This window comes from Streptomyces sp. NRRL F-4489 (genome assembly GCF_001509485.1).
Lineage (GTDB): Bacteria > Actinomycetota > Actinomycetes > Streptomycetales > Streptomycetaceae > Streptomyces.
On record NZ_LLZI01000013.1, the window covers coordinates 57,672 to 106,143 of the forward strand.

Annotated in this window: 47 protein-coding genes (1 of these 47 running past the window's edge); 33 read left to right on the forward strand and 14 right to left on the reverse strand. The window is 72.5% G+C overall.

Features of this window, described 5'->3' with window-relative positions:
- The 3 genes in view from ADL22_RS02800 to ADL22_RS02810 are tightly spaced (at most 13 nt apart) and all read left to right on the forward strand, a layout consistent with a single transcriptional unit that may run on beyond the window.
- Positions 1 to 805, forward strand: the 3' portion of a protein-coding gene (locus ADL22_RS02800; RefSeq protein WP_066973436.1) for a zinc-dependent alcohol dehydrogenase family protein. Its footprint begins 203 nt before the window's first position; 805 of the gene's 1,008 nt are visible here — the last part of the coding sequence; its start codon lies off the left edge, out of view; it ends in the stop codon at positions 803 to 805.
- A gap of 5 nt (positions 806 to 810) precedes the next feature.
- Complete coding sequence (locus tag ADL22_RS02805) at positions 811 to 2,226, forward strand: sugar porter family MFS transporter (protein WP_066973437.1); 1,416 nt, start codon at positions 811 to 813, stop codon at positions 2,224 to 2,226.
- A gap of 13 nt (positions 2,227 to 2,239) precedes the next feature.
- Positions 2,240 to 2,653 carry a Rieske (2Fe-2S) protein gene (locus ADL22_RS02810; protein ID WP_066973440.1) on the forward strand — a complete coding sequence of 138 codons (414 nt, stop codon included), beginning with the start codon at positions 2,240 to 2,242 and terminating at the stop codon, positions 2,651 to 2,653.
- A gap of 127 nt (positions 2,654 to 2,780) precedes the next feature.
- On the opposite strand, the gene ADL22_RS02815 is transcribed toward ADL22_RS02810, so the two are convergent.
- The gene (locus ADL22_RS02815) at positions 2,781 to 3,740 is read right to left on the reverse strand and encodes a hypothetical protein (RefSeq protein ID WP_066973441.1); all 960 of its coding nucleotides are present in this window, start codon (positions 3,738 to 3,740) and stop codon (positions 2,781 to 2,783) included.
- A gap of 240 nt (positions 3,741 to 3,980) precedes the next feature.
- Here ADL22_RS02815 and ADL22_RS02820 point away from each other — a divergent pair, with 240 nt between their 5' ends.
- The 13 genes from ADL22_RS02820 (at position 3,981) to pgi (ending at position 18,147) form a co-directional block, all read left to right on the forward strand.
- A complete protein-coding gene (locus ADL22_RS02820) occupies positions 3,981 to 4,580 on the forward strand; it encodes a papain-like cysteine protease family protein (RefSeq protein WP_066973443.1) in 600 nt (199 codons plus the stop codon).
- Positions 4,581 to 4,584: 4 nt separating this feature from the next.
- Entirely contained in the window at positions 4,585 to 5,466 is an 882-nt protein-coding gene (locus ADL22_RS02825; protein ID WP_066973445.1) for a hypothetical protein, read from the forward strand.
- A gap of 121 nt (positions 5,467 to 5,587) precedes the next feature.
- Positions 5,588 to 7,687 carry an excinuclease ABC subunit UvrC gene (uvrC, locus tag ADL22_RS02830; protein WP_066973446.1) on the forward strand — a complete coding sequence of 700 codons (2,100 nt, stop codon included), beginning with the start codon at positions 5,588 to 5,590 and terminating at the stop codon, positions 7,685 to 7,687.
- Positions 7,684 to 8,637 carry an RNase adapter RapZ gene (gene rapZ, locus ADL22_RS02835; protein ID WP_234430513.1) on the forward strand — a complete coding sequence of 318 codons (954 nt, stop codon included), beginning with the start codon at positions 7,684 to 7,686 and terminating at the stop codon, positions 8,635 to 8,637. Before uvrC ends, rapZ begins: the two co-directional genes overlap by 4 nt.
- Entirely contained in the window at positions 8,634 to 9,695 is a 1,062-nt protein-coding gene (locus ADL22_RS02840) for a gluconeogenesis factor YvcK family protein (protein ID WP_066973451.1), read from the forward strand. The genes rapZ and ADL22_RS02840 overlap by 4 nt, the downstream gene beginning before the upstream one ends.
- Positions 9,686 to 10,675 (forward strand): DNA-binding protein WhiA, encoded by a 990-nt coding sequence (gene whiA / locus ADL22_RS02845; RefSeq protein WP_066973453.1) that lies wholly within the window; start codon positions 9,686 to 9,688, stop codon positions 10,673 to 10,675. The genes ADL22_RS02840 and whiA overlap by 10 nt, the downstream gene beginning before the upstream one ends.
- A gap of 254 nt (positions 10,676 to 10,929) precedes the next feature.
- Complete coding sequence (gene gap / locus ADL22_RS02850) at positions 10,930 to 11,934, forward strand: type I glyceraldehyde-3-phosphate dehydrogenase (protein ID WP_066973455.1); 1,005 nt, start codon at positions 10,930 to 10,932, stop codon at positions 11,932 to 11,934.
- A 126-nt stretch (positions 11,935 to 12,060) separates the two neighbouring features.
- Positions 12,061 to 13,278: a phosphoglycerate kinase gene (locus tag ADL22_RS02855; RefSeq protein WP_066973457.1), complete on the forward strand. Its 1,218-nt coding sequence runs from the start codon at positions 12,061 to 12,063 to the stop codon at positions 13,276 to 13,278.
- Positions 13,279 to 13,284: 6 nt separating this feature from the next.
- On the forward strand, positions 13,285 to 14,061 hold the full coding sequence (tpiA, locus tag ADL22_RS02860; protein WP_066973459.1) for a triose-phosphate isomerase: 777 nt from the start codon (positions 13,285 to 13,287) through the stop codon (positions 14,059 to 14,061).
- A 141-nt stretch (positions 14,062 to 14,202) separates the two neighbouring features.
- Complete coding sequence (secG, locus tag ADL22_RS02865; RefSeq protein WP_066973461.1) at positions 14,203 to 14,439, forward strand: preprotein translocase subunit SecG; 237 nt, start codon at positions 14,203 to 14,205, stop codon at positions 14,437 to 14,439.
- 153 nt (positions 14,440 to 14,592) lie between these two features.
- Positions 14,593 to 14,928, forward strand: a complete 336-nt coding sequence (locus tag ADL22_RS02870) for an RNA polymerase-binding protein RbpA (protein ID WP_016578660.1) — start codon at positions 14,593 to 14,595, stop codon at positions 14,926 to 14,928.
- 227 nt (positions 14,929 to 15,155) lie between these two features.
- Positions 15,156 to 16,439 (forward strand): MFS transporter, encoded by a 1,284-nt coding sequence (locus ADL22_RS02875; RefSeq protein ID WP_066973463.1) that lies wholly within the window; start codon positions 15,156 to 15,158, stop codon positions 16,437 to 16,439.
- 55 nt (positions 16,440 to 16,494) lie between these two features.
- A complete protein-coding gene (pgi, locus tag ADL22_RS02880; protein WP_066973465.1) occupies positions 16,495 to 18,147 on the forward strand; it encodes a glucose-6-phosphate isomerase in 1,653 nt (550 codons plus the stop codon).
- Between the two features lie 114 nt (positions 18,148 to 18,261).
- Here pgi and pgl read toward each other — a convergent pair whose 3' ends face one another.
- The 5 genes from pgl to tkt are packed head-to-tail and all read right to left on the reverse strand — an operon-like array spanning position 18,262 to position 24,960.
- Positions 18,262 to 19,065, reverse strand: a complete 804-nt coding sequence (gene pgl, locus ADL22_RS02885) for a 6-phosphogluconolactonase (RefSeq protein ID WP_066973467.1) — start codon at positions 19,063 to 19,065, stop codon at positions 18,262 to 18,264.
- Positions 19,062 to 20,171, reverse strand: a complete 1,110-nt coding sequence (gene opcA, locus ADL22_RS02890) for a glucose-6-phosphate dehydrogenase assembly protein OpcA (RefSeq protein WP_066973469.1) — start codon at positions 20,169 to 20,171, stop codon at positions 19,062 to 19,064. The genes pgl and opcA overlap by 4 nt, the downstream gene beginning before the upstream one ends.
- Complete coding sequence (gene zwf / locus ADL22_RS02895; protein WP_066973471.1) at positions 20,168 to 21,700, reverse strand: glucose-6-phosphate dehydrogenase; 1,533 nt, start codon at positions 21,698 to 21,700, stop codon at positions 20,168 to 20,170. Before zwf ends, opcA begins: the two co-directional genes overlap by 4 nt.
- 4 nt (positions 21,701 to 21,704) lie before the next feature.
- The gene (gene tal, locus ADL22_RS02900) at positions 21,705 to 22,823 is read right to left on the reverse strand and encodes a transaldolase (RefSeq protein WP_066973473.1); all 1,119 of its coding nucleotides are present in this window, start codon (positions 22,821 to 22,823) and stop codon (positions 21,705 to 21,707) included.
- 34 nt (positions 22,824 to 22,857) lie between these two features.
- A complete protein-coding gene (gene tkt, locus ADL22_RS02905; protein WP_066973475.1) occupies positions 22,858 to 24,960 on the reverse strand; it encodes a transketolase in 2,103 nt (700 codons plus the stop codon).
- A gap of 482 nt (positions 24,961 to 25,442) precedes the next feature.
- Here tkt and ADL22_RS02910 point away from each other — a divergent pair, with 482 nt between their 5' ends.
- The 3 genes from ADL22_RS02910 to ADL22_RS02920 all read left to right on the forward strand — a co-directional run bounded on the left by ADL22_RS02910 (position 25,443) and on the right by ADL22_RS02920 (position 28,015).
- Complete coding sequence (locus tag ADL22_RS02910) at positions 25,443 to 26,393, forward strand: heme o synthase (protein ID WP_079063800.1); 951 nt, start codon at positions 25,443 to 25,445, stop codon at positions 26,391 to 26,393.
- Between the two features lie 54 nt (positions 26,394 to 26,447).
- Positions 26,448 to 26,837 carry a hypothetical protein gene (locus ADL22_RS02915; RefSeq protein ID WP_066973479.1) on the forward strand — a complete coding sequence of 130 codons (390 nt, stop codon included), beginning with the start codon at positions 26,448 to 26,450 and terminating at the stop codon, positions 26,835 to 26,837.
- Positions 26,838 to 26,968: 131 nt separating this feature from the next.
- Positions 26,969 to 28,015 (forward strand): amidohydrolase, encoded by a 1,047-nt coding sequence (locus tag ADL22_RS02920; protein ID WP_066973481.1) that lies wholly within the window; start codon positions 26,969 to 26,971, stop codon positions 28,013 to 28,015.
- Here ADL22_RS02920 and ADL22_RS02925 read toward each other — a convergent pair.
- The 3 genes from ADL22_RS02925 to ADL22_RS02935 form a co-directional block, all read right to left on the reverse strand.
- Complete coding sequence (locus ADL22_RS02925; protein ID WP_066973483.1) at positions 27,988 to 28,983, reverse strand: COX15/CtaA family protein; 996 nt, start codon at positions 28,981 to 28,983, stop codon at positions 27,988 to 27,990. The two genes, ADL22_RS02920 and ADL22_RS02925, sit on opposite strands and share 28 nt — an antisense overlap.
- A 79-nt stretch (positions 28,984 to 29,062) precedes the next feature.
- Positions 29,063 to 29,842, reverse strand: coding sequence for an ABC transporter permease (locus tag ADL22_RS02930; RefSeq protein ID WP_066973486.1), 780 nt, complete (start codon positions 29,840 to 29,842; stop codon positions 29,063 to 29,065).
- Positions 29,839 to 30,801: an ABC transporter ATP-binding protein gene (locus ADL22_RS02935; RefSeq protein ID WP_066973488.1), complete on the reverse strand. Its 963-nt coding sequence runs from the start codon at positions 30,799 to 30,801 to the stop codon at positions 29,839 to 29,841. Before ADL22_RS02935 ends, ADL22_RS02930 begins: the two co-directional genes overlap by 4 nt.
- A 190-nt stretch (positions 30,802 to 30,991) precedes the next feature.
- On the opposite strand from ADL22_RS02935, the gene ADL22_RS02940 reads away from it, so the two are divergent.
- The 11 genes from ADL22_RS02940 (at position 30,992) to dapD (ending at position 39,809) form a co-directional block, all read left to right on the forward strand.
- Entirely contained in the window at positions 30,992 to 31,810 is an 819-nt protein-coding gene (locus ADL22_RS02940) for a helix-turn-helix transcriptional regulator (RefSeq protein ID WP_066973490.1), read from the forward strand.
- Positions 31,807 to 33,228, forward strand: coding sequence for a Fe-S cluster assembly protein SufB (gene sufB, locus ADL22_RS02945; protein WP_066973492.1), 1,422 nt, complete (start codon positions 31,807 to 31,809; stop codon positions 33,226 to 33,228). The genes ADL22_RS02940 and sufB overlap by 4 nt, the downstream gene beginning before the upstream one ends.
- Before the next feature lie 57 nt (positions 33,229 to 33,285).
- On the forward strand, positions 33,286 to 34,470 hold the full coding sequence (gene sufD, locus ADL22_RS02950; RefSeq protein ID WP_066973493.1) for a Fe-S cluster assembly protein SufD: 1,185 nt from the start codon (positions 33,286 to 33,288) through the stop codon (positions 34,468 to 34,470).
- Entirely contained in the window at positions 34,467 to 34,784 is a 318-nt protein-coding gene (locus ADL22_RS02955) for a non-heme iron oxygenase ferredoxin subunit (protein WP_066973495.1), read from the forward strand. The genes sufD and ADL22_RS02955 overlap by 4 nt, the downstream gene beginning before the upstream one ends.
- 7 nt (positions 34,785 to 34,791) lie before the next feature.
- Entirely contained in the window at positions 34,792 to 35,556 is a 765-nt protein-coding gene (sufC, locus tag ADL22_RS02960; RefSeq protein ID WP_066973497.1) for a Fe-S cluster assembly ATPase SufC, read from the forward strand.
- Positions 35,553 to 36,809, forward strand: coding sequence for a cysteine desulfurase (locus ADL22_RS02965; RefSeq protein WP_066973499.1), 1,257 nt, complete (start codon positions 35,553 to 35,555; stop codon positions 36,807 to 36,809). The genes sufC and ADL22_RS02965 overlap by 4 nt, the downstream gene beginning before the upstream one ends.
- 37 nt (positions 36,810 to 36,846) lie before the next feature.
- Positions 36,847 to 37,305, forward strand: coding sequence for a Fe-S cluster assembly sulfur transfer protein SufU (gene sufU / locus ADL22_RS02970; RefSeq protein WP_066973501.1), 459 nt, complete (start codon positions 36,847 to 36,849; stop codon positions 37,303 to 37,305).
- On the forward strand, positions 37,302 to 37,637 hold the full coding sequence (locus ADL22_RS02975) for a metal-sulfur cluster assembly factor (protein ID WP_066973503.1): 336 nt from the start codon (positions 37,302 to 37,304) through the stop codon (positions 37,635 to 37,637). The genes sufU and ADL22_RS02975 overlap by 4 nt, the downstream gene beginning before the upstream one ends.
- A gap of 148 nt (positions 37,638 to 37,785) precedes the next feature.
- On the forward strand, positions 37,786 to 38,106 hold the full coding sequence (locus ADL22_RS02980) for a DMT family transporter (RefSeq protein ID WP_066973505.1): 321 nt from the start codon (positions 37,786 to 37,788) through the stop codon (positions 38,104 to 38,106).
- Positions 38,106 to 38,654 (forward strand): TetR/AcrR family transcriptional regulator, encoded by a 549-nt coding sequence (locus tag ADL22_RS02985; RefSeq protein WP_066973507.1) that lies wholly within the window; start codon positions 38,106 to 38,108, stop codon positions 38,652 to 38,654. Before ADL22_RS02980 ends, ADL22_RS02985 begins: the two co-directional genes overlap by 1 nt.
- A 165-nt stretch (positions 38,655 to 38,819) precedes the next feature.
- Positions 38,820 to 39,809, forward strand: a complete 990-nt coding sequence (gene dapD, locus ADL22_RS02990; protein ID WP_066973509.1) for a 2,3,4,5-tetrahydropyridine-2,6-dicarboxylate N-succinyltransferase — start codon at positions 38,820 to 38,822, stop codon at positions 39,807 to 39,809.
- Positions 39,810 to 39,893: 84 nt separating this feature from the next.
- On the opposite strand, the gene ADL22_RS02995 is transcribed toward dapD, so the two are convergent.
- The gene (locus ADL22_RS02995) at positions 39,894 to 40,520 is read right to left on the reverse strand and encodes a hypothetical protein (protein ID WP_066973511.1); all 627 of its coding nucleotides are present in this window, start codon (positions 40,518 to 40,520) and stop codon (positions 39,894 to 39,896) included.
- Between the two features lie 154 nt (positions 40,521 to 40,674).
- On the opposite strand from ADL22_RS02995, the gene ADL22_RS03000 reads away from it, so the two are divergent.
- Entirely contained in the window at positions 40,675 to 41,493 is an 819-nt protein-coding gene (locus ADL22_RS03000; protein ID WP_079063802.1) for an EI24 domain-containing protein, read from the forward strand.
- 141 nt (positions 41,494 to 41,634) lie between these two features.
- On the opposite strand, the gene ADL22_RS35635 is transcribed toward ADL22_RS03000, so the two are convergent.
- Together ADL22_RS35635 and ADL22_RS03005 are read right to left on the reverse strand one after the other, a co-directional pair.
- On the reverse strand, positions 41,635 to 41,775 hold the full coding sequence (locus ADL22_RS35635; RefSeq protein ID WP_199836196.1) for a hypothetical protein: 141 nt from the start codon (positions 41,773 to 41,775) through the stop codon (positions 41,635 to 41,637).
- A 139-nt stretch (positions 41,776 to 41,914) separates the two neighbouring features.
- Positions 41,915 to 43,750, reverse strand: coding sequence for an endonuclease/exonuclease/phosphatase family protein (locus tag ADL22_RS03005; protein ID WP_066973513.1), 1,836 nt, complete (start codon positions 43,748 to 43,750; stop codon positions 41,915 to 41,917).
- A gap of 235 nt (positions 43,751 to 43,985) precedes the next feature.
- Between ADL22_RS03005 and ADL22_RS03010 the strand changes: the two genes are divergently transcribed.
- Positions 43,986 to 45,482 (forward strand): hypothetical protein, encoded by a 1,497-nt coding sequence (locus ADL22_RS03010; RefSeq protein WP_066973515.1) that lies wholly within the window; start codon positions 43,986 to 43,988, stop codon positions 45,480 to 45,482.
- Between the two features lie 67 nt (positions 45,483 to 45,549).
- On the opposite strand, the gene ADL22_RS03015 is transcribed toward ADL22_RS03010, so the two are convergent.
- Positions 45,550 to 46,464, reverse strand: coding sequence for a class I SAM-dependent methyltransferase (locus ADL22_RS03015; protein ID WP_066973517.1), 915 nt, complete (start codon positions 46,462 to 46,464; stop codon positions 45,550 to 45,552).
- 87 nt (positions 46,465 to 46,551) lie between these two features.
- On the opposite strand from ADL22_RS03015, the gene ADL22_RS03020 reads away from it, so the two are divergent.
- On the forward strand, positions 46,552 to 47,583 hold the full coding sequence (locus ADL22_RS03020) for an MsnO8 family LLM class oxidoreductase (protein WP_066973519.1): 1,032 nt from the start codon (positions 46,552 to 46,554) through the stop codon (positions 47,581 to 47,583).
- Positions 47,584 to 47,704: 121 nt separating this feature from the next.
- On the opposite strand, the gene ADL22_RS03025 is transcribed toward ADL22_RS03020, so the two are convergent.
- The coding region (locus ADL22_RS03025; RefSeq protein ID WP_199836197.1) for a TerD family protein at positions 47,705 to 48,472 on the reverse strand (768 nt) is incomplete at its 5' end.

Below are 48,472 nucleotides of genomic sequence, written 5' to 3' on the forward strand. Positions count from 1 at the left end.
CACCGCGGTGGGCGAGGCGGTCCGGGACCGCGCGGTCGGCGAACGGGTCGCCGTCGACCCCAACCTCCCGTGCGGCGCCTGCCATTACTGCCGGATCGGCCGCGGCAACCTCTGCGAGCACTACACCGCCGTCGGCGTCACCCGCGACGGCGGCTTCGCCGAGCTGGTCGCCGTCCCGGCCCGCTGCGCCTACGCCCTGCCGGCCGGCCTCTCGGCGGCCGCGGCCGGGCTCGTCGAGCCGCTGTCCTGCGCGGTGCACGGTCTGAACCGCCTGCCGCGCCGCCCCGGCGAGCACTATCTGATCTACGGCGCCGGCACCATGGGCCTGATGATGGCCGCGCTGGTGCGCACCGCCGGCGCGGCCTCGGTCTCGGTGGTGGACCTCAACGAGGAGCGGCTGGCGTTCGCCGAGTCCTTCGGCGTGGACGCGGTGGCGACCTCGGCCGCCGCGCTGGGCCGGACACCCGGCTTCGAGGTGGTGATCGACGCGACCGGCGCCGTGGCGGCCATCGAGGACGGGCTGGGCCGGGTCCGCAGGGGCGGGACGTTCCTGCAGTTCGGCGTCGCCGACCCGGCCCGCGCGGCGTCCTTCTCGCCGTACCGGGTCTACAGCCAGGAGATCGACATCATCGGCTCGATGGCGGTGCACAACAGCTTCCAGCCCGCCATCGACCTGCTGGCCGCCGGTCTGGACCTGGACCCGCTGGTCTCCGACGTCTACGGGCTGGACGGTTTCGAGGAGGCGGTGGACCGCTTCCGGGCCGGCACCGCCCGCAAGATCCACATCGACCCGCGGAAGGGCTGACCACCGTGCCGGCATCCGTCAAGAACGCGCTGATCTGGGTCTTCGGCGCCCTCGGGGGCATCCTGTGGGGCTACGACACCGGCGTCATCTCCGGCGCCATGCTCTTCATCAAACGGGACATCCCGCTCACCCCGCTCCTGGAGGGGCTGGTCGTCTCCGGCCTCCTGGTGGGCGCGATGCTCGGCGCCGGGCTCTCGGGCCGGCTGTCCGACTCCTGGGGCCGCCGCCGGCTGATCCTGGCCGCCTCCGGGGTCTTCATCCTGGGGACCCTCGGCGCCGCGTGGGCCGCCGGGCCGGCGGCGCTGATCGCGTTCCGCTTCGTGATCGGCGTGGGCGTCGGGATCGCCTCCGTCGTCGTCCCGCTGTACCTCACCGAACTGGCGCCCAAGCAGCTGCGCGGCGGGCTGACCTCGCTGATGCAGCTGCTGGTGACGGTCGGCATCTTCGTCGCGTACGTCACCGACTACCTCCTGGCCGGATCCGGCGCCTGGCGCTGGATGATCGGGCTGGGCGTGGTGCCCGCCGCGGTGCTGGCGCTGGGCATCGTCACCCAGCCGGAGAGCCCGCGCTGGCTGGTCGGCCGGGGCCGCGGCGAGGAGGCCCGGACGGTGCTGACCCGGCTGCGCGGGGACGCCGCGGCGGCGGGGGAGGAGCTGGCCGAGATCGAACGGACCGAGCGCGCCGAACGGGAGGCGAGCGAGCCGCTGACCCTGCGGAGGCTGCTCTCCCCGCGGCTGCGGCCGGTCTTCACCGTCGGGATGCTGCTGGTCCTCTTCCAGAACTTCGTCGGCATCAACACGATCATCTACTACGCCCCGACCCTGCTCACCGACATCGGCTTCGGCTCGTCCGGCGCCATCCTCGCCAACGTGGGCATCGGCCTGCTGAACATGCTGATGACGCTGCCGGCGATGCGGCTGATCGACCGCCGGGGCCGCAAACCGCTGCTGCGGACCGGCGCGCTGGGCATGTGCGCGGCGATGGTGCTGCTGGCCGCCGTCAACCTCTCCGGGCTCGGCTACGGCGCGCTGCTGTCCACCCTCACCCTGCTCGGCATCGGGCTCTACATCGCCTCGTTCGCGATCTCCTGGGGGCCGGTGCAGTGGGTGATGCTGCCGGAGCTGTTCCCGATGCGGATCCGGGCCGCCGCGGTGGGCCTGTGCGTGCTGTTCAACTGGCTGTTCAACATGATCGTGGCGCTGGTCTTCCCGTCCCTGCTGCACGCCTGGGGCGCCGGGGTCAACTTCCTTTTCTTCGCCGCCACCACGCTGCTGGCGTTCGTCTTCGTCCAGCGGCTGCTCCCGGAGACCAAGGGCCGCAGCCTGGAGGAGATCGAGGCGGACCTGCTGCGGGACGGGCCGGACCCCCGGCCGGGCGCCCGGAGCGCCCCGGTATCGTCGGAGGCCGACGCCGTCCACTGATCGGAGCTGCCACATGAGTGCGTCCCCGGACCGCCGGACCGTGCTGCGCGGGGCCGCGCTCGCGGGTATCGCCTGCGCCGGCGCCGCCGCCTGCGCCGCGGGAGGGCAGGGCGGGGGCGCCCGGCCGTCCTCGGACGCGCCGGTGGAGCTGGGCCCGGCCGCGGAGGTGCCGGTCGGCGGCGCCAAGCTCTACGGGGCGCAGCGGCTGCTGGTCTCCCAGCCCGTCAAGGGCGAGTTCAAGTGCTTCAGCAGCGTCTGCACGCACATGGGCGGGGTGCTGAACGAGATCGAGAAGGGCCAGGCGGTCTGCCCGCTGCACGGCAGCCACTTCGAGGTGGCCACCGGCAAGGTCGCCCAGGGGCCGGCCACCGCGCCCCTGGAGGAGGTCCCGGTCAAGGTCAAGGGCGGCAAGCTGATCGCCGGCTGACCGGCCGGGCCCCCGGCGCCCGTGCGCTACCGGGCGGGCCCCGGCGTCCGCGCCACCGGGCGGCCGGGAGGACGCGCCGCCCGTATACCGGCCCCCGCCGCCCCCGGGGCGCGGCCCCCCGTCCCGTTCACCGCCAGTCCCAGGTGATCCCCAGGATGCCCGGCCGCACCCCCTGCTCGACCACGTGCACCGCGTGGTGCCGCCCGCTCAGCGTCAGCTCCTGCCGGCCGCCGCGCGGGGCGCCCGCCGACACCTGGGTGAAGCGGCGGCAGCGCACCGGCAGCGCCGCCTCGTCGAACCGCACCTGGAGGACGTACTGGCCGCCGGCGAAGCTGAAACCGCGCACGTACTCGGAGCTGGGGCCGCCGCTGCCGTCCTCGAAGGCGTAGCCGAAGACATGGGTGTCGCCGGCCCGCAGCCGGGTGTCGAAGAGCAGCTCGGCGACGACCACGCCGTTCTCCGCGTCGCCGCGCACCCGCCCCAGCCGGCAGTTCTCCGCGGCCCGCACCCGCACCCGGGACGGATCGCAGCCCTCGTCGCCCCGGTGGATGGCGATATAGCGGTCCACCCCGTCCCGGTGGGCGCGCACCACCTGGAGCGACTCCCGCTCGCTCAGCTCCCGCCGGGCCCCGATCAGCACCCGCTCGTGGTGGCCGACGGTGTGCAGCCCGCCGTCCGCCGGGGTCTCCAGCTCCGCGAAGAGCTGCTGGAGGCAGTCGGCCGGCGCCACCAGGGAGCGGTACGAACGGGCCGGCGGCCGCTCGGCCTCGGGGCGGGCGCCGCCCTCGGGGACGAGCAGCCGGTGCAGGGAGCGGTCGGGCAGGCCGAGCACGTCCTCCAGGGCGCGGACCGCCCGCAGCGACTCCGGGCGCTGCGGCCGCCGGGCGCCCTGCTGCCAGTAGCTCAGGCTGGTGACCCCGATGGTGATACCGCGCTGGGCGAGTTTGTGCTGGACCCGGGTGAGCGCCAGACCGCGCGCGGTGAGGGCGCTGCGCAGGGCGAGATGGAACGGTCCGGTCCGCAGCAGTTGCGCCAACTCGGCCGGAACGGGCGCCTGCTGCGCCGTTTCGGGAGTGTTCTGTGCCATTGCCTCAATCCTCCGGCGCGCGCGGGTGAACGTTCACAACCGGATCGCACGGCGCACGCGCTCCCTGCCTGTTCACTGCAGGACGCCGGGCACCGGCCGTTCACATCCGGGCCCGTTCGTCCACACCCCCATGTCACCTCGCATTGAAGCGTGTTGACCTGCCTGCGACAACACCCGATGCTCCTCCTCAAGCATCCGGATGCGCTCCTCTCACCCCCTCACCTGACCGGGAGGAACGCCATGACCAGCGTTCTGTCCACCCCCCGTGCGCGCGGCAGACGGCTGGCCGCCGCGGTGCTCGCCGCCGTGGCGCTGACCGCCGTCCCCGGCGCAGCGAGCGCCGCGAGCGCCGCGCCGCAGTCCGCCAACCGCCTCGACATCTCCATGCAGGCCCAGGAGAAGACCAATTGGTGCTGGGCCGCGTCCGGCAACACCATCGCGACGTGGTACGGCCGGAAGTACAGCCAGAACCAGTTCTGCAACGCGGCGTTCAACCGCCAGCAGGGCACCACCTGCCCCAACAACCAGGCCACGCTGGGCAATGTGCAGACCGCATTCGACTGGATGGGCATCAATCCTGGCTCATATGTGACCGGCTGGCTCCGCTACAGCACGGTCCAGAGCGAGATCAACGCCAACCGGCCCGTCGAGACCCGCATCCAGTGGTCCTCCGGCGGCGGCCACATGCACGTCCTCTACGGCTACGACACCTCCCGCAACTGGGTGTACTGGGGCGACCCCTGGGCCTCCAACAACCGCTACAACTGGGGCGACTTCGACTACTACGTGAACGGCTCCTCCTTCTCCTGGACCCACTCCCTCTACCGGATAGGAGCCTGAGGCCATGACGAAGCGCACCGCCGCCCGCGCCGCCGCCACCGGGGCGCTCGCCGCCGCCCTCCTCGGCCTCGCCCCGCACGCCGCGCTGGCCGCCGCCGTCCCCGCGCCGCCCGCCCCGCCGCGGGCCAGCCTGACCGCCGCCCACGACGCGGCCGCCGCCCCCGGGACGCTGGCGACCCTGAGCCGCTTCTTCGCCGCCGACGCGGCCCGCGGCGGGGCCCGCGCGGCCGCCCCCGCCGCCGGGGCCGCCGCGGCCGCCCCGCGCATCGAGGGCGCCACCGTCCCCGTCTACGAGCTCTCGCCCGACTTCGTGCGCGGCACGCCCGGCGCCCCGGTCGCCCGCCTGGAGTTCATGGCCAGCAAGGCCGTCGCCGCCGACGGCCGCACCGCGTCCGTGTGGACGGTGAACAAGGGCGGCGCCTGGAAGGTCGTCAACATCGCCAGTGGGGACGACGAGACCCGCTACCCGGCGGCCGCCGCCGCGCAGGGTGCCGGAACGGTTTTCCACGAGCCGCAGATCGACGCCTGGTACGTCCAGCGCGGCGACCGCGTCGAGCCCCTGGACGCCGACGCCCGCAAGGCGGTGGGCGCGCACGGCACCACCGTCGCCGCCTATCAGAAGCGGGTCGCCGCGGCCTACGGGGACAAGCTGCCGGGCTCCGCGTACGACAAGCGCGGCGAGGCCGGCGGCTACGGCCCCGGCGCCGCCGCCCCCGCCGGACCGGCCGCGGAGCCGCGCACGCTGGCGGCGGACGCGGTGGCCGGCGGCGACACGGCCGGCGGCTCCTTCCCGGTGACCGCCGCCTCGGCCGTGGCGGCCGGCGCCGCGGCGCTCGCCCTGGGCCTGTCCGGCGCGGCCGCGGTGCGCCGCCGCCGGGCCCGCTGAGGCACCCCCGCCGCCGGGCGGGGGCGGACCCCCGCGCCGCCCCCGCCCGGCACCCCGGCCCACCGCCGCCGCCCCGCCGCCCCGGCCGTGATTGTCAGTGGCGGTCAGTAGGGTGGTGGGCATGGCAGACCCCAGCAGCTACCGACCCAAGCCGGGACAGATCCCCGACTCGCCGGGGGTCTATAAATTCCGCGACGAGCACGGCCGGGTCATCTACGTCGGCAAGGCCAAGAGCCTGCGCCAGCGCCTGGCCAACTACTTCCAGGACCTGGCCGGCCTCCACCCGCGCACCCGCACGATGGTCACCACCGCCGCCTCCGTGGAGTGGACGGTCGTCTCCACGGAGGTCGAGGCCCTCCAGCTCGAATACAGCTGGATCAAGGAGTTCGACCCGCGGTTCAACGTCAAGTACCGCGACGACAAGAGCTATCCGTATCTCGCGGTGACCCTCGGCGAGGAGTTCCCCCGCGTCCAGGTCATGCGCGGCGCCAAGAAGAAGGGCGTGCGCTACTTCGGCCCGTACGCGCACGCCTGGGCCATCCGCGAGACCGTCGACCTGCTGCTGCGCGTCTTCCCCGTCCGCACCTGCTCCGCCGGCGTCTTCAAGCGCTCCGCCCAGATCGGCCGCCCCTGCCTGCTCGGCTACATCGGCAAGTGCTCCGCCCCCTGCGTCGGCCGCATCTCCCCCGAGGACCACCGCGAACTGGCCGACGAATTCTGCGACTTCATGGCCGGCCGCACCGGCGCCCACCTCCGCCGCCTGGAGCGCGGTATGCAGGAGGCCGCCGAGGAGATGGAGTACGAGCGCGCCGCCCGCCTGCGCGACGACATAGCCGCGCTCCGGCGCGCCATGGAGAAGAGCGCGGTGGTGCTCGCCGACGCCACCGACGCCGACCTGATCGCCCTCGCCGAGGACGAACTGGAAGCCGCCGTCCAGATCTTCCACGTCCGCGGCGGCCGGGTGCGCGGCCAGCGCGGCTGGGTCACCGACAAGGTCGAGGCGGTCACCACCGGCGATCTGGTCGAGCACGCCCTCCAGCAGCTCTACGGCGACGAGCAGGGCGACGCGGTCCCCAAGGAGGTGCTGGTCCCGGCGCTGCCCGAGCCCGTCGAGCCGGTCGCCCAGTGGCTCACCCAGCGCCGCGGCTCCCAGGTCTCGCTGCGCATCCCGCAGCGCGGCGACAAGAAGGACCTGATGGCCACCGTCGCGCGCAACGCCCAGCAGGCGCTCGCGCTGCACAAGACCAGGCGCGCCTCCGACCTGACCACCCGCTCCCGCGCCCTGGAGGAGATCGCCCAGGCCCTTGACCTGGACACCGTCCCGCTGCGCATCGAGTGCTTCGACATCTCGCACCTCCAGGGCGAGGACGTGGTCGCCTCCATGGTGGTGTTCGAGGACGGCCTCGCCCGGAAGAGCGAATACCGCCGCTTCCAGATCAAAGGTTTCGCCGGGCAGGACGATGTCCGTTCCATGCACGAGGTCATCGGCCGCCGCTTCAAGCGCTACCTCCAGGAGAAGCAGAGGTCGGGGGAGTGGGGCGAGGAGCCCCCGGGCGAGCGGCCGCAGGACGCCGCCGGCGCGCCCGCCGCACTCGCCGGCCCCGGGGAATCCGCCGCCCCCGCCGCCCCCGGGGACGACCCCGCCGCCCGCCTCACCGACGAGGACGGCCGCCCCAAGCGGTTCGCCTACCCTCCCCAGCTGGTCGTCGTGGACGGCGGCGCCCCCCAGGTCGCGGCCGCCCGCCGGGCCATGGACGAGCTGGGCATCGACGACGTCGCGGTCTGCGGCCTGGCCAAGCGCCTGGAGGAGGTCTGGCTCCCCGGCGAGGACGACCCGGTCGTCCTGCCGCGCAGCAGCGAGGGGCTCTACCTCCTCCAGCGGGTCCGCGACGAGGCCCACCGCTTCGCGATCACGTACCAGCGCAGCAAGCGCGGCAAGCGCCTGAAGGCGTCCCCGCTCGACGCCGTCCCCGGGCTGGGCGAGACCCGCCGCCAGGCCCTCCTGAAGCACTTCGGCTCGCTGAAGAAGCTCCGGGCCGCCACGGTGGAGGAGATCTGCCAGGTCCCCGGCGTCGGCCGGAAGACCGCCGAGACGGTCGCCGCCGCGCTCGCCGCCGCGGCCCCGCCCGCCCCCGCGGTGAACACCGCCACAGGAGAGATCATTGAGGATGACGGGGCCCCGCCGGCCGCGTTGTCAGCAGAACGGGGGCAGGACCGATGAGCACACCGCACGACACGCAGGAACCCGAGAGAGACGGTGCACAGGTGAGTACGGGCACGATGCGCGAAGCCGACCAGGGCGAGAGCGCCGCGATCCCCGAGCTGGTGATCATCTCCGGCATGTCCGGCGCGGGCCGCAGCACGGCCGCGAAGTGCCTGGAGGACCTCGGCTGGTTCGTGGTGGACAACATCCCGCCCGAGCTGATCCCGCCCATGGTGGAGCTCGGCGCCCGCTCGCAGGGCAATGTCGCCAAGATCGCCGTGGTCGTGGACGTCCGCGGCCGCCGCTTCTTCGCCAACCTCAAGGAGTCCCTGGCCACCCTCGACGCGCAGAACGTCAAGCGCCGCATCGTCTTCCTGGAGTCCTCCGACGAGGCCCTGGTGCGCCGCTTCGAGTCCGTCCGCCGCCCGCACCCCCTCCAGGGCGACGGCCGGATCGTGGACGGCATCGCCGCCGAGCGCGATCTGCTGCGCGAGCTGCGCGGCGACGCCGACCTGGTCATCGACACCTCCAGCCTGAACGTCCACGAACTCCGCGCCAAGCTGGACGCCCAGTTCGCCGGCGAGGAGGTCCCCGAGCTGCGCGCCACGGTCATGTCCTTCGGCTTCAAGTACGGCCTGCCGGTCGACGCCGACATGGTCATCGACTGCCGCTTCATCCCCAACCCGCACTGGGTCCCCGAGCTGCGCCCCTTCACCGGCCTGAACGAAGAGGTCTCCAACTACGTCTTCGACCAGCCCGGTACGCAGGAGTTCCTGGACGGCTACACCGAGCTGCTTCGCCTGGTCGCGGCCGGCTACCGCCGCGAGGGCAAGCGCTATGTGACCATCGCCGTCGGCTGCACGGGCGGCAAGCACCGCAGTGTCGCGATGTCCGAGAAGCTGGCCCGCCGCCTGACCTCCGACGGCGTCGAAACGGTCGTCGTCCACCGGGACATGGGGCGCGAGTGAGCGGCCGCACCCCACGGCTGCGCCGGGTCCGCAGATTCGTCCCCCGCGGCCGTACGACGAAGGGCGCCACCCCCAAGGTGGTGGCGCTCGGCGGCGGGATGGGCCTGTCCGCCTCGCTGGCCGCGCTGCGCCGGATCACCCGCGATCTGACCGCCGTGGTCACCGTCGCCGACGACGGCGGCTCCAGCGGCCGGCTCCGCGACGAGCTAGGCGTCCTGCCGCCCGGCGACCTCCGCAAGGCGCTGGCCGCGCTGTGCGGTGACGACGACTGGGGCCAGACCTGGGCCCGGGTCATCCAGCACCGCTTCACCAGCGAGGGCGAGCTGCACGACCACGCGGTGGGCAATCTGCTGATCGTCGCGCTGTGGGAGCAGCTCGGCGATCATGTCCAGGCCCTGGACCTGGTCGGCAAGCTGCTCGGCGCGCACGGCCGGGTGCTGCCCATGTCCGCCGTACCGCTCGAACTCCAGGCCCAGGTCAAGGGAGCGGACCCGGATCACCCGGACGTGGTCGGCACGGTCCGCGGCCAGGCCACGGTCGCGCTCACCCGCGGCGAGGTGCAGTCCGTCCACGTCGTCCCGGAGGACCCGCCGGCCGTCCCGGAGGTGATCGCCGCGGTCATGGACGCCGACTGGGTGGTGCTGGGCCCCGGCTCGTGGTTCTCCTCCGTGATCCCCCATCTGCTCGTCCCCGAGCTGCGCGAGGCGCTGGAGCAGACCCAGGCCCGCAAGGTCCTCTCGCTCAACCTCGCGCCTCAGCCGGGCGAAACGGAAGGCTTCTCCCCGCAGCGTCATTTGGAGGTTTTGGCCCGACACGCCCCTAAACTCGCCTTCGACGTGGTGCTGGCCGACGAGGCCGCGGTGCCCGACATCGACGGTCTGACGGTTGCCGCCAAGCAGCTGGTGGGCAGCGAGGTCGAGCTGGCCGCGGTCGCCCGACGCGGAGACGACGCCCGGTCCGGTGCCGGGGGAGCCCCCGACCGGCACGATCCGGAACTGCTGGCAGCCGCGTACGACCGTATTTTTCGGATGCATGGAAGGATCGGCCCATGGCGATGACGGCTGCGGTGAAGGATGAGATCTCCCGGCTCCCCGTCACCCGGACCTGCTGCCGGAAGTCGGAGGTCTCGTCGATCCTGCGGTTCGCGGGTGGTCTGCACCTGGTCAGCGGCCGCATCGTGATCGAGGCGGAGCTCGACACGGGCGTCGCCGCCCGCCGGCTCCGCAAGGACATCCTGGAGATCTTCGGCCACTCCTCCGACCTGGTCGTGATGGCCCCCGGCGGACTGCGGCGCGGCAGCCGCTTCGTCGTCCGCGTGGTGGCCGGCGGCGACCAGCTGGCCCGGCAGACCGGCCTGGTCGACGGCCGCGGCCGCCCGATCCGCGGCCTGCCCCCGCAGGTGGTCTCCGGCGCGACGTGCGACGCCGAAGCGGCCTGGCGCGGCGCGTTCCTGGCCCACGGCTCGCTCACCGAACCGGGCCGCTCGTCGTCCCTGGAGGTCACCTGCCCCGGCCCCGAGGCCGCCCTCGCGCTGGTCGGCGCGGCCCGCCGGCTCGGCATCGGCGCCAAGGCCCGCGAGGTGCGCAGCGTCGACCGTGTGGTCGTCCGTGACGGTGACGCGATCGGCGCGCTGCTGACGCGGCTCGGCGCCCACGACTCGGTGCTCGCCTGGGAGGAGCGGCGGATGCGCCGCGAGGTCCGGGCCACCGCCAACCGCCTCGCCAACTTCGACGACGCCAACCTCCGCCGCTCGGCGCGGGCCGCGGTCGCCGCCGGCGCCCGGGTCCAGCGCGCCCTGGAGATCCTCGGCGAGGAGGTCCCCGAGCACCTCGCGGCGGCCGGCCGGCTGCGCATGGAGCACAAGCAGGCGTCCCTGGAGGAGCTGGGCGCGCTCGCCGACCCGCCGCTGACGAAGGACGCGGTCGCCGGCCGGATCCGCCGGCTGCTGGCGATGGCCGACAAGCGGGCCCAGGACCTCGGCATCCCCGGGACGGAGTCCAACCTCACCGAGGAGCTGGCCGACGGCATGGTCGGCTGATCCGGATCTCTCCGCCTTCCCCCCGCGCCCCCGGCGCCCGAACAGGGTGCCGGGGGCGCGCGCGTACGAGCCGCCGGCGGGGGCGGGAGGGGCCCATGCGTCAGAGGGGCTCGAAGCCGCTCACCTGAGCATCTTTCGGCGCCGATGTCAATGTCACGTACGTCTCGTTGAGGGGGTAGGGTCGGAGGCGGTCGGGGACAGCCCATACAGCTCGCCGGTAACCAAAACCGGCGTACCAACGAGGAGATCGGTTCGTGACGATCCGCGTAGGCATCAACGGATTCGGCCGCATTGGTCGCAACTACTTCCGCGCGCTCCTGGAGCAGGGTGCGGACATCGAGATCGTCGGTGTCAACGACCTGACCGACAACGCCACCCTGGTTCACCTGCTGAAGTACGACAGCATCCTGGGCCGCCTCAACGCCGAGGTCAGCCACACCGACGACACCATCACGGTCGGCAACCAGACCTTCAAGACGATGGCCGAGCGCGACCCGGCGAACCTCCCCTGGGGCGAGCTGGGCGCCGACATCGTCATCGAGTCGACCGGTATCTTCACCAAGCGCGACGACGCCGCCAAGCACCTCGCCGCCGGCGCCAAGAAGGTCCTGATCTCCGCGCCCGCCAAGGACGAGGACATCACGATCGTGATGGGCGTCAACCAGGACAAGTACGACGCGGCGAACCACCACGTCATCTCCAACGCCTCCTGCACCACCAACTGCGTGGCGCCGATGGCCAAGGTCCTCGACGAGAACTTCGGCATCGTCAAGGGCATGATGACGACGGTCCACGCGTACACCAACGACCAGCGCATCCTGGACTTCCCGCACAAGGACCTGCGCCGCGCCCGCGCCGCCGCGGAGAACATCATCCCGACCTCGACGGGCGCCGCCAAGGCCACCGCCCTGGTCCTCCCGCAGCTCAAGGGCAAGCTGGACGGTATCGCCATGCGCGTGCCGGTCCCCACCGGCTCGGTCACCGACCTGGTCCTCGAACTGGACCGCGAGGTCAGCAAGGACGAGATCAACTCCGCCTTCCAGAAGGCGTCCGAGGGCCAGCTCAAGGGCATCCTGGAGTACACCGAGGACCCGATCGTCTCCTCGGACATCGTCAACTGGCCGGCCTCCTGCACCTTCGACTCGCAGCTGACGATGGTCCAGGGCAAGCAGGTCAAGGTCGTCGGCTGGTACGACAACGAGTGGGGCTACTCCAACCGCCTCGTCGACCTCACCGTCTTCGTCGGCGGCCAGCTCTGATCCTGCCCGACCGCGGGCACGGCACCACAGTGTGAGACGGGGCCCGTAGGGCGCGGGAACGCGCCGTACGGGCCCCGTCCCATGGCGGATACAGTCCCTTGACGGACTACAACGGAGTCACTTCACATGAAGACGATCGACGATCTCGCCAAGGAAGGCGTTGCGGGCAAGCGGGTCTTCGTCCGCGCTGACCTCAACGTCCCCCTGGACGGCACCACCATCACCGACGACGGCCGGATCCGTGCCGTCGTCCCGACGATCACCAAGCTCACCGGGCTCGGCGCCAAGGTGATCGTCGCCTCCCACCTGGGCCGCCCCAAGGGTGCCCCGGACCCCGCCTTCTCGCTGGCCCCCGCGGCCCGGCGGCTGGGCGAACTCCTCGGCCAGGACGTGGCCTTCGCCGCCGACACGGTCGGCGAGTCGGCCCGCGCGGTGACCGCGGAGCTGGCCGACGGCCGGGTGGCGGTCCTGGAGAACCTCCGCTTCAACGCCGGCGAGACCAGCAAGGACGACGCCGAGCGCGGCGCGTTCGCGGACCAGCTCGCCGAGCTCGCCGACCTCTACGTCGGCGACGGCTTCGGCGCCGTCCACCGCAAGCACGCCTCGGTGTTCGACCTTCCCAAGCGGCTGCCGCACGCCGCCGGCGACCTGATCGCCACCGAGGTCGGCGTCCTGACGAAGCTCACCGACGACACGGTCCTCAAGCGGCCCTACGTGGTGGTGCTCGGCGGTGCCAAGGTCTCCGACAAGCTCGCCGTCATCGACCAGCTGATCGACAAGGCCGACCGCATCCTGGTCGGCGGCGGGATGGCGTACACCTTCCTGGCCGCCAAGGGCCACGAGGTCGGCATCTCGCTGCTGCAGAAGGACCAGATCCCGGCGTGCCTGGAGTACCTCGCGCGCGCCGAGAAGCGCGGTGTGGAGTTCGTGCTCCCCGTCGACGTCCTGGTGTCGGCGGAGTTCCCGGACCTGAAGGGCAAGACCCCGGCCAACCCGGACATCGTCGCCTCGGACGCCATCCCGGCCGACAAGGAGGGCCTGGACATCGGCCCGAAGACCCGGGAGCTGTACGCCGCCAAGCTCGCCGACGCGGCCACCGTCTTCTGGAACGGCCCGATGGGCGTCTTCGAGCACCCGGACTACGCGGGCGGCACCAAGGCCGTCGCGCAGGGCCTGCTGGACTCGCCCGCCTTCACCGTCGTCGGCGGTGGTGACTCGGCCGCCGCCGTGCGCCTGCTCGGCTTCGACGAGAATGCTTTCGGCCACATTTCGACCGGTGGCGGCGCCAGCCTCGAATACCTCGAGGGCAAGACGCTCCCCGGCCTCGCCGCTCTGGAGGACTGAACACCCGTGAGTGACCGCACCCCGCTCATGGCGGGCAACTGGAAGATGAACCTCAACCACCTCGAGGCCATCGCGCACGTCCAGAAGCTCGCCTTCGCGCTCAGCGACAAGGACTACGACCAGGTGGAGGTCGCCGTCCTGCCGCCCTTCACCGACCTGCGCTCGGTGCAGACGCTCGTCGACGGCGACAAGCTCAAGATCAAGTACGGCGCCCAGGACCTCTCGGCGCACGACTCCGGCGCGTACACCGGCGAGATCTCCGGTGCCATGCTGGCCAAGCTCCGCTGCTCCTACGTGGCCGTCGGCCACAGCGAGCGCCGCCAGTACCACGGCGAGGACGAGGAGATCTGCAACGCCAAGGTCAAGGCCGCCTTCAAGCACGGCCTGACCCCGATCCTCTGCGTCGGCGAGGGCCTGGACGTCCGCAAGGCCGGCAACCACGTCGCGCACACCCTCGCCCAGCTCGACGGCGGCCTGAAGGACGTCCCGGCCGAGCAGGCCGAGACCCTGGTGATCGCCTACGAGCCGGTGTGGGCCATCGGCACCGGCGAGGTCGCCACCCCCGAGGACGCGCAGGAGGTGTGCGCGGCCATCCGCGGCCGCCTCGCCGAGCTCTACAGCCAGGAGCTGGCCGACAAGGTCCGCATCCAGTACGGCGGCTCGGTCAAGTCCGGCAACGTCGCCGCGATCATGGCGCAGCCGGACGTCGACGGCGCCCTGGTCGGCGGCGCCTCGCTGGACGCGGACGAATTCGTGAAGATCGTCCGCTTCCGCGATCAGTAGCAGCTATGACGACGGGCCCGGCCCGTCGTACCCTGTCGGGGCCGGGTCCGGTGCGCAGCGCACCGCCCCGGCCCCGCACCGTCCGGCCCGCCGGGAGGCCGGCGCGTCCCGTCCGACAGTCCTCAGAGAGTTGGTCAAGCCGTGGTCATCGGGTTCTCGATCGCCCTCATCATCTTCAGCCTGCTGCTGATGATGCTGGTGCTCATGCACAAGGGGAAGGGCGGCGGCCTGTCCGACATGTTCGGTGGCGGTATGCAGTCCACGGTCGGCGGCTCCTCGGTCGCCGAGCGGAACCTCGACCGCATCACCATCGTGGTGGGCCTGCTCTGGTTCGCCTGCATCGTCGTGCTCGGCATCCTGGTCAAGCTCGGCAGCTGACACGGCGTCGGGGACGCGGCCTATCATGAGGGCGGCGTCCTGGGACGGTAACTCGTGTCATTGGACGCGCGTTGGGCCTTACGTAGACTGGGGCGCCCGCAGCGACAGTTGCTGCGAGAGGCACGCGGCACCATGACGCAGGGAGTTACGACCGTGGCAAGTGGCAACGCGATCCGAGGAAGTCGGGTCGGGGCGGGGCCGATGGGGGAGGCCGAGCGCGGCGAGTCCGCGCCGCGCATCCGCATCTCCTTCTGGTGCTCCAACGGGCACGAGACGCAGCCCAGCTTCGCCGGTGATGCCCAGGTGCCGGACACCTGGGACTGCCCCCGCTGTGGTTTCCCGGCCGGCAAGGACCGGGACAGCCCGCCGGACCCGCCGCGCACCGAACCGTACAAGACCCACCTCGCCTACGTCCGGGAGCGCCGCAGCGACGCCGATGGCGAGGCGATCCTCGCGGAGGCGCTCGCCAAGCTCCGCGGCGAGATCTGACGGCAGCGCGCCCTTTCACGGCAACACCGGCCCGGCCGGAGGCAACCGCCTTCCGGCCGGGCCGCTCGCGTTCCCGGGCCCGGCCGCGTTCCCGGTCGTCTCGGACGGGCCGTCATCTGAGGCGGTGGATGGGGAATCCGCCCTACGCCCGTTGTCAGTGGTCGTCCGTACGGTGGTGAGCAGACGGGGTCCGCTCGGGGCCCCGGACGCGGTGCGGGGGGTGGGGCATGGCGGGGACGGCGGAGGCGGCGGCGGGCGGCGCGGCGGGCGCCGGCGGGCTCTCCTGGCGGGGCGGGTTCGGGCGGCTGTGGAGCGCCGCCGCGATCTCCCGCTTCGGCGACGCGCTGCGCGGTACCGCCCTGCCGCTGCTGGCCCACGCGCTGACCTCCGATCCGCTGCTGATCGGGCTGGTCACGGCCTGCGGCTTTGCGCCGTGGCTGCTCTTCGGGCTGGTGGGCGGGGCGGTCGCCGACCGGGTGGACGCGCGGCGGGCGATGTGGGCGGTGGATCTGCTGCGCGGGGCGCTGATGGCCGGGTTCGCGTGCGCGGTGGCGGCCGGCGCGGCCGGTATCGGGCTGCTGCTGGCGCTGGCCTTCGCCCTCACCACCCTCCAGACCCTGTTCGACAACGCCGCCACGACCCTGCTGCCGGAGCTGGTGCCGCGCAGTGCCCTGACGGCCGCCAACGCCCGTTTGATGGCCGGTCAGGAGGTCGTCGGGCGGTTCGCCGGCGGGCCGGTGGCGCCGGTCCTCCTCGGGGCCGGCGCGGCTCTGCCGTTCGCGGCCGACGCGGCGACGTACGTGCTGGCCGCCGCGCTGGTGGCGTCGCTGCGGACGGGCCCGCCGCGCAGGCCGCCGGCCGCCTCCGGGCGCGCCCTCCGGCGCGAAATAGCCGAGGGCGTAAGGGCGTTGTGGCGCGACCGGATACTGCGGGTGTGCTGCCTGTCGGTGGCGCTGGGCAATGTCGGCATCGGGGCGCTGATCGCGGAGCTGGTCGTGGTCGTCAAGGACTGGCTGGGCGCCGGGGACTTCGGCTACGCGGCCGTGACGACGGCGTACGGGGCCGGGACGGTGCTCGGCGGGCTGCTGGCCGGCCGGGTGGCGGCCCGCGCCGGCGGGCAGCTGCGCACCCTGCTGGCAGCCGGTGCCGTGCAGACCGCGGTGCTGGTGGTGTGCGGCACGGTGCGGGTGGCGGCGGTCGCGGCCGCGGCGCTGGCCCTGTTCGGCTTCGCCGGCGCGGTGTGGAACGTCCTGGAGACCACGGTGGTGCAGCAGCGCGCCCCGGAGGCGATGCTCGGCCGGATCGCCGCGGCGTTCCGGACGGTCTCGGTCGCCGGGGTGCCGGCGGGCGCGCTGCTGGGCGGGGCGGTCGCGGTGGCCGCCGGGCCGCGGTCCCCGGCGCTGCTGGCGGCGGCGCTGCTGGGGCTCGGCACGGCGGTGCTGATACCGGCCGTCCGGCGCGGCGCGGGCACGTCCTCCGAGAGCGGACAGATACCTCATACCGCGCTCTGATCAATTAGGTTGGAGGACGGCGGGGCCGCTACGAGACGAAAAGGCTGATGTCCGAATGAACGCAGAAGGCCACGGCAGGCTCGACCAGATGCCCGAGTGGACCGCGTTGAGCAAGCACCGCGAGCAGCTGGGGGAGGTGCATCTGCGGGAGCTGTTCGCCAAGGATCCCGGGCGCGCGCAGCGGTACACCCTCCGGGTCGGCGATCTGCATCTGGACTACTCCAAGCACCTGGTCACCGACGAGACGCTGCGGCTGCTGCGCGAGCTGGCCGCGGCCACCGGCGTGGCCGGGCTGCGGGACGCGATGTTCCGCGGCGAGAAGATCAACATCACCGAGCACCGCTCCGTGCTGCACACCGCGCTGCGCGCGCCCGCCTCGGCGGTCATCACCTCCGACGGGGAGAATGTCGTCCCCGCGGTGCAGCACGTCCTGACGCGGATGGCCACCTTCGCCGACCGGGTCCGCTCCGGCGAGTGGAAGGGCCACACCGGCCGCCGCATCAAAACGGTCGTCAACATCGGTATCGGCGGCTCGGATCTGGGCCCCGCGATGGCGTACGAGGCGCTGCGCGCCTACACCCACCGGGACATGCAGTTCCGCTTCGTCTCCAACGTGGACGGCGCCGATCTGCACGAGGCGGTCCGCGATCTGGACCCGGCCGAGACGCTGTTCATCATCGCCTCCAAGACCTTCACCACCATCGAGACCCTCACCAACGCCACGTCCGCCCGGGACTGGCTGCTGACCGGTCTCGGCGCCGGCCAGGAGGCGATCGCCAAGCACTTCGTGGCGCTGTCCACGAACGGCGGGAAGGTCGCCGAGTTCGGTATCGACACGGCCAATATGTTCGAGTTCTGGGACTGGGTCGGCGGCCGCTATTCGTACGACTCGGCGATCGGCCTGTCGCTGATGATCGCGATCGGCCCGGAGCGGTTCCGCGAGATGCTGGCCGGCTTCCATCTCGTCGACGAGCACTTCCGCACCGCCCCGCCGGAGGAGAACGCCCCGCTCCTGCTGGGCCTGCTGGGCATCTGGTACGGCAACTTCTGGGACGCCCAGTCGCACGCCGTGCTGCCGTACAGCCACTACCTCGCCAAGTTCACCGCCTACCTCCAGCAGCTCGACATGGAGTCCAACGGCAAGTCCGTGGACCGCCAGGGCGCGCCGGTCAGCTGGCAGACCGGGTCGGTGGTCTGGGGCACCCCCGGTACGAACGGCCAGCACGCCTACTACCAGCTGCTCCACCAGGGCACCAAGATGATCCCGGCCGATCTGATCGGCTTCGCCCGGCCGGTCGAGGACCTCCAGCCGCGCCTGGTGGCCCAGCACGACCTGCTGATGGCCAACCTCTTCGCGCAGGGCCAGGCGCTGGCGTTCGGCAAGACGCCGGACGAGGTGCGCGCCGAGGGTGTCGCCGAGGAGCTGGTGCCGCACCGCACGTTCCGCGGCAACCACCCCACCACCACGATCCTGGCGGCCGAGCTGAGCCCGTCCGTACTGGGCCAGCTGATCGCGCTCTACGAGCACAAGGTGTTCGTCCAGGGCGCGGTGTGGGACATCGACTCCTTCGACCAGTGGGGCGTCGAGCTGGGCAAGGTCCTGGCCAAGCGCGTCGAGCCGGCGCTCACCGAGGGCGCGGAGGTCCCGGGCCTGGACGCCTCGACGGCCGGTCTGGTCGCCAAGTACCGCGAACTGCGCGGGCGTTGACGGTCCGGCTGGCGCGACGGCGCTGATCCGCGGCGCTGATACGGCGACGGCCCCGCACCGGTGGAGGTGCGGGGCCGTCGCCGTAACGGGCCGGGGGCGCGGACGCGCCCGGCGTCAGGAGGAGGCCGGCGGGTAGAGGCCGCGCGGCAGTTGGGCCGCGGCCGCCTCGTCCAGCAGCCACAGCGTGCGACCGCGGCCGCGCGCGCCGGCCGCCGGGGCCTGGACCTCCCCGGCGCCGGAGAGCGCCATGGCCACCGCGTTGGCCTTGTCCTCGCCGGCCGCCAGCAGCCAGACCTCGCGGGCCGCGCGGATCGCCGGCAGGGTCAGCGAGACCCGGGTGGGCGGCGGCTTGGGCGCGCCGTGCACCCCGACCACCGTCCGCTCCCGCTCCCGGACTCCGGGGAGTTCGGGGAAGAGCGAGGCGATATGGGTGTCCGGGCCGACGCCCAGCAGCAGCACGTCGAACGCCGGTACCGGGCCGCCCGCGTCGGCGGCCGCCGAGCGGTAGTGCTCCGGCCCCGCGGCGGCGGCGAGTTCGGCCGCGTACGCCTCGGCGGCGGCGTCCGCGTCGCCGTACGGGCCGTCCGAGGGCGCCATCGGGTGCACCCGGGCGGGGTCCAGCGGGACGCTGTCCAGCAGCACCTCGCGGGCCTGGGTGTGATTGCGCTCCGGGTCGCCGTCCGGCAGGAACCGCTCGTCGCCCCACCACAGGTCCAGCCGGGACCAGTCGACGGCGTCCCGGGCGGGCGCCTCGGCGAGGGCCGCGAGCAGCCCGTTGCCGTTGCGCCCGCCGGTCAGCACGACGGAGGCGGAGCCGCGGGCCGCCTGGGCGTCCACGATCCGGGTGATCAGCCGGGCCGCGGCGGCCTTCGCCATCAGCTCCTTGTCGCGGTGGACGACGACCTGCGGCGCGCTCACTTGGCGGCCGCCCGCTTGCCGGCCTTCTTCGCGGCCGGCTTGGCGGGCGCGTCAGCGGCCTCCGCGCCGTCCGCGGCGGAGCTGTCCGATGCGGACGAAGCCGACGCTGCGGACGCTGTGGACGCGGACGACGCGGACGGCGCCACCGAAGCGGCCGACGGCACCGGCGCCCCGGAACCCGGCAGCTGGAGCCGGTCCACGCCGTACTTCAGCGCGGCGGCGTAGATGTCGTCCGGGTCGAGCCGGCGCAGCTCCTCGGCGAGGAGTTCGGAGGTCTCCCGCCGCTTGAGCGCCACCGCGCGGTCCGGCTGGCCGGGCATGCACAGCGTGGCCAGCGAACCGTCCGGGCGGTCCAGGACAATCGTTCCGCCGCTGGACTCCAGCCGGACCGCGGTGAGCCCGGGCCCGTCCGAGACGGCGCGGCTGACCGGGACGTCCAGCCGGTCGGCGAGCCACATGGCCAGCAGCTCGCAACTGGGGTTGAACTCCTCGCCCTCGACCACGGCCGAGGTGACCGTGCACGGCGCCTGGTCGAGCGCCGCCGCCAGCATCGAGCGCCAGGGCGTGATGCGGGTCCACGACAGGTCGGTGTCGCCGGGGGTGTAGGTGTCGGCGCGGCCGGTCAGCTCCTCGATGGGCTGCTCGGAGGCGTAGGCGTCGGTCACCCGGCGCTGGGCCAGCGCGCCGAGCGGGTCCTTGGCCGGGTCCAGCGGGGCGTTGACGGCCCACCAGACCACGACCGGGGCGTCCGGCAGCAGCAGCGGCAGCACCACCGACTGGGCGTGGTCGATCGCCTCGCCGTACAGCCGCAGCACCACCGTCTCGCCGGTGCCGGCCTCCGTGCCGACCCGCACCTCGGCGTCCAGGCGGGCCTTGGCGCGGTCGCGCGGCGACCGGCTGACCCGCTTGATGACGACGAGGGTGCGCGAGGGGTGCTCGCGGGAGGCGTCGTTGGCCGCCCGCAGCGCGTCGTAGGCGTTCTCCTCGTCGGTGACGATGACGAGGGTGAGCACCATGCCGATGGCCGGGGTGCCGACGGCGCGGCGGCCCTGGACCAGTGCCTTGTTGATCTTGCTGGCCGTGGTGTCCGTCAGATCGATCTTCATGGCCGGCGCCAGCTCCGTCCGTCTCGTGCGAGCATTTCGTCCGCCTCCACGGGTCCCCAGGTGCCCGCCGGGTACTGCGCGGGCTTGCCGTGCCGGTCCCAGAACTCCTCGATCGGGTCGAGGATCTTCCAGGACAGCTCGACCTCCTCCAGCCGGGGGAAGAGGTTGGCGTCGCCCAGCAGCACGTCGAGGATCAGCCGCTCGTACGCCTCGGGGCTGGACTCCGTGAAGGACTCGCCGTACGCGAAGTCCATCGACACATCGCGCACCTCCATCGAGGTGCCCGGGACCTTGGAGCCGAACCGCACGGTCACGCCCTCGTCCGGCTGGACGCGGATGACCAGGGCGTTCTGCCCCAGCTCCTCGGTGGCGGTGTGGTCGAACGGCGAGTGCGGGGCGCGCTGGAAGACCACCGCGATCTCGGTGACCCGGCGGCCCAGGCGCTTGCCGGTCCGCAGGTAGAAGGGGACGCCCGCCCAGCGGCGGTTGTCGATCTCCAGCTTTATCGCGGCGTAGGTGTCGGTCTTCGACGCCGGGTCGATGCCCTCTTCCTGGAGGTAGCCGACGGCCTTCTCGCCGCCCTGCCAGCCCTCGGTGTACTGGGCCCGGACGGTCTCCCCGGCCAGGTCCTTGGGCAGCCGGACGGCGCCGAGCACCTTGGTCTTCTCCGCGACCAGCGCGTCCGCGTCGAAGGAGGCGGGCTCCTCCATGGCGGTCAGCGCGAGCAGCTGGAGGAGGTGGTTCTGGATGACGTCGCGGGCCGCGCCGATGCCGTCGTAGTAGCCGGCCCGGCCGCCGATGCCGATGTCCTCGGCCATCGTGATCTGCACGTGGTCGACGAACGAGCGGTTCCACAGCGGCTCGAACATGGTGTTGGCGAACCGCAGCGCCAGGATGTTCTGGACCGTCTCCTTGCCCAGGTAGTGGTCGATCCGGAAGACCTCGTTGGGCGGGAAGACCTCGTGGACGATGCGGTTGAGCTCCTGGGCGCTGGCCAGGTCGTGGCCGAACGGCTTCTCGATGACCGCCCGGCGCCAGGAGCCCTCCGTCTGGTCGGCCAGCCCGTGCTTCTTGAGCTGCTGGACGACCTTGGGGAAGAACTTCGGCGGGACGGACAGGTAGAAGGCGAAGTTGCCGCCGGTGCCCTGGGCCTTGTCCAGCTCGTGGATGGTGTTCTTGAGGGTCTCGAACGCCTCGTCGTCGTCGAAGTTGCCCTGGACGAAGCGGCAGCCCTGGACGAGCTGCTGCCAGACCTCCTCGCGGAACGGCGTCCGCGAGTGCTGCTTGACGGCCTCGTAGACCTCCTGCGCGAAGTCCTCGTTCTCCCACTCGCGGCGGGCGAACCCGATGAGCGAGAAGCCCGGCGGCAGCAGGCCGCGGTTCGCCAGGTCGTAAACGGCCGGCATCAGCTTTTTACGTGACAAATCACCCGTGACGCCGAAGATGACCAGGCCCGACGGCCCCGCGATACGCGGGAGCCGTCGGTCCGCGGCGTCACGGAGCGGATTCGCTCCATGAACAGCGGTCAAGGGATCAGCCCTCCGAGGGAGCGAGGCGCGACAGCTCCGCCTCCGTGGACTTGAGCAGGTCGTTCCAGGACGCCTCGAACTTCTCCACGCCCTCGTCCTCCAGCAGCTTCACGACCTCGTCGTACGAGATCCCGAGCGCGCCGATGGCGTCCAGGTCGGCCTGGGCGGCGGCGTAGGTGCCGCGCACCGTGTCGCCGGTGATCTCACCGCGGGCGGCGGTGGCCTCCAGCGTGGCCTCCGGCATGGTGTTGACCGTGCCCGGCGCGACCAGCTCGTCGACGTACAGGGTGTCCTTGTACGCCGGGTCCTTCACGCCGGTCGAGGCCCACAGCGGGCGCTGCTTGTGGGCGCCGGCCTTGTCCAGGGCGGCCCAGCGCTCGGAGGAGAAGACCTCCTCGTACGCCTGGTACGCCAGGCGGGCGTTGGCCAGCGCGGCCTTGCCCTTGAGCGCCTTGGCCTCGTCGGTGCCGATGCGGTCCAGGCGCTTGTCGATCTCGGTGTCCACGCGGGACACGAAGAACGAGGCCACCGAACGGATCTTGGACAGGTCCAGGCCCGCGGCCTTGGCCTTCTCCAGACCCGCGAGGTAGGCGTCCATCACCGCGCGGTAGCGCTCCAGCGAGAAGATCAGCGTGACGTTGACGCTGATGCCCAGGCCGATCACCTCGGTGATGGCCGGCAGACCCGCCTCGGTGGCCGGGATCTTGATCAGCGTGTTCGGGCGGTCCACCAGCCACGCCAGCTGCTTGGCCTCGGCGACGGTCGCCTCGGTGTTGTGCGCCAGGCGCGGGTCGACCTCGATGGAGACCCGGCCGTCCTGGCCGCCGGTGGCGTCGAAGACCGGGCGCAGCACATCGGCGGCGTCCCGGACGTCCGCCGTGGTGATCATGCGGATGGCCTCCTCGACGGTGACCCGGCGGACCGCGAGGTCGCGCACCTGCGGCTCGTAGCCGTCGCCCGAGGAGATCGCCTTCTGGAAGATCGAGGGGTTGGTGGTGACGCCGACGACGTGCTGCTGGTCGATCAGTTCGGCCAGATTGCCGGACGTGATGCGCTTGCGCGACAGGTCGTCCAGCCAGATCGCCACGCCTTCGTCGGAAAGGCGCTTGAGTGCGTCTGTCATGGGTTCTGCATCTCCTACTTGTCGTGTACGGGCGTCAGCGCGCGGCGGCGGCGAGCGAGTCGCGGGCGGCGGCGGCCACCGCTTCCGGGGTGAAGCCGAACTCGCGGAAGAGCAGCTTGCCGTCGGCGGAGGCGCCGAAGTGCTCCAGCGACACGATCCGGCCGGCGTCCCCGACGTAGCGGTACCAGGTCAGGCCGATACCGGCCTCGACCGCGACCCGGGCCTTGACCGACGGCGGCAGGACGCTGTCCTTGTACGCCTGGTCCTGCTCCTCGAACCACTCCACGGACGGCATCGAGACCACGCGGGTCGGGATGCCCTCGGCCTGGAGCTGCTCGCGCGCGGCCACCGCCAGCTGCACCTCGGAACCGGTGCCGATCAGCACCACCTGCGGCTCGGCCGGCGCGCCGTCGGCGGTCGCGGCCTCGAAGCGGACGTAGCCGCCCTTGGCGGTGTTCTCGTCGGCCTCGTACGTCGGCACGCCCTGGCGGGTCAGCGCGAGGCCGTGCGGGGCCCCGACACCGAACTCCTTGGTCCAGCGGCGCATGATCTCGCGCCAGGCGAGCGCGGTCTCGTTGGCGTCGGCCGGGCGGACGACGTTCAGGCCCGGGATGGCGCGCAGCGAGGCCAGGTGCTCGACCGGCTGGTGGGTCGGGCCGTCCTCGCCCAGGCCGATGGAGTCGTGCGTCCACACGTACGTCACCGGCAGGTGCATCAGCGCGGACAGCCGGACGGCGTTGCGCATGTAGTCGGAGAACACCAGGAAGGTGCCGCCGTAGATGCGGGTGTTGCCGTGCAGCGCGATGCCGTTCATCTCCGCGGCCATGGAGTGCTCGCGGATACCGAAGTGGATGGTGCGGCCGTACGGGTCGGCGCCCGGCAGCGGGTTGCCCTTCGGCAGGAACGACGAGGTCTTGTCGATGGTGGTGTTGTTCGACCCGGCGAGGTCGGCGGAGCCGCCCCACAGCTCGGGGACGACCGCGCCCAGCGCCTGGAGCACCTTGCCGGAGGCGGCGCGGGTAGCCACCGCCTTGCCGGTCTCGAACGCCGGGAGGTGGTCCTCCCAGCCGTCGGGCAGCTTGCCCGCGGCGATCCGGTCGAACTCGGCGGCGCGCTCGGGGTTGGCGGTCCGCCAGGCGGCGAACGCCTTGTCCCACTCGGCGCGGGCCTCGCGGCCGCGGTCCAGCGCCTGGCGGGTGTGCGCCAGGACCTCGTCGGCGACCTCGAAGCTCTTCTCCGGGTCGAAGCCCAGCACGCGCTTGGTGGCGGCGACCTCCTCCTCGCCCAGCGCCGAGCCGTGCGCGGCCTCGGTGTTCTGGGCGTTGGGGGCCGGCCAGGCGATGATCGAGCGGACCGCGATGAACGACGGGCGCTCGGTCTCCTCCTTGGCGGCCTGGAGGGCCTTGGCCAGACCGGCCGGGTCGAGGTCGCCGCTGGGCAGCTGGTCCACCCGCTGGACGTGCCAGCCGTAGGACTCGTAGCGCTTGAGGGTGTCCTCGGAGACGGCGGTCTGGGTGTCGCCCTCGATGGAGATGTGGTTGTCGTCCCACAGCAGGACGAGGTTGCCCAGCTTCTGGTGGCCGGCCATGGAGGACGCCTCGGCGGCGATGCCCTCCTGGAGGCAGCCGTCGCCGGCGACGGCCCAGATGGTGTGGTCGAACGGGGAGGTGCCCGGCGCCGCGTCGGGGTCGAACAGGCCGCGCTCGTAGCGGGCGGCCATCGCCATGCCCACGGCGTTGGCGACACCCTGGCCCAGCGGGCCGGTGGTGGTCTCCACGCCGGTGGTGTGGCCGTACTCCGGGTGGCCCGGGGTCTTCGAACCCCAGGTGCGGAAGCTCTTGAGGTCGTCCAGCTCCAGGCCGTAGCCGGCGAGGTAGAGCTGGATGTAGAGCGTCAGGCTGGAGTGGCCGGCGGAGAGGACGAACCGGTCGCGGCCGGTCCAGTCCGCGTCGGCCGGGTCGTGCCGCATCAGCTTCTGGAACAGCACGTAGGCCGCGGGTGCCAGGCTCATGGCCGTACCCGGATGGCCGTTACCGACCTTCTGCACGGCATCCATGGCCAGGACGCGGACGGTATCCACAGCCCGCTGGTCCAGTTCGGTCCACTCGAAATCTGTGGTGGTCGGCTTGGTGCTCACCCTGAGTCAGGGCTCCTCTCCACATGTCGAACGCGGACGGAATGTCCGCCCAGGCGGTGTCGAGCCTACCCCCGGACCACGGCGCTATTTTTCGACGCTCAGTCGGCGATTTCGACGCTCAGTCGGTGCTCAGTCGGGGGGTTCCGCGCTCACTCGGCGGGGGTGCCGCGGAAGCACTGTTTGTCGCTTCGGGCAACCGAATCGGCACCTCGGACATTCCCGGCACCGGGGCTGCGCCTACGACCAGACTGCCGGGACACACGCGCCCTCGCCTCTCGAACGCCGGCGGGCTACGGCGATGGCGCGGCGGGGCGCTCGGGGGGCGGGCGCCCAACACGACCCCACCCCCGCGAGAGCCGCCGTATGGCCAACGTCTAAAGTGGCGTGGTAAGCGCAAGCCTTTACCGGGTGTTCACCGCCGGCGGAGCTTGCTGGCCTTATCTCCGCGGCTGCGGCCGCTGACGTTACTTCCAGGGGTGTGCGTGACGGCCGTCGAAACCCGTCCTGCGGGGGGGCTCTCTCAGGTCCCCGGGAGTCCCGGTAACCGGCCGTTCGGTGCCCGGCTCAAGGCGTTCGTGGCGCTGACCAAACCGCGGGTCATCGAACTTCTGCTCATGACGACGGTGCCGGTGATGTTCCTGGCGGCCGGCGGGGTACCCGATCTGTGGCTGGTGCTGGCCACCTGTGTCGGCGGCTACCTCTCCGCCGGCGGCGCCGCCGCGTTCAACATGTACCTCGACCGCGACATCGACGCGATGATGGACCGCACCTCCCAGCGGCCGCTGGTGACGGGCATGGTCTCGCCGCGCGAGTGCCTGGTCTTCGCCACCGCCCTCGCGGTCGGCTCCACCGCGCTGTTCTGGTTCCTCGTCAACCCGCTGTCGGCGATGCTGTCCCTCGGCGCGCTGCTCTTCTACGTCGTGGTCTACACGATGATCCTCAAGCGGCGGACGAGCCAGAACATCGTCTGGGGCGGTATCGCGGGCTGCATGCCGGTCTTCATCGGCTGGTCGGCGGTGAAGAACGAGGTCTCCTGGGCGTCGTTCATCCTCTTCCTCGTCATCTTCTTCTGGACGCCGCCGCATTACTGGCCGCTGTCGATGAAGGTCACCGACGACTACAAGCGGGTCGGCGTGCCGATGCTGCCGGCCGTCGCCGGCAACAAGGTCGTCGCCCGGCAGATCGTCCTCTACAGCTGGGCGATGGTCGCGGTCTCGCTGCTGCTCCAGCCGCTGGGCTACACCGGGTGGTTCTACACCGCGGTCGCCGTCGCCTGCGGCGCCTTCTGGCTCCGCGAGGCGCACGCCCTGCAGTCCCGCGCCAAGGCCGGGATCACCGGGCCGAAGCTCAAGGAGATGCGGCTCTTCCACTGGTCCATCACCTACGTCTCGCTGCTCTTCGTCGCCATCGCGGTGGACCCCTTCCTGCGCTGAGCGGGTGTGGGGGATCACCCCCACAACGGCGCTACCGGTGGGTAGCATGCTGGTATGGCAGACACCCAGCAGGCGGACGGGCAGGCGGCGGCCGGCGGTACGGCCCCCGCGTCGACGGCACAGAAGCGGGCCGACCGGCGGGCCGAGCGGCTCGCCCGGCAGATCCGGGCCTTCGCGCGCACCCACGGCGGCGGCGCCGAGGGCCAGCTCGCCCACATCGGCCGCGGCCGCACCCGGATCGCCCTGGTCGGCGCGAACGGCGAATGGGGCACTCTCGTCGCCGACAGCTATCCGGCCGCCCGGCAGGCCGCCGAGCGCGCCGGTATCGAGCTGCACGACGACTTCGACGGCGAGCTGGCCGCCAAGGTCCGCACCGGCCCCTACGAGTGGTCCCGGATGGCCGGGATCCAGGTCGGCGGCCCGGCCAATCCTCCCGCTTCGTAAGGCGTTGAGGCCCCGCCCCGGTGCCGTGCGCCGGGGCGCGCGGGCCGCTACCCCACCACCGGCTCGCCCGTTAAGCTCACCAGGCGCGGAGGCCCGGTCACGCCCCGCGCGCCCACGGCGAGGAGAGGCGGATGGACACACTCCCCCCGCTCATCGACCAGCACAGCCACGGCGCCGCCCACGGTGAATTCGGCCTGGGCACCTTCGAGGCCCAGCTCGCCGCCGCGGCCGGCGCCCGCGGCCCGGCCCCGGCCGGCACGAGCTCCTTCGACACCCGCACCGGCCTGGCGCTGCGCCGCTGGTGCCCACCGCTGCTCGGCCTGGAGCCGTACTGCCCACCGGTGCGCTATCTGGCCCGGCGGCGGGAGCTGGGCGCCTTCCACGCCCAGCGGGCGCTGCTGCGCGGCGCCGGGATCGGGACGTTCCTGGTGGAGGCCGGCGCCCCCGCCTCCCTGACCTCGGCCGGCGAACTGGCCACCGCCGCGGCGGCCCGTGCCCACGAGGTCGTCCGGCTCGAACCGCTCGCCGAGCAGGTCGCCGACACCTCCGGCAGCGTCGAGTCCTTCCTCGCCTACACCGCCGAGGCGCTGTACTCCGCCGCCCAGCACGCCACCGCCTTCGCCTCCGGCGCCGCGTACGGCGAGGGGCGGGCCCCGGAGGCGGGTGAGGTGCGGCGGGCCGCGGACCGCTGGCTGCGCGGCCGCCGCCCCGGTGAACGGCTCGGCGAGCCCGCGCTCGTCCGGCATCTGCTGTGGAGCGCGGTGGCCACCGGGCTGCCGGTGCAGCTGCACTGCGCCGATCCGCAGCCGCTGGTCCCCTTCTTACGGGCCACCGCCGGGCTGGGCTGCGATCTGGTGCTGCTGCCGGCCGTCCCGCACCACCGGCGGGCCGCGCAGCTCGCCGCCGAGTACGCCCATGTCTACGCGGACGCCGGCCCGTTCCCCGAGGAGACGCTGGCGCACGCGCCGTTCGGCAAGCTGCTGTTCTCCTCGGGCGCGCGCGGGCTGCCGGAGCTGTACGTCACCGCGGCGCGGCTGTTCGCCCGGGGCCTGGCGCGGGTGGTGGGGGAGTGGACCGCCGAGGGGCTGTGCGCCGCCGGGGACGCGCGGCGGATCACCGAGCTGGTCGGCTCGGGGACGGCGCGCCGGGTCTACCGGCTGGCGGCGGCCACGGGCTGAGCGTCCGGCGCCGCACCGGCCTTCGCCGGGGCCGCTCCGTCCCCCGGGAGCGGACCGCGGTCGCGCAGCGACAGGCTGACCCGCAGCACCGCGATCCACACCAGCGTCGAGCCCAGCATGTGCAGTCCGACGACGAACTCCGGCAGGCCGGTGAAGTACTGGACGTAGCCGATGACGCCCTGGAAGGCGAGGCACCCGAGGAGTTCCAGCGCCGCCCGGCGGGCCGGGGCCGGGGCCTTGACCGCGCGCAGCACGAACCACAGCGCCACGCTCAGGCCGACCACGATGTAGACGAAGTCGACGTGGAGCTGGGTGACTTCCTGCCAGTTCAGCGGGATGCGGTGCACCTCGCGCGCATCGCCGGCGTGCGGGCCGGTGCCGGTGACGACGGTGCCGATGACGGTCAGCGCGGCGGTCGCGGTGACCAGCAGCCAGGACAGCTGGCGGACCGGCCGGGCCACCGCGTCGCGCGGCTCCTCGTCACCCTCCTTGGCCCGCTGCCAGCTCAGCACGGAGACCGTGAGCAGGGCCGTGGTCAGCAGGAAGTGCGCGGCGACGAGGTAGGGGTTCAGGCCGGTCAGGACGACGATGCCGCCCCAGACCGCGTTGCCCATCACGATCCAGAACTGCGCCCAGCCGAGCCGGGTGAGCGAGCGGCGGCGCGGGGCGCGGGCGCGGGCGGCGATGATGAACAGCCCGATGAAGGCGCACAGTACGTACGTCAGCAGGCGGTTGCCGAACTCGATCAGGCCGTGGACGCCCATCTCGGCGGTGGGGGTGAGGCTGTCCGCCGTGCACCGGGGCCAGGTCGAGCAGCCCAGGCCGGACTCGGTCAGCCGGACCGCGCCGCCGGTCACGACGATGATCACGGCCATCACCACGGTGGCGAGCGCCGCCCGCTCGACGAAGCGCGCGGAGGGCTGCCAGCGGCGGGCGATCAGCTCAAGGGGATTCAGCGTGTTCGGCACGTGAGACATCGTAGGCCGCGGCTTGTGCGTGTTTTCACGAGGGGGGCCCGAAATGCCGTACGGCGGGAGTGACCTGGGATTACTCCCAGCGGAACCACTTCGCCGCGGCGCCCAGGCCCAGCACCGCCCACACCGCGAGGATCCCGAGGTCCGCCCAGGGCAGCCCGGCGCCGTGCTGGAGGACCGTCCGCAGCCCGTCGGAGAGCGCGGAGATCGGCAGGAACTGGAGCACCTGCTGGACCGCCGCGGGGAACTTCGTCAGCGGAACGATCACCCCGCCGCCGACCAGCAGCAGCAGGAAGACGAGGTTGGCGGCGGCCAGGGTGGCCTCGGCCTTGAGGGTGCCGGCCATCAGCAGCCCCAGCCCGGAGAACGCGGCGGTGCCGAGGACCAGCAGCAGGACCACGGCGAGCGGGTTGCCGTGCGGCGACCAGCCCAGCGCCAGCGCGACCACGGTCAGCAGCGCGATCTGCAGGACCTCGGTGACCAGCACCGCGCAGGTCTTGGCGGTCATCAGCCCCCAGCGCGGCAGCGGCGAGACGGCCAGCCGCTTCAGGACGCCGTAGCGCCGCTCGAAGCCGGTGGCGATGGCCTGCCCGGTGAACGCGGTGGACATCACGGCCAGGCCCAGCACGCCCGGGGTGAGGAAGTCCACCGGCTCGCCGGCGCCGGTGTCGATGATCCGGACGGCGGAGAACAGCACCAGCAGGAGCGTGGGGATGACGACGGTGAGCAGCAGCTGCTCGCCGTTGCGCAGCAGCATCCGGGTCTCCAGGGCGGCCTGCGCGCGGATCATCCGGGAAAGGGGGGCCGCCCCGGGGCGGGGGGTGAACGTACCGGTACCGGTGGCGGTGGTCATGCGCGCAGCTCCTTGCCGGTGAGCTCCAAGAAAACGTCCTCCAGGGTGTGGCGTTCGACGGCTATCGCGTCGGGCATGACGCCGTTCTGGGCGCACCAGGAGGTGACGGTGGCCAGCAGCTGGGGGTCGATCCGGCCCTGGACGCGGTAGGTGCCGGCGGTCAGCTCGGCCGCCGCGCTGTCCGCGGGCAGCGCCTTGAGCAGCGAGGCGATGTCCAGACCGGGGCGGCCGGTGAAGCGCAGGCTGTTCTCCGCGCCGCCCTTGCACAGCGCCTCGGGGCTGCCCTGGGTGACGACCCGGCCGCCGTCGATGATCGCGACGTCGTCGGCGAGCTGCTCGGCCTCGTCCATGAAGTGGGTGGTCAGCACCACGCTGACGCCGTCGGTGCGCAGCTCCCGTACGAGGTCCCAGGTGGCGCGGCGGGCCTGCGGGTCCAGGCCGGCCGTCGGCTCGTCCAGGAAGACCAGCTCGGGGCGGCCGACCACGGCCATCGCCAGGGCGAGCCGCTGCTGCTGGCCGCCGGACAGCCGGCGGTAGGGCGTCCGCCCGCAGCCGCCCAGGCCCAGCCGGTCGATGAGCGCGTCCACGTCCAGGGGGTGGGCGTGCAGGGTGGCGGTGTGCCGCAGCATCTCCTCCGCGCGGGCGCCCGCGTAGACGCCACCCGATTGGAGCATCACGCCGATCCGGGGCCGCAGGGCGGCGGCGTCGGCGATCGGGTCCAGGCCGAGGACGCGGACCCGGCCGGCGTCGGGGCGGCGGTAGCCCTCGCAGGTCTCGACGGTGGTGGTCTTGCCGGCGCCGTTCGGACCGAGCACGGCGGTCACCGCGCCGCGGGCGACGGTGAGGTCGAGCCCGTCCACGGCGGTCTTGGTGCCGTAGCGCTTGACCAGGCCGGTGACCTCGACGGCGGGCTCGCGGCCGGGCGATCGGGGGGCGTCCCCCGGGGAGGTGCTGGGCATGCCGGGAAGTCTACGGAGCGCGGCGGGGGCGGCGGGAGCGGGGGATCGGACGGCCTCGGGCGCCGGCCCGCGGCGATTCCGCAGCGTCACCACTCACCCCGGAATTAGGTAACCCTTAGTGATCGAGGCCACCTGTCCGTGATCCGGACGAGGCTTGAATCGCTCCGGCGAATTACGCAACAATGGCGTTGTGAAAAACGTGAGCGAGGAACGGAAGAGGCCAGCGGCCCGGCAGACCGCCGGCCCCGCCGCCTCCGCGCCTGCGCACGACGACCAGCGCGGCACCCGCAACCGCGTCGCCCGCTCGATCCTCGACCACGGTCCGTCCACCGCGGCCGAGCTGGCGCTCCGCCTGGAGCTGACCCAGGCCGCGGTCCGCCGCCATCTGGACGCGCTGGCCGCCGAGGGCGTCGTGGAGCCCCGCGAGAAGCGGGTCTACGGTGCCCGCGGGCGCGGCCGGCCGGCCAAGGCGTTCGCCCTGACCGACTGCGGCCGCGACGCCTTCGACCAGGCGTACGACGACCTCGCCGCCGACGCGCTGCGCTGGATCGCGCAGAGCGCGGGCGGCGGCGCCAAGGGCGAGGCGGCGGTCGCCGCGTTCGCCCGGGCCCGGCTCGCCGCGCAGGCCGAGGGCTACCGCGAGGCGGTCGAGAGCGCCGACCCCGAGGCCCGCACCGAGGCCCTGGCGAAGGCGTTGACCGCGGACGGGTACGCTGCTACGGCGCGCAGCGCCCCCAACCCCCAGCTCGGTGAACAGCTCTGCCAGCACCACTGCCCGGTCGTCCATGTCGCCGAGCAGTATCCGCAGCTGTGCGAGGCGGAGACCGAGGTCTTCTCCCGCCTGCTCGGGACCCATGTACAGCGCCTTGCCACCATCGCCCACGGCGACGGGGTGTGCACGACCTTCGTCCCGAAGGCCGGCGCCGGCAAGGCGGCCCACCGCACCGGTGGGCACACCCCACAGACCACCACAGCATCTGCAAGCACGGCCGGGAGGAACCCCGCATGACGCTCCCCACGGAGACTGCTCACCCCGAGCTCGAGGGCCTGGGCAAGTACGAATACGGCTGGGCCGACTCCGACGTGGCCGGCGCTTCGGCGAAGCGCGGTCTCAACGAGGACGTCGTCCGCGACATCTCGGCGAAGAAGAACGAGCCGGAGTGGATGCTCAAGCTGCGCCTCAAGGGGCTCAAGCTGTTCGACAAGAAGCCCATGCCGACCTGGGGCTCCGACCTGTCGGGCATCGACTTCGACAACATCAAGTACTTCGTCCGCTCCACCGAGCAGCAGGCCACCTCCTGGGAGGAGCTGCCCGAGGACATCAAGAACACCTACGACAAGCTGGGCATCCCCGAGGCGGAGAAGCAGCGGCTGGTCGCCGGTGTCGCGGCGCAGTACGAGTCCGAGGTCGTGTACCACCAGATCCGCGAGGACCTGGAGAAGCAGGGCGTCATCTTCCTGGACACCGACACCGCGCTCAAGGAGCACCCGGAGCTCTTCCAGGAGTACTTCGGCACGGTCATCCCGGTCGGTGACAACAAGTTCGCGTCGCTGAACACCGCCGTCTGGTCCGGCGGCTCGTTCATCTACGTCCCCAAGGGCGTGCACGTGGACATCCCGCTCCAGGCCTACTTCCGGATCAACACCGAGAACATGGGCCAGTTCGAGCGGACGCTGATCATCGTCGACGAGGACGCCTACGTCCACTACGTCGAGGGCTGCACGGCGCCGATCTACAAGTCCGACTCGCTGCACTCCGCGGTCGTCGAGATCATCGTCAAGAAGGGCGGCCGCTGCCGCTACACGACCATCCAGAACTGGTCGAACAACGTCTACAACCTCGTCACCAAGCGCGCCGTCGCCTACGAGGGCGCGACGATGGAGTGGGTCGACGGCAACCTCGGCTCCAAGGTCACCATGAAGTACCCGGCGGTCTACCTCATGGGCGAGCACGCCAAGGGCGAGACCCTGTCCATCGCCTTCGCGGGCGAGGGCCAGCACCAGGACGCCGGTTCCAAGATGGTCCACATGGCGCCGAACACCTCCTCCAACATCGTCTCCAAGTCGGTGGCGCGGGGCGGCGGCCGGACCTCCTACCGCGGCCTGGTCGAGATCGGCGAGGGCGCCGCCGGCTCGAAGTCCAACGTGCTGTGCGACGCGCTGCTGGTGGACACCATCTCCCGCTCGGACACCTACCCCTACGTGGACGTCCGCGAGGACGACGTGTCCATGGGCCACGAGGCGACGGTCTCCAAGGTCAGCGAGGACCAGCTCTTCTACCTGATGGCGCGCGGCCTGTCCGAGGACGAGGCGATGGCGATGATCGTGCGCGGCTTCGTCGAGCCGATCGCCCGCGAGCTGCCGATGGAGTACGCGCTGGAGCTCAACCGGCTGATCGAGCTGCAGATGGAAGGCGCGGTCGGCTGACCGGCCCCCGCAGCGACCGACTCTCAAGAACGCAGAAAGCGAGCTAGACGAACAGCCATGGCTGAGGCTCAGAACATCCCCCTGGGGTCCACGACCGCCGGCTCCGTCGCGGTGGCCGCGGAATCCACCGTCGCCACCCGGATGAGCGCCCCGCCGTCCTACGACGTGGCGGACTTCCCGGTGCCGCACGGCCGCGAGGAGGAGTGGCGGTTCACGCCGCTCGCCCGCCTCAAGGGCCTGCACGACGGCAGCGCCGCGGCCGGCGGTCCGGACCTGAAGATCGACATCACCGCGCCGGAGGGCGTCACCCACGAGCTGGTCGACCGCACCGACCCGCGGGTCGGCAAGGCCGGCAAGCCCGTGGACCGCGTCGCCGCCCAGGCGTACAGCGCCTTCGAGAAGGCGTCGGTGGTCTCCGTCCCCAAGGAGACGGTCCTGACCGAGCCGATCCGGATCCGGGTGCACGGCGAGGGCGGCACCGCCTTCGGCCACCAGGTCGTCGAGCTGGGCGCGTTCGCCGAGGCCGTCGTGGTCATCGACCACACCGGCTCCGGTGTGCTCGCCGCCAACGTCGACTACCTCCTCGGCGACGGCGCCAAGCTGACCGTCGTCTCCGTCCAGGACTGGGACGACGACGCCGTCCACTGCGGCCAGCACAACGCCCTGGTCGGCCGGGACGCCACCTTCAAGTCCGTGGTCGTCACCTTCGGCGGCGACCTGGTCCGCCTCCACCCGCGGATCGACTACGCGGGCCCCGGCGGCGAGGCCGAGCTGTACGGCCTGTACTTCACCGAGGCCGGCCAGCACCAGGAGCACCGCCTCTTCGTCGACCACGACACCCCCAACTGCCGCTCCCACGTGACGTACAAGGGCGCGCTGCAGGGCCAGGAGGCGCACGCGGTCTGGATCGGCGACGTGCTCATCCAGGCGGCCGCCACCGGCACCGACACCTACGAGCTCAACCGCAACCTCGTCCTCACCGACGGCGCGCGGGTCGACTCGGTCCCCAACCTCGAGATCGAGACCGGCGAGATCGTCGGCGCCGGCCACGCCTCGGCGACCGGCCGGTTCGACGACGAGCAGCTGTTCTACCTCATGGCGCGCGGCATCCCGGCCGACGAGGCGCGCCGCCTGGTCGTCCGCGGCTTCTTCGCCGAGCTGGTCCAGCAGATCGGCCTGCCGGACGTCGAGGAGCGCCTGATGAGCAAGATCGAGGCCGAGCTGGAAGCGTCCGCGGCATGAGCTACGTACGCGTGGCCGCCCTGAGCGAGCTGGCCGAGGACACCCCCAAGCGGGTGGAGATCGACGGCACGCCGGTCTCGCTGGTGCGCACCGAGGGCGAGGTGTTCGCGATCAACGACATCTGCTCGCACGCGAACGTCTCGCTGTCCGAGGGCGAGGTCGAGGACTGCTCGATCGAGTGCTGGCTGCACGGCTCCAGCTTCGACCTGCGCACCGGCAAGCCGTCCGGCCTTCCCGCGACGCGCCCCGTCCCCGTATACCCCGTAAAGATCGAAGGGGACGACGTGCTCGTCTCCGTCACCCAGGAGTCCTGAGTCACCCATGGCAACGCTTGAGATCCACGACCTGCACGTCTCCGTCGAGGCCGAGAACGGTCCGCGCGAGATCCTGAAGGGCGTCGACCTGACCGTGAAGCAGGGCGAGACGCACGCCATCATGGGCCCCAACGGCTCCGGCAAGTCGACGCTCGCCTACTCCCTCGCGGGTCACCCCAAGTACACGATCACCGGCGGCACCGTCACCCTCGACGGCGAGGACGTCCTGGAGATGTCCGTCGACGAGCGCGCCCGCGCCGGCGTCTTCCTCGCCATGCAGTACCCGGTCGAGGTCCCCGGCGTCTCGGTCTCCAACTTCCTGCGCACCTCCGCCACCGCCATCCGCGGTGAGGCCCCCAAGCTGCGGACGTGGGTCAAGGAGGTCAAGGAGGCCATGGAGCGCCTCCAGATGGACCCGGCGTTCGCCGAGCGCAACGTCAACGAGGGCTTCTCCGGCGGTGAGAAGAAGCGCCACGAGATCCTCCAGCTGGAGCTGCTGAAGCCGAAGATCGCGATCCTCGACGAGACCGACTCCGGCCTCGACGTCGACGCGCTGCGCGTGGTCTCCGAGGGCGTCAACCGCGTCCGCGAGACCGGCGAGGTCGGCACCCTGCTGATCACCCACTACACGCGGATCCTCCGCTACATCAAGCCCGACCACGTCCACGTCTTCGCCAACGGCCGGATCGCCGAGTCCGGCGGCCCCGAGCTGGCGGACAAGCTGGAGGCCGAGGGCTACGAGGCGTACGTGAAGGGGGGCACGAGCGCGTGACACAGCTGCCGGGCCTCCTCGACACCGAGGCGATCCGCAAGGACTTCCCCATCCTGGACCGCCTGGTCCACGACGGCCGGAAGATCGTGTATCTGGACAACGCGGCGACCTCCCAGAAGCCGCGCCAGGTCCTCGACGCCCTGAGCGCCTACTACGAACGCCACAACGCCAACGTCCACCGGGGCGTGCATGTGCTCGCCGAGGAGGCCACGGCGCTGTACGAAGGCGCCCGCGACAAGGTCGCCGCCTTCATCAACGCGCCGAGCCGCGACGAGGTGATCTTCACCAAGAACGCCTCCGAGTCGCTCAACCTCGTCGCCAACATGCTCGGCTGGGCCGATGAGCCCTACCGCGTGGACAGCGACACCGAGATCGTCATCACGGAGATGGAGCACCACTCCAACATCGTCCCGTGGCAGCTGCTCTCGCAGCGCACCGGCGCGAAGCTGAAGTGGTTCGGCCTCACCGACGACGGCCGGCTGGACCTCTCCACCATCGAGGAGGTCATCACCGAGCGCACCAAGGTGGTCTCCTTCACCCTGGTGTCCAACCTCCTCGGCACCGTCAACCCGGTCGAGACGATCATCCGGCGCGCCCAGGAAGTCGGCGCCCTGGTGTGCATCGACGCCTCCCAGGCCGCGCCGCACATGGTCCTGGACGTCCAGGCGCTCCAGGCCGACTTCGTGGCCTTCACCGGCCACAAGATGTGCGGTCCGACCGGTATCGGCGTGCTGTGGGGCCGCCAGGAGCTGCTGGAGGACCTCCCGCCGTTCCTCGGCGGCGGCGAGATGATCGAGACCGTCTCGATGCACTCCTCCACCTACGCCCCGGCGCCGCACAAGTTCGAGGCCGGTACGCCCCCGATCGCCCAGGCCGTCGGCCTCGGCGCGGCGGTGGACTACCTCTCCGGCATCGGGATGGAGAACATCGCGGCCCACGAGCACGCGATCACCGAGTACGCCGTCAAGCGGCTGCTGGAGGTGCCCGACCTCAGGATCATCGGCCCGGCCACGGCCGAGGACCGCGGGGCGGCGATCTCCTTCACGCTCGGCGACATCCACCCGCACGACGTGGGCCAGGTGCTGGACGAGCAGGGCATCGCGGTCCGTGTGGGGCACCACTGCGCGCGACCGGTCTGCCTGCGCTACGGAATTCCCGCGACCACGCGAGCGTCGTTCTATCTGTACTCCACCCCGGCGGAGGTCGACGCCCTCGTCGAGGGGCTGGAGCACGTCCGCAACTTTTTCGGTTAATTGGGCACCGCGGATGAGGACGAGGACTGACTGAGCCGTGAAGCTGGATTCCATGTACCAGGACGTCATCCTGGACCACTACAAGCACCCGCACGGGCGCGGTCTTCGGGACGGCGACGCCGAGGTGCACCACGTCAACCCCACCTGTGGCGACGAGATCACCCTGCGCGTCCGCCTGGCCGGCGCGGTGATCGAGGACGTGTCCTACGAGGGCCAGGGCTGCTCCATCAGCCAGGCCAGCGCGTCGGTCCTCAACGACCTGCTGGTCGGCAAGGAGCTGGGCGAGGCGCAGAAGATCCAGGAGATGTTCCTGGAGCTGATGCAGTCCAAGGGCCAGGTGGAGCCGGATGACGCCATGGAGGAGGTGCTGGAGGACGCGGTGGCGTTCGCCGGCGTCTCCAAGTACCCGGCGCGCGTGAAGTGCGCCCTGCTCAGCTGGATGGCCTGGAAGGACGCCACGGCCAAGGCCCTTTCCCAGGAGGCGAAGACCGCATGACCGACACCCCGACGACCACCAAGCCGGCCTCCGAGGAGGAGGTCCGCGAGGCGCTGTACGACGTCGTCGACCCCGAGCTGGGCATCGACGTCGTCAACCTCGGGCTGATCTACGGCATCCACGTCGACGACGCCAACATCGCCACCGTCGACATGACGCTGACCTCGGCGGCCTGCCCGCTGACCGACGTCATCGAGGACCAGGCGAAGTCCGCCACGGACGGCATCGTCAACGAGCTGAAGATCAACTGGGTCTGGATGCCGCCGTGGGGCCCGGACAAGATCACCGACGACGGCCGCGAGCAGCTGCGCGCGCTGGGCTTCAACGTCTGAGGCGATCGGCGCTCTTCCCGCGCACCCGGCCGTGCCCGCCAGCGAACCTGGCGGGCACGGCCGTTTGTGCGTACGGGCCGCCTTGGCTCACGCCACTGCCCCGCGCCGATGTGTACGCCCGTACGCAACGATCTGTACGCTCGTACACATGGCTTATCTGACCCTCGCCGGCGCGATCCTCTCCGAGATCCTCGCCACCACCTCGATGAAGTACAGCCACGGCTTCAGCCGGCTGTGGCCCTCGGTGGGCACCGCGTTCGGCTATCTGGTGGCGTTCGCGCTGCTCGCCCAGACGCTGAAGACGATGAGTGTGGGGACCGCGTACGCGATCTGGTCCGGGGCCGGCACGGCGGTGATCGCGGCGATCGGGATGGTCTTCCTGGGCGAGAGCGCCAGCGCGCTGAAGGTCCTCGGGGTGGTGCTGGTCATCGCCGGGGTGGTGGTGCTCAATCTGGACGGGGCGCACTGATGGCGCGGCGCCACGACCCCGGGCGGCGGCAGCGGATCATCGACGCGGCGATCACCGTCGTCGGCGAACGCGGTATCGCCGGGCTCAGCCACCGCGCCGTGGCGGCCGCCGCGGACGTTCCGCTGGGCTCCACCACGTACCACTTCGCCAGCCTGGACGAACTGCTGGTCGCCGCGCTGCGGCAGGTCAACGCCGGCTGGCTGGCGGACTTCGCGCACTGGGTGGACGGCCTCGACCCGGCCGCGCCGCTCGCCGACGAGGTGGCCCGGCTGGTCGCCGCCACGCTCGCCGGGGACCGGTCCCGGGTGACGCTGGAGTACGAGCTGTACCTCGCCGCGCTGCGGCACGAGGCCGTCCGGCCGCTCGCCGCCGCGTGCCTGGACGAGATGGCGGACCGGCTCGGCCGGCGGATCGGCGATCTGGCCACCGCCCGGGCCGTGGTGGCCTTCCTCGACGGCCTGCTGCTCCAGCACCTGCTGACCGGCCGCCCGTTCCGCCCGGAAGCGCTGCGCGACGGGCTGGCCGGGGTGCTGGGGGCGTCCCGCTGACCGGGCGCGGCTCGCCGGCCGCCGGGGGCGGCCCGGGCGCCCGTCCGGTGCGGACCTACGAGCCACCCGGCCCCACAGGCTCCCCGTCCGGTGCGGATGTACGACCCGGGACCGATCGCTGAGACCGGTTCGCCTCCGCGGGCCGGCTCCGGTTAGGTTTCCGGCATGACCGATGCTGCAACCCCCCGTACGACCGGCGCCGTCGCCGCCGGGCTCGCCACCGTCGCCGCCGACGGCACCGTTCTCGACACCTGGTTCCCCGCCCCCGAGCTGACCGCGGAGCCCGGCCCGGCCGGCACCGAGCGGCTGGAGGACGACCGCGCCGCGACGCTGCTGGGCGCCGCCGCCCTCAAGGCCATCGGCCCGGACCCGGTCCGCGGTGTGGAGGTCGTGGCCGTGCGCACGGTCATCGCCTCCCTGGACGACAAGCCGCTGGACGCGCACGACGCCTACCTGCGCCTGCACCTGCTCAGCCACCGGCTGGTCAAGCCGCACGGCCAGAACCTCGACGGCATCTTCGGCCTGCTCGCCAACGTCGCCTGGACCTCGCTCGGCCCGGTCCCCGTCGACCAGTTGGAGACCGTCCGGCTCAACGCCCGCGCCGAGGGGCTGCACCTCCAGGTCACCAGCGTCGACAAGTTCCCGCGGATGACCGACTACGTCGCGCCCGCCGGTGTGCGGATCGCCGACGCCGACCGGGTGCGGCTGGGCGCCCACCTCGCGGCCGGCACCACCGTCATGCACGAGGGCTTCGTCAACTTCAACGCCGGCACGCTGGGCACCTCCATGATCGAGGGCCGGATCAGCGCCGGTGTGGTGATCGGCGACGGCTCCGACATCGGCGGCGGCGCCTCCACCATGGGCACCCTCTCCGGCGGCGGCAAGCAGATCATCTCCATCGGCGAGCGCTGCCTGCTCGGCGCCGAGTCCGGTATCGGCATCGCGCTGGGCGACGAGTGCGTGGTCGAGGCCGGCCTGTACGTGACCGCGGGCACCCGCGTCACCCTGCCCGACGGCCAGATCGTCAAGGCCCTGGAACTCTCCGGCGCCGACAACATCCTCTTCCGCCGCAACTCCACCACCGGCACCGTGGAGGCCCGCCCCAACAAGGCCGTCTGGGGCGGCCTCAACGAAATCCTGCACAGCCACAACTGACCCCACGCCGAGCGCCCTCCCACGGCCGGAACGGCCCGGGGAGGGCGCTCACCGCGTCCTGCGGCAGCGGCAACGGCCTGGCGATCACTGCAGCGGGACGGGCGCGACCGGGAGCTGGTCGCCGCAGAGCCAGGTGAAGGTGCGGTCCGGTTCGAGGCGGGCCTCTCCCCAGTGGATGACCTGGATGCCGCTCTCCGCGGCGGCGGTGAAGAACACGCAGACGAGCTTCGTCGAGGCCCCCAGTTCCCCGAACGCCTCGTGCAGGTGCAGGTACTCGTCCGTCGTCAGGTCGTCGTCGAGCTCGAACAGCGCCTCCGGTTGCTGCGGCCCGTGCGCCCGGAACAGACGGCGGCGTGTAGGCGACGTATTGGAAGGCAGCCTCGCACGGTCGAGCGGCCGCGGTCTGTCCGCGTACCTGTAGGGGAAGAGGGCGTGGTCATTGATCACCGCGTACTCGTAGCCGCGTACGTCGCGTACGGACTCGCCGAGCTCCCGCGCCATGTCCGCGAGGTTCTCCCGCGCGGCCTCCGTGAGCGTGCGCCCGTACGGACTTCGCTTCTTCAGCTCGGCCGCGAGATGCGTGGCGTGGGCCTTCGCGTGCGCCTTGGCCAGCTGCACGGGAATCGCCGCGGCGAGGGCGCCGGCCTGCCGGCCGAACCGCTCCACTGCCCACGCCGGATGCTCGCCGTTGCCCCCACCTGCTCCAGCCATGAAGTGCCTCCCCCGATCGTTCGCCTCTCAACTGTGTGCCAGGTGCGCCAAGTCCTCACAAGGGGGCGATTCGGCCAGGGGGCGCAAGGGCCGCGCACGGTGGCCGGTGGGATGGCCCGCCGGGCTGTCGGTGGTGGTGGATAGGGTGGCCGGTATGCGTGATCTTGTGGTGGGGCTGGGGTATTTGGGGCGGGGTGTGCGGTGGGCGGGGCGGCACGGGCGGTGGTGGGGGTTCGGGTTGATTCCCGCGGTGATCGCGCTGGTGTTGTATGCGGGGGCGCTGGTGGCGCTGGCGATGGGGGCCGGTGATCTGGCGGCCTGGGCGACGCCGTTCGCGGACGGGTGGGGGTCGCCGTGGCAGGGGCTGCTGCGCGGGGTGTTCACGGTGCTGCTGCTGGCCGGTGGGCTGACGCTGTCGGTGCTGACGTTCACCGCGGTGACGTTGCTGATCGGGGACCCGTTCTACGAGGCGCTGTCGGAGCGGGTCGAGGAGAGCGAGGGCGGCGGGCCGGCCGGTCCGGAGCGGGGGCTGTGGCGGGAGATCGCCATCGGGCTGCGGGACATGGTGCATGTGCTGCTGCGGGCGGCCGGGTTCGGGGTGCTGCTGTTCGTGCTGGGGTTCCTGCCGGTGGTCGGTCAGACGGTGGTTCCGGTGGTCGGGTTCTGCGTCTCCGGGTTCTTTCTCACCGTGGAGTTGACGACGGTGGCGATGCAGCGGCGGGAGGTGCCGGTGCGGGAGCGGTTGCGGCTGCTGCGGGGGAGGCTCGGGCTGGCGATCGGGTTCGGGACGCCGCTGGTGCTGCTGTTCCTGATTCCGCTGGCGTCGGTGGTGTTGATGCCGGGGGCGGTGGCGGGTGCGACGCTGCTGGTGCGTGACTTGGTGCCGGGCGGGCCCGGCTTGGGGACCGAGACGGAGGCGGGGACGACCGCTGGGGAAGGGCCGGAGGGGCGGGCGGTGCCGTCCGGTTGGTGAACGGGCCGCGTGCCTGCGGTCGTTGGCCCGGCGCCCAGCGGGTCCGCGCCCGTTGGCCCCGCGCCCGGTGAACGCGGCGGCGGCCGCCGCACCGAGGGGTGCGGCGGCCGCCCGGGCAGTGGAACGACTGCCCTGCCCGCGTCAGTCAGCCTTGCGCGACCGCGGCTTCAGGTCCTGGGTGCGCTCGGCGGCGGACTCCTCCGACTGCGGCCGGTGCTGCTCGGAGCGCCGCTCGGCGGCCCGGTCCTGCTTGCCCGACTTACGGTTCTGCGACTTCGGCATCATGACTCCCTTTGTCTCGCCGAAACGGTGCTTACCAGCCCAGTACCGCACCCCGGGACGCGTTCGGCGCCCGGGGGTGGGCCGGTGGAGTGACGGCTCGGTCACCGCGGGTGAGGCGAGGGGGTGGGGTCGCGGGGCGTCAGGGCTTGACTCGGAGGACCTGGGGGTCGTGGTCGCTGGTCTGGTCCGCGTACTCCGCGTTGATGTGGACGATGTCGTAGTCGGCGCGGGCCAGTGCCTTGCTGGTGAGCAGGTGGTCCAGCACCTGCGAGTTGCCCTGGTAGACGTAGCTGTAGCGCTCGTTGACGGGGAGTTTGGTGACCTGGTCGGTGAGGATGCCCCCGGCGGTCAGCGTCTTCAGTGCGGGGGAGAACTGGTAGTCGTTGAGGTCGCCGGCCACCACCACCTCGGCCTTGGGGTCCTTGGCCAGCAGCTCCTTGACGAAGGTGTTGACCAGCTTCGCCTGGGCGGTGCGCTGGGTCTCCGAGGTCCGGGCCGGCGGCTGGAAGCGGCTGTCCACCCCCTGGTCGCCGCCCTTGGAGTTGAAGTGGTTGGCGATGACGAACACCCGGCTGGCGGGCTTGCTCTTGAGGGCGAACTCGCCGACCAGCGGCTTGCGGCTGGACTTCCACGCCGGGTCGGTGGGCGCGATCCGGCCCGGTGAGGCGGACAGCCCGGCCTTGCCGTGGTCGTCGACGACCTTCACCGGCGTGGTCGCGTCGCCGCCCGCGACATCGGTGAACGCCACCCGCTGCGGGTTGTAGAGGAACGCGATCCGGATGTTGCCGCCGGGCTGGCCGCCGTCCTCGTCGTTCCGCGGGTCGATCGACCGCCAGGCGTACGCCGGGCCGCCGGCCGCGGTGATGGCGTCGGTGAGCTTCTTGAGCGTGGTGCCGGCGGTGACCGTGCCGTCGTCCTTGGCGCCGCTGTCGTCCTGGACCTCCTCCAGGGCGACCACGTCGGGCGCGGCGAGGTTGTGCACCAGGCCCTTGGCCAGCCGGTCGAACTTGGCCTGCGGGTTGTCCGGGGCGAGGTTCTCGACGTTGTACGTGGCCACGGCCAGTTCGCCGGCCGTCTGCTTGCGGGTGGTCTCGGGCGCCGGGGTGTGGGCGTCGAGGGCGCCCAGTTCGGTGGCCTGGACGGTGTAGCCGCCGAAGTTGTCGTAGTCCAGCGGGCCGGCGGTGGTGCCGGAGAGCCGGTCGCCGACGTTGGCCACCGGGAACGGCCGCTGGGAGAACGGGATCAGCGACTGCACCTTGACCCGGCCGCCGTTGGGGTCGGCGTAGGAGCCGTAGAGGGTGCCGCCGCGGGCGGTGCGGTGGTGGCCGGGGGTGGCGGTCACCCACAGCTCGTTGTGGGTGTTGGTGGGGCCGACGACCGGGGCGTCGGCGACCGCGACCCGCATGCCCTCCAGCGATTCGTAGCGATCCAGGGCGTACGTCCCCGGCTTCAGGGTGCGCGACTCGATGCTGCCGCCGCCCGCGTCGGGGGCGTAACGGGCGGGAATCGACGCGGAGTTGAGCTTGACGGGGGCCGGGAGCGGCTGGCCGGACGCGGTGACCGTCCAGCTGGCGCCGGTGATCTCGGTGACGGACTGGCCGCCGGCGTCCTTGCCGCCCGGGTAGTACTCGCTGACCGTGCCGCTGACGGTCACCGCGTCGCCGACCGAGACCTTCGGCGTCTCCTTGCCGGTGAAGACGAAGACCGCCTCGCTGGTCGCCGGGTCGCCGTCCGGGTGCGGGTCCTGCACCCAGAAGCCGCGCGACGAGCCGAACGCCCGGACCGCGGTGACGGTGCCGGGGACGTCGTCGACCTGCTTGCCGGCCAGCGGGGATATGCGCGTTCTGCCCTGGATGTCATGGATCCGGGTGCCGGCCGCCGAGGCGGACTGCACGGTGAGCAGTCCGCCGGCGAGTGCCGCGCAGGTCACCACGGCGAGCACGGCGGGCCTGCGGAGCGTACGACGGGATGGCATCGATGCCTCCGGTAGGGGAGAGGGGGGTGGGAGAGTGGGGAGCGGTACCGGCGCTCGCTACGCGCGTCAATCTCTTGTGCGCGCAAGGGAGTTGTCAAGGTCCTCCCGGTGGACGGGAGCGTACGGGAGGGTGAACCGCCCGACATGGGGAGAATTCCGTCTACGCTGGGGCGGCGCACTCCCCGGCCATCGCGGGGAGGTACCCCAGCCGCCGTCCGCCGAGGAGCTGAGCCAGATGTCCGCAGACCGCCCCACCATGCCGCCGGTGCGGCTGCACCCCGAAGCGGAGCTGGCCCGCGACGCGCTGAGCGCCCCGCTGATGGCCCGCGCCGCCCGGCTGGCCCGCTGGGCCGAGGGCGGGGTGCCGGTCGGGGCCGGCGGCGAGCTGGGCGAGAAGTCCCTGGCCGCCGCCACCGAGCACCTCGGCCTGGCCACCGACGAGGACGGCCCCGCGTACGCCGCCGAGGCGTGGCAGCTGGCCGTGGACACCGGCCTGGTGGAGATCACCGAGCACGACGGCGCCCCGGACGGCGACGGAGCGGACGCCGGGGACGACGCCGTGGCCGGCACCGCCACCCCCGGCGAGGAGCTGTCCCTGCTCACCTCCGGCAGCCCGCAGGACGTGCTGGAGATCTGGCTCGGCGGGATGGAGACCGTGCTCGCCGACGCGGTCGCCCCGGACCTCTCGGAGATCGCCGAGCAGCTCGCCGACGGCGGCGAACTGGACCTGGACGCGCTGGACTGGAACCCCGAGGAGGAGGCCGAGCTGCTCGACGGCATCCTCGGCAACCTCTACCTCCTCAGCGCCCTCAACGAGGTCCCCGACCAGGACGTCCCGCTGCCCGCGCTGGCCGCCTCCATGATCGTCCCGGAGGACATGGACGAGCCGACCGACGACGTGCTCGAAGAGGTCTCCGACGCGATGATGCGGCTCGACGACCAGTTCCGGGTGCTGGAGCCGATCGGCCTGGTCGCGTACCGCCCGGTGGACGAGGCGCTCATCGAGGAGCTGGACGAGGACGGCGAGACGGTCAGCCCGGCGGAGCCGCTGGCGGACGAGGACGTCGCCCGGTACGGCATGGTCCGGCTCACCCCGCTCGGGGTCTGGGCGGTCCGCACCCGGATGCTGGACGCCGGGGTGGACGCGCCGGCCGTGGGCGACCTCACGGACAAGGGCGCCGACGTCCTGCTGGAGGCGCTGCCCGACTACCCCGAGGCGCTGGCCCAGGCCGAGTCCGAGCAGTGGCTCGCCGCCCGTACGCCGCTGGACGCCGCCCGGGACCTGCTCGCGGCCGCCCGCGGCGACGACGAGCGCGGCCCGCTGCGCCGGCTCGCGGCCCAGCAGACCCTCTCGCTGGTCGCCGCGGAGGCCGAGCCGGCGCTGCGCGAGGTGCTGGACGACCGGTACCTGGGCGGGCTGGCCCGGGTGTGGCTCGCCGAGCGCGGGCTGCCCGGTATCCCCGAGCCGTCCCAGGAGATGGTGTTCTGGCTGACGGTGGACACCATCGCGGCCCAGCTGGGCGGCACCGACGAGGCGGCGGAGGCCGAGCTGCGCGACCTGGTGCGCGGGCTGACCGAGCAGCACAGCGGCTTCTTCGACGCGGTGTGGCGGGTGGATCACCCGGCCACCGCGGAGGTGCTGGAGGCGATGGGTCGGCTGCACCCGGACCGCAAGGCGGCGAAGGAGGCCCGCAAGGCGGCGTTCAAGGCGCGGTCGCAGCGGTCGGAGTGAGGGGGCGGGGCCCCGGGGCGGCTGCTCAGCCCTCGGGGGCCTTCGCTTTTGACGGACGGGTGGTCGCTCAGCCCTCCGGGGCAGCCCCGCCCTCCGGGCCCGTCGCCGTGATCAAGTAGTAGTCGAGCAGGCCGGTTTGATAGGCCGTCAGGTATTGGCGGGGCCAGGCGTCGCGGAGGTCGGGGCGCTGGTCCATATAGCGGTCGTAGCACTCCCAGACGCCGTCGCCGATCGGGGTCACCGCGACGTCCCGCAGACCGGCCTCGGTGAAGGCGGCGGCCGCGTCGTCCACCAGGTGCGGGACGTCCAGCCCGTTGGCGTACGGGGGCAGCAGCTCGGGCAGCACCCGGACCGCCTCCGGGATCCGGGCGAAGAACGTGGTCAGCGCGAACCCCCCGGCCGGCCGCAGCACCCGCACCGCCTCCCGGGCGAAACCCGCCAGATCGCGGAAGTGCTGGGCGGCCTCGACCGAGTAGACGAAGTCGGCGCAGTCGTCCGGCAGCGGCATCCGCTGGGCCGGCCCGAGCACGAACTCCAGCCGGCGCGGCCCGTCGCCCGCGTCCAGCAGCTCGGCGTTGGCCTCCAGCGCGCGGGCGATCTGGTCCGGATGGGCGTCCAGCCCGATCACCGACCCGAAGTCGAACTCCTTCAGCGCCAGCGCGCACCCCAGCCCGCGCCCGCAGCCGACCTCCAGGGCGGTGCGGCCGCGCGGCCGGTCGCAGGTGTCCAGGACCAGCCGGTAGAGGTCCTGCTCGCTGCGGACCCGGTCGTCCTCGGTGAGCGGGCGGTGCGCGGGCTCGGGCAGCCACGCCCAGTACCCGAAGTTGATGAAGCCGCCGGCGAACCCGGGGGCGGTGCCGAGGTCCTCCTCGCCGTAGGTCGCGGCGACCCGCTCCGGGAGGTCCGGGGCGGCCGCGCCGTCCGGGGGGCCGGGGTGCTCGGGCCGGCCGGGTGCGCCGGCCGGGGGCGGCTGCTGGGGCATCGGACGCTCCTCGTCGTCGAGCCGTGGGGGAGGGGGCCGAGGGGGCGGGGGACGGAATCCTGGGCGCGGAGGGATGTTGAAGGGGAGGTGAGCTCGCAGATACGGACACCTCAATTCTCGATCCTGGACCGCTCCCGCACCAGGGAGGGACACCCGCCCGCGGCGGCGTTGCGCGACACCGTGGAGCTGGCCCGGCACGCCGAGCGGCTGGGCTACCACCGCTTCTGGGTCTCCGAGCACCACGGCGTGCCCGGGGTGGCCGGTTCGGCGCCGACGGTGCTGGCCGCCGCGGTGGCCTCGGCCACGTCCGCCATCCGGGTCGGTACGGGCGGGGTGATGCTGCCCAACCACCGGCCGCTGGTCGTCGCCGAGCAGTTCGGCGTGCTGGAGTCGCTGTTCCCGGGGCGGATCGACATGGGACTGGGCCGTTCGGTCGGCTTCACCGGCGGGATCCGGAAGGCGCTGGGCGCGGAGAAGGACGCCGCCGGGGACTTCGAGGCGCGTCTTGCGGAGCTGCTGGGCTACTTCACGGGGACCCAGACCGCCCATCCGCAGGTGCACGCCCGGCCGGCCGAGGGGCTGGCGGTGCCCGCGTTCGTGCTGGCCACGGGGGCGGGCGCGGAGGTGGCGGCGCGGGCCGGGCTGGCGCTGGTGATCGGCGACTTCCGGGACCCGGCGAAGGTGCTGGCGGCGGTGGACGGCTACCGCGCCGCGTTCCGCCCGTCCGCCATGTGGCCGCGGCCGTATGTGGTGATCTCCGGGACGGTGGCGGTGGCCGGCAGCCAGGAGGCGGCGCGGCGGCTGCTCGTCCCGGAGGCGCGGGCGCTGGCGTACTCGCGGACGCACGGGGTCTTCCCGCCGCTGCGGCCCGCGCCGGACGGGGCGGGGCCGGCGGACGGCGGCGAGGGGATGTCGGCGCGCGAGCGGGGCTTCTACGAGGAGGCGCTGCGCGGGCACGTCCACGGGACGGAGGAGCAGGTCGCCGCGGCGCTGGACGAGCTGATCCGGGCGAGCGCCGCGGACGAGGTGCTGGTGACGACCAGCGGCTACGACCGGGCGGCGCTGCTGGAGTCCTTCGAACGGCTGGCGCGGGTGGCGGGGCTGGCCCGGCGGGGGTGAGAGGCCGGGGCGGCCCGGGGGTCGTCCAGGCCGCCGGGGCCGGGGCCGGGACCGTAGAGACCGCCGGGGCCGGGACCGTACCGGCCGCCGGGGCCGTACCGGCCGCCCGGCCGGCCCCGGGCTAGAGCGCCGCGGCCGCCGGCTTGACCATGCCGCGGACGGTGCGGGCGTCGACGAAGTCGCCGAGCGCGGTCATCTCCCACTCGCCGGTGAACTGCCGGACCAGCTTGGCCATCAGCACGCCGGTGCGCGGCTCGGCGCCGGCGAGGTCGAAGCGGGCCAGCTCCTCGCCGGTCTGGGCGTCGGTGAGCCGGCAGTAGGCGTTGGCGACGGCGGAGAACTTCTGGCCGGAGAAGGAGTTGACGGTGAAGACCAGGCCGGTGACCTCGGGCGGGATGCCGCCGAGGTGGACGGTGATCACCTCGTCGTCGCCGGCGCCGTCGCCCGTGAGGTTGTCGCCGGAGTGCTGGATGGCGCCGCCGAGGATCAGCAGCTTGCCGAAGTAGCAGTTGGCGATCTTGGAGCGGTCGGGGCCGTAGGCGATGACGGAGGCGTCCAGGTCGATGCTCCGGCCGCGGCGGGCGGGCTCCCAGCCCAGGCCCATCCGGACCGTGCCGAGCAGCGGGCGGCCGCCCTTGACCAGCGAAACCGTCTCGTTCTTCCGCAGGCTGACCCGGCCCTTGTCGAGGTTGACCTTCCCGGCGGCGGGCGGCGGGGGCACCGGGGCCGGGGCGCCGGTGGGGGGCGCCCACTGATCGGGCGCGGCGGGGACCGGCGGGGCGGGGGGGGGGGCGGCGGGGGGGGGCGCCGGGAACCGGGGGGGCGGGGGGGGGGGGGGGGGGGGCCGGCGGGGGGGGGGGGGGGGGGGGGCCCCGGGGGCCCCCGGGGG

Bases quoted from the DNA above. Each gene is read 5' to 3' on its own strand.
- whiA (WP_066973453.1), top strand. From the start codon at position 9,686: ATGGCGATGACGGCTGCGGTGAAGGATGAGATCTCCCGGCTCCCCGTC.
- ADL22_RS02975 (WP_066973503.1), top strand. From the start codon at position 37,302: ATGACCGACACCCCGACGACCACCAAGCCGGCCTCCGAGGAGGAGGTC.
- ADL22_RS35635 (WP_199836196.1), bottom strand. From the start codon at position 41,775: ATGCCGAAGTCGCAGAACCGTAAGTCGGGCAAGCAGGACCGGGCCGCC.
- ADL22_RS03015 (WP_066973517.1), bottom strand. From the start codon at position 46,464: ATGCCCCAGCAGCCGCCCCCGGCCGGCGCACCCGGCCGGCCCGAGCAC.
- pgi (WP_066973465.1), top strand. From the start codon at position 16,495: ATGAACGCAGAAGGCCACGGCAGGCTCGACCAGATGCCCGAGTGGACC.
- ADL22_RS02930 (WP_066973486.1), bottom strand. From the start codon at position 29,842: ATGACCACCGCCACCGGTACCGGTACGTTCACCCCCCGCCCCGGGGCG.
- uvrC (WP_066973446.1), top strand. From the start codon at position 5,588: ATGGCAGACCCCAGCAGCTACCGACCCAAGCCGGGACAGATCCCCGAC.
- ADL22_RS02920 (WP_066973481.1), top strand. From the start codon at position 26,969: ATGGACACACTCCCCCCGCTCATCGACCAGCACAGCCACGGCGCCGCC.
- sufD (WP_066973493.1), top strand. From the start codon at position 33,286: ATGGCTGAGGCTCAGAACATCCCCCTGGGGTCCACGACCGCCGGCTCC.
- ADL22_RS03005 (WP_066973513.1), bottom strand. From the start codon at position 43,750: ATGCCATCCCGTCGTACGCTCCGCAGGCCCGCCGTGCTCGCCGTGGTG.
- tal (WP_066973473.1), bottom strand. From the start codon at position 22,823: ATGACAGACGCACTCAAGCGCCTTTCCGACGAAGGCGTGGCGATCTGG.
- ADL22_RS02955 (WP_066973495.1), top strand. From the start codon at position 34,467: ATGAGCTACGTACGCGTGGCCGCCCTGAGCGAGCTGGCCGAGGACACC.
- sufB (WP_066973492.1), top strand. From the start codon at position 31,807: ATGACGCTCCCCACGGAGACTGCTCACCCCGAGCTCGAGGGCCTGGGC.
- sufC (WP_066973497.1), top strand. From the start codon at position 34,792: ATGGCAACGCTTGAGATCCACGACCTGCACGTCTCCGTCGAGGCCGAG.
- ADL22_RS02855 (WP_066973457.1), top strand. From the start codon at position 12,061: ATGAAGACGATCGACGATCTCGCCAAGGAAGGCGTTGCGGGCAAGCGG.
- ADL22_RS03010 (WP_066973515.1), top strand. From the start codon at position 43,986: ATGTCCGCAGACCGCCCCACCATGCCGCCGGTGCGGCTGCACCCCGAA.
- ADL22_RS02825 (WP_066973445.1), top strand. From the start codon at position 4,585: ATGACGAAGCGCACCGCCGCCCGCGCCGCCGCCACCGGGGCGCTCGCC.
- ADL22_RS02810 (WP_066973440.1), top strand. From the start codon at position 2,240: ATGAGTGCGTCCCCGGACCGCCGGACCGTGCTGCGCGGGGCCGCGCTC.
- rapZ (WP_234430513.1), top strand. From the start codon at position 7,684: ATGAGCACACCGCACGACACGCAGGAACCCGAGAGAGACGGTGCACAG.
- dapD (WP_066973509.1), top strand. From the start codon at position 38,820: ATGACCGATGCTGCAACCCCCCGTACGACCGGCGCCGTCGCCGCCGGG.
- ADL22_RS02980 (WP_066973505.1), top strand. From the start codon at position 37,786: ATGGCTTATCTGACCCTCGCCGGCGCGATCCTCTCCGAGATCCTCGCC.
- ADL22_RS02815 (WP_066973441.1), bottom strand. From the start codon at position 3,740: ATGGCACAGAACACTCCCGAAACGGCGCAGCAGGCGCCCGTTCCGGCC.
- opcA (WP_066973469.1), bottom strand. From the start codon at position 20,171: ATGAAGATCGATCTGACGGACACCACGGCCAGCAAGATCAACAAGGCA.
- ADL22_RS02820 (WP_066973443.1), top strand. From the start codon at position 3,981: ATGACCAGCGTTCTGTCCACCCCCCGTGCGCGCGGCAGACGGCTGGCC.
- ADL22_RS02915 (WP_066973479.1), top strand. From the start codon at position 26,448: ATGGCAGACACCCAGCAGGCGGACGGGCAGGCGGCGGCCGGCGGTACG.
- ADL22_RS02875 (WP_066973463.1), top strand. From the start codon at position 15,156: ATGGCGGGGACGGCGGAGGCGGCGGCGGGCGGCGCGGCGGGCGCCGGC.
- ADL22_RS03000 (WP_079063802.1), top strand. From the start codon at position 40,675: ATGCGTGATCTTGTGGTGGGGCTGGGGTATTTGGGGCGGGGTGTGCGG.
- ADL22_RS02995 (WP_066973511.1), bottom strand. From the start codon at position 40,520: ATGGCTGGAGCAGGTGGGGGCAACGGCGAGCATCCGGCGTGGGCAGTG.
- ADL22_RS02935 (WP_066973488.1), bottom strand. From the start codon at position 30,801: ATGCCCAGCACCTCCCCGGGGGACGCCCCCCGATCGCCCGGCCGCGAG.
- ADL22_RS02985 (WP_066973507.1), top strand. From the start codon at position 38,106: ATGGCGCGGCGCCACGACCCCGGGCGGCGGCAGCGGATCATCGACGCG.